Origin of the sequence: Lacibacter sp., from assembly GCF_035299325.1 — a bacterium.
Lineage (GTDB): Bacteria > Bacteroidota > Bacteroidia > Chitinophagales > Chitinophagaceae > Lacibacter.
This window is the reverse complement of record NZ_DATGWT010000030.1, coordinates 57,672-115,342: the sequence shown is the minus strand read 5'-3', so window position 1 is coordinate 115,342 and position 57,671 is coordinate 57,672. Positions and strand designations below refer to the sequence as shown.

Here is a 57,671-nt window from a genome sequence, read left to right as displayed (position 1 = left end):
GCCAATGATTTTTCAAGTTCTCCCGTATCTACCTGCCTGTTTTGCTCATTCTTGTCCATGTGTTTTTCTTTTGATTGGTTATACTTTAATACGGTTTAGTTAAACAAATCTTTATTGCAAAGTTCCATCTACAAATCTGTACAATTGTTATAAACAGAAGAACTATTCTTATATCATTCATACCAGCAAAAAATAATGACCGATTAAGAAAGAAGCCCCTGCTGGAGGGCAACAGGGACTTAGTCCAAAACTCTACCGGATGTTGAGTATAGATTATCTGTATATAAGGAAATAAAGCTACCTGATAAGCCCCCTTTATTCTTATAAACTCATATTATGTCATTATATAATTCACACATTCATAAATTGAACTTTATAACTTTATAGCTTTGTTCCTGGTGTTATCTTATACACCCTTGGGTGTATATACATTTCCTTTTCATACTCTGTAATGGTATGCAGCACTTTCAGTTTTTCACTGATCAACAATCTTAATGATTTATCGAAACCTTTTTTTTCGGCCTCCTGCAAAGCAAGTTCATATTGTAGGATAGCGGCTTCAAAGCGACCGGTATTTTCCTCTTTTAAAGCAGCTTTAAACAACGAAACTGCATTGTCCTTCTTTTTTCCAACAAAATGCTTTACAACTAAAAACAGAATTGCAGAAGGTATGATCAATAAAAGGCTGTAGTAACTACCCATAATGAAATGTTTACATTTTGAAACGGAAAAGGCTGATAGCAACAGGAGCACAAATGGTATGCTTACAACACATACTAATGCAATCCCGCAAACCAAAATACGGTTGTTACAAAGTTTACTGATAATACAGAGAGAAATTTTACAGCTAACCGGGAAATAGTTACAACATTCACATGTCTTCCAACATATTCCTTCTCTTATCTTTCATTTGCTTAAAGTAAGAAGGAGTTAGCCCGGTTACTTTTTTAAACTGGGCTGAGAGATGAGCAACACTGCTGTAATGCATAAGATAAGCGATCTCTGTAAGGTTTAGCTCATTATACACCAGCAATTCCTTTACCCTTTCTATTTTGTGTGAAATGATGAATTTTTCGATGGTAGTTCCCTGCACTTCAGAGAACAGGTTGGCCATGTACGTATAATCGTGGTTTAGTTTCTCGCTCAGGTAAACAGAAAAATTAACAACAAGCGGTTCATCTGAATAATGAACCATTTCAATAATTACATTTTTGATCCGTTGGATAAGTACACTTTTTTTATCATCCATCAACTCAAGCCCAAACTTCGTGAGGTTTGTCTTTAATTGATCATGTAGTTCAGCTGTAAAAGGTGCGGTTAAGTCCACTTCTCCCAGTTCAACAGTTTTATGTTCAATTCCAAGTTTAGCCAATTCTTCTTTTACAACCATTTTGCAACGGATGCAAACCATATTTTTTATGTAGATCTTCATATGCCCACTCTTAATTATTTGTTGCCGCTTCACCAATAATCTTACCGGGCTGTTTGTAAAGGATACAACACTATTTTCTTAAAGGTAGTCCTAAATTATGCCAATCTGCAGAATGGTTTTGCTGATTTCGGTCACCAGCCGTACTGATACTGAAAATGTGTGAATGATATAAGTTTTAAATACAGAATTATAATGCTGCTGAACTTGAAATGAACCACCTTTAATCCAATCATTTAAACTTTATATTATGCCGTTGTTAACCATTGTTATTGTACTGATAGTTGTAGGAGTTCTCTTATGGCTGATCAATGCCTATATTCCGATGGATCGTAAGATCAAAAACATCCTGAATATTGTGGTAGTGATTGCTGTTGTCATCTGGCTGCTGAAAACCTTTGGCGTGTTAGGTGGAAGCATCAGGGTTTAATAACAGGAGCAACCGTGCTTCTGTTTTATTTTCCCTCTTCATTACCGCTTAAATCTCTCCTGTAAACATGAAAAACACCTTGAAGCTTTCGCATATACTTGTCATCACTTTTATAACTGCCCTGCTAATTGCCGGGTTTCTTTTTTTATACAGTGAAAAAACTCCTGTACATAAAAAAGAAACAGGTTCAGAATACAATCTGAGAACAAAATAGCATGCAGCTTATTGCTGCAGCAACCACATATCAGTTATTAAAAAAAAGAAACCATGTCGATCGATCTTTTAGAAACACTACAAACACAACTTGGTTACCCGGCACTTCAAAAAATTGATCCGAATACGCAGGTAGTGAAAGAAAATAACAGCACACCCGATGAACATCGTTTCAGCCAGGCAGCCATCACTGCTGTGTTAACAGCTTTGTATAATTACAGCCATACAGATATTGGTGCAGAAAAAATAAGAACATCATCTACAGCCACAACATGGGCCGATCTCATCTTTACTGATAACCGTCAATCGGTTGTAAAACGAATTGGCGATTATGCTAATTACACAAGTGAAAATGTAATATCCAAACTGAACAGTATTGCCACAGCTGCTGTAACTATTATACAGGAACAATTACCTGCTGATGCAACAATGCATCATGTAAAAAAATTCATGAATACACAACGGAATAATATACTTCCCTTCCTGCCGGCTGAGCTGCAGATGGGAGAACTACTTCATGACAATACGCTAGACGACAGAACAAATAAAATGGAAGGTCCTGTATCAAGTATTATGCGTGCAATTGGAGGAGGTTTCTCGAATGGAGAAACAGAACAAAAAGGCAATGTGCTGTAAAACATATTCCATGGCATAAAAAAGCACCGTCAAAAAATTGACGGTGCTTTTATTTTGCAATTAACTCTTAGTTATGTTTAAACTGGTAAAATACACCCACCTGGAATCCCCGGTTGTTGGCTTTTACATTGCTGTTATCTTCATCATTAATATTACTGAGACCAAGATTATACCTGGCATCAACACCAAAACCTGATGGCACATGAATGTAACCAAGTCCAAGACCTAAACCAAGGTCAATAGGTTTGAGATCAGATTTGATATCCGTTTTTGTTGTACCGTCATCTACTTTTGCTGTTAACAGCAATCCGAGTTGCGGGCCGGCTTCAAGTCTGAAACCATTGTCAAACATATACTGCAACAGAATGGGAACATTCAGGTAATTAAGATTGAGTTTTGTATCTACTCCACCCGTAGTATATTTTGCTCCCTGGGCTGAGAAAAGTAATTCAGGTTGTACTGCAAAGTTCTTCGTTACATGAATATGACCGAATAACCCGGCATGTAATCCCGGTTTCATATCATATTTCACATCATTATTATATTTGATGTTGTAAAGATTTAATCCTGCCTTAATACCAATGTTTACATGTTGCGCCTGTACTGCTGTTGCAAATACAATTGCAATGAATGCTGCACTTAACTGAAATTTCATATACTGTTTTATTATTTACAAAGTGAAAAGATCAGCTTCGATAGAAATGTAATTATTGATTACACATAAATGAGATATCATACACTTTTGCAGGAAGCTGATTGATCTGCGAAGATGAACTTATCTCCTGCAACAAGTATTACACAATTATTACTAATCCTTACACAATTCACAGTTATGTGAATGATAACAGTACCAGTTTAGAGAAGATGTAAATAACGTATTATCAGGAGCGGAACAATTTCCAAAGCCTGTCCTTTACTTTTTCAGCGTTTGGCAACATGGCAGCCTCCAGTCCCATATTCATTGGTACTGCAGGAAGGTTTAATGCGCCTATTACTTCCACAGGTGCATCCAGCCATTGAAAACAATTGTAAGTAATACGATAAGCCAGTGCTTCAGCAAATGAATTGTTCTGTTGTTCTTCTGTAAGCACTAAACATTTGCCATGCTTTTTAACGGTAGAGAAGATCAATTCTTCATCAAGCGGATATAATGTACGCAGATCAATAATTTCTACAGCGCCATCAAATTGTTTGGCAGCAGCCATTGCCCAATACACACCCATACCATAGGTGATGATGCAACAACTTTCTCCTTCATCAATCAATTCATCATCGGCTTCTGCAACTATTCTTCCTTTTCCCAATGGTATAATATAATCACTTGATGGTTCTACAGTTTTTGCTTCTTCTGTACCCTGCACTTTACTCCAGTACAAACCTTTGTGTTCTAACATCACCACCGGATTCGGATCAAGAAATGCTGCTTTCATTAATCCTTTCATATCAGCAGCAGTTGATGGATACACTATTTTAATTCCTTTAATACTCAGCAAGGTTGATTCCACACTTCCACTATGATAGGGACCGCCGCCACCATATGCACCAATGGGCACACGTATCAAGGTTTGCACAGGAAATTTTCCGCAGCTTAAATAAGATGACTTTGATATTTCTGTTACGAGTTGATTTAATCCCGGATAGATATAATCTGCAAACTGCACTTCAACAATTGGCTTTGCTCCCACTGCACTCATGCCAACAGTTGAACCAATGATATATGCTTCCTGTATTGCTGTGTTGAATACACGATGATCACCAAACTGTTCAGCAAGTGTTGCTGCTTCACGAAACACACCTCCTAATCTTCTTCCTACATCCTGTCCGTACAATACTGCTTCAGGATATTCATCCATCAATTCACGAATGGCAAACAACGCTGCATCCACCATCATGATCTTTTCTTTGCCAAGAGGCGAACGATCCCCTTTTTCTTCTATAACTGCAGTTGGCACAAATACATGATCAGTTACAGTTGATGGATCTGGTTCTGCAGCAGCTACCGCTTTTTCAAAATCAGCAGCAACGGTTTGCTTTGCCTCATCAAATAGTTGTTGCAGTTCGTCTTCAGTTATACCCGATTGCAGACAAAGTTGTTTCAACTTTGGAAACGGATCATCTTTATGATGTTGATCAAGATCATCTTTGCTTCTGTAGAATTCTTTGCGCACACCACTTGTGTGATGATTGAGTAATGGCACATAAGCCTGTACCAGGTAGGGCTGCTGATGAGTGCGCACATGATCAACTACATGTTGCATGGTTTCAAATGCTTCGTTGAAATCACTGCCATCGCAACGGATACGATGCATACCCGGAAACCCGCCTGCATATTCATAAGCATCCATCGCTCTTGCTTCTTCCGCACTTACACTGATACCCCAGTTATTATCCTGCACCAAATAAATGACCGGTAATTGTTTCAGCACAGCGAACTGAAATGCCTCACTCACTTCTCCTTCCGTTATACTTGCATCGCCTAAGGAGCAAACAACAACAGGTAATTGCCCGTCACTTGTTTTTTTAAATTGATCTGATTTGATCTGTTGTAAATATTTCAGCCCCTGTGCCACACCGGTAGTAGGAATTACCTGCATACCTGTTGCACTGCTTTGATGGATGATGTTTGGTTTACCTGTTCCCCTGTAATTGGGATGCGAATAATATTCTCTTCCTCCCGTAAACGGATCATCTGCTTTTGCCAGTAACTGCAACATTAATTCATACGGTTCAAAACCAAGACCAAGCAAGATGCTTTCGTCACGATAATATGGGCTCAACCAATCTGCCTCAGTTAATTGAAAAGCGGTAGCCAGTTGAATAGCTTCATGCCCACGTGATGTAGAGTGAACATATTTACAAATGGAACGATTGTTCTCATAGGTTTCTGCCATGTGTTGAGCATAACACATGAGTTTATAAGCCTTCCGTAAAGTTTCCAGATTTATCATGCCAAGCAATTGAGCTGCAAAATAAAGTAACTGTAACAAAAAAGCCATTCCGTGTAAGGAATGGCTCAATTATAATTCAAACGTTGATTATTTAATTTCAACTTCAAGCAGGCTGTCATCTTCAATAAAACCTTCAAGTATATCGCCCACCACACATTCACCCACACCAACCGGTGTTCCGGTGAAGATCAAATCTCCAATATTGAGTGAAAAGAATTGTGATACATAGGCAACGATCTGATCGAATGTAAAGATCATCTGGCTGCTGTTTGCCTGCTGCACCATTTCCTTGTTTTTGTATAAACAGAAATTGATGTTGCCGAGGTTCATGCCGGGCTTAATGTCGATAAACTTCCCAACAGCTGCAGAATTATCCCATGCTTTCGAGATTTCCCAAGGCAAGCCTTTTTCTTTCAGTTGTTGTTGCAGATCACGGGCTGTAAAATCAATACCAACAGTAAACGCATTGTAATATTTGGAAGCGTGACGTTCCTGTATATATTTCCCGTTTTTTGAAACACGTAACACCAGCTCGGCCTCGTAATGAAGTTCGTTGGTGAACTCGGGGTAATAGAAAGGCATGTGCGGTTGAAGGAATGCACTTTTGGGCTTGAGAAAGATCACAGGCTCATCCGGCACATCATTGCCCAGTTCTTTGGCATGTTCAACGTAGTTACGCCCTACGCAAAAGATTTTCATCGGTTCGATGGTTTTGGTTCAGAATCAGGTTTATGAAAGGTCTTTAAAAGGACAGGGGATTTTAACGATACCGCAACGGTATCAATAGAAATGTTAACGAAGATAGTATTTGAAACTTGAAAATTAAAGTGTTACCTCAATTTTGTTTGCGTGGTTCATGGTGCGTTCAATGCCGGTGAGCACAAAGCTTTCAATCACTTCAATGGTTGCTTCGATCTTCTTTTTCACAACGGGCAGTTCAGCATCGCTCCATTTACCTAACACAAAATCAACCTGCTTCCCTTTGGGGTAGTCGTTTCCAATACCAAACCGAAGCCGTGGGTAAGCAGTTGTCTGCAATGATTCGTGGATGCTCTTGAGCCCGTTATGGCCCGCATCGCTGCCGCCGGGTCTTAACCTGATCTTACTTAAGGGCAGTGCCAGTTCATCAACAATCACCAGCACATGCTCAACAGCAATTTTTTCCTTATCCATCCAATACTTAACTGCCTTGCCGCTTAAGTTCATGTAAGTTGATGGCTCAATACATACCAGCGTTTTTCCTTTCAGTTTTATTTCTGCAACTGCAGCCAATCTGTCAACTCTAAATGTGGCATTATGTTTTGCAGCCAATGCTTCCACCACATCAAAACCTATGTTATGACGGGTGTGCGCATACTCGGCACCGATATTTCCTAAACCAACGATCAAAAATTTCATGTGATTATTCTTTAATGCCCGTAATTTTTTTCGGTGGGTTTACTTAGCTTATGGGCATTTCCCCTGCGCAAATATCAATAAGTTTCACTTTACTAAAACAAAAATCCCCCTCGTAAAAGGGGGATTCTATTTTGAACAGCATTACTCTTATTTCTTAGGAGTTGCTGCTTCTTCCTGTTTCAACTGACGTGTTAACACGATAGATGCAATAGGAATACGTGGAGAGTTCAATACTTCCATGTTATCTGCCTTTACATCTTCAACACGGATGTTGCCATTCAATTCAAGCGGAGTAAGATCCACTTCAATTGCTTCCTTCAAATACTTAGGATAAGCTTTGATCTTAAGTGATTTGATTTTGGTAATTAATTTACCGCCATCTTTCACACCTTTCGCTGCACCTGTAAATTTCAAAGGAATAGTAGCAATCACTTTTTTGTCTTCTACCAGTTCCAACAGATCAACGTGCGCTAATTTGTCGCTCACTTTATCGAACTGCAGATCTTTCAGAATTGTTCTGTAGCTCTTGCCATCAATGTTTACTTCAGCAACCTGGAAATCGGGAGTGTAAACCAAAGTTTTAAATGCTTTGGCAGGAGCGTAGAAATTAATTTCTTCAGAGCCTCCATAAATTACACCAGGCACCATTTCCTGAGAGCGAAGTTGACGGGCGGCTTTCTTCCCGTTTTCGGTCCTCAAGTGACCCTCGATAGTAATTGTCTTCATTGTTTATCTAATTTAAAAAATTACGTTTTTGTGGTTTATTTATCCCTGCGTTGTGCATGCATAAATAAACTGGTGATACTCTTGTTTTCAAAAGCGTTGCGAAGTGCTACTCCAAATAATTCGGCCACACTCAACACTTTGATCTTTTTACTCTCTTTTTGGAGTGGGATCGTATCACAAACCACCAACTCTTCCAATACACTGTTCTCAATGTTTTCGTAAGCTTTGCCACTCAACACCGGATGTGTAATGAGTGCCCTTACACTTCTTGCACCTTTTTCTTTTAAAAGAGCTGCTGCTTTTGCCAGCGTTCCTCCCGTGTCACAGATATCATCGATCAATACCACATCTCTGTCTGTAACATCACCAATTACCACCATGCTTGCTATCTCATTTGCACGTTTGCGATGCTTGTCGCAAATCACCATTTCGGCTTCAAAATAGCTGGCCACTTCCCTTATCCTGTTGGCACTTCCTACGTCGGGGGCCGCAAAGGTAAGGTTTTCGAGCTTCAAACTCTCAATGTAAGGGATAAAAATAGACGATGATTCCAGGTGATCCACCGGTATGTCGAAGTAGCCCTGGATCTGGGCTGCGTGCAGGTCCATTGTAATGACCCTGTCGGCGCCGGCCGCTTCTAACATGTTGGCAATAAGCTTGGAGCCGATCGCTACACGAGGTTTGTCTTTTCTGTCCTGGCGGGCATAACCGTAATAAGGAATAACCGGAATTACTTTGTAGGCCGATGCACGTTTAGCCGCATCGATCATGAGCAATAATTCCAAAATGTTCTCAGCGGGTGAAAACGTGCTCTGCACCAGGAAAACAATATCGCCTCGTATGCTTTCCTGAAACATTGGCTGAAGTTCGCCGTCGCTGAATTTTTGTGTAAGACTTTGACCTAACGGAATGCCGAATTTGGCTGCAATTTTCTCGGCCAGGTACTTAGATGCTGTGCCGGAAAATATCTTGGCAGAAGGGTTCATTGAACTATAGTTTGTAAAGGGGTGAAATGTGCGGCGAAGATAAGTGCTTCAATGCAACTTTGAGGGAAACAGTTAACAGGGCTTTATCCACATAAAAAAGTCCCGCTTGTGACGGGACTCGTGGGCGGTTGTCCAACTTTTGAAAAATTTTAAAAGCTCCGCCCGGTTTCTTTAACTACAATTATTAACTGTAGCCTTAATTAATTTGTGCCAATGTAACCAGCTTCTGTTCCTTTTCAGTTGCAGGTTTTGTTTCTGCCTGTTGTTGCAGATTGTTACCTGATTTTACTACCTGCGCCCCCATCGACATGACGAAAATGGCAGAAAATAAAAGGTTGCCCACAATGATAAACAGGATTAGAGATGACCGCAATTGGGTTCCGGATGATTTAGGGTCGAGATTCATACGTTGATGGTTTATTCGGATGATTGGATAAGTGAATTTAAGGTGTTAAATTGGAACATGCAAGACACCAAAACCACCATTAAGCAGTGGGCAACCGACGACAGACCCCGGGAAAAGCTCTTAATGAAGGGCGCAGATGCCCTTAGTAACTCCGAATTAATTGCCATTTTAATTGGCTCCGGGACCTCTAAAAAATCAGCAGTAGATGTGGCTAAGGAGCTGTTAACCAGATCGAAAGATGATATTAATGAACTGGCTAAATTAACCTTGAAGGATTTGATGAAGACAAATGGCATTGGCGAAGCCAGGGCCGTTACGATAGCTGCAGCATTGGAGCTTGGTCGGAGGCGGCAGGCCGTAGAATCACTGAAAAAAAGCGTAAAAACAAGTGGCGATATTGCACAGTTTTTCCAAGCACAATTGAAGGATAAATTGCACGAAGTGTTTGCAGTGGCCTACCTCAACCGGGCAAATAAGATCAATCACATGGAAGTGATCAGCGAAGGTGGCATTACCGGAACTGTTGCCGATCCTCGCATTATTTTAAAAAAGGCATTAGAGCATAATGCAGTGAATATTGTGCTCTGCCACAACCATCCAAGCGGCAGTTTAAAACCCAGCCGTGCCGATGAAATGTTGACAAAGAAAATTAAAGATGCAGCGGTGCTGCTGGATATGAATGTGATCGATCACATCATCGTTAGTGAAGACGGGTATTACAGTTTTGCAGATGAAGGAATATTATAACATCTTTAAAAAACGAAAGCCTGTCTTATAACAGACAGGCTTTTCTATAAATAAACCTCTGAGATTAAAACGGAAGATCATCTGAATCGCCACCAATTGGCGCTTCGTTCATTGGTTGTGATGGTGCACTGTATCCACCACCCTGTGGTTGATACCCGCCACCGCCGCCATTTCCTTCACTTGCACGGCTTCCCAATAATTGAATGCTGAGTACACGCAATGATAATGAAGCACCGCTTTTTCCATCCTGTGTTTGGTAAGTACGCACTTCGGGTGCACCTTCAACATATACCTGTGTTCCTTTTTTCAAATAAGGGGCAATACCTGTGCGGTCGCTCCAGTAAGCACAATCAACCCAAATGGTTTTTTCACGCTGTGCGCCGGTACTGTCTTTGTATTTTTCGGTGTGAGCAACGGTGAAGTTCATCACGTTCTTTCCATTCACTGTGTTTGAAACACAATCCTTTCCCAGATTTCCGATTACCTGTAACTTGATCATAATGTAATTTTTAGTACTGAATAAATTATTGTAGAGCGGGCAAAGTAGGAATTTTTTTATGATAAGTGAAAACATGTGTTGAGATTTTCCCAACACATCTGCACACACCCATTTCACTCAAAACATAGCGCCACTTTCAGTATCCGTTTAAACCGGGCTTTTCCCGTAATTTTGCATCTTGCTTTTTTTTGAAGCAGTAACAGAAATTAATTTGATCATGAGCCGTAAAGGAAAAGTTTTAGTAGCAATGAGTGGCGGTATCGACAGTACCGTTACGGCTCTCATGTTACATCATGAGGGATATGAAGTGGTGGGCATTACCATGAAAACATGGGATTATGCCAGTAGCGGAACAGGCACCAAAGGAAAGAAGGAAACCGGCTGTTGCAACCTCGATAGTTTTAATGATGCACGTGCAGCTGCTGTGCAGCATGGCTTTCCGCACTATATTTTAGATATACGTGAAGAGTTTGGTGATTTTGTGATCGAGAATTTTGTAGATGAATACCTGAATGGCCGCACACCCAACCCATGTGTGTTGTGCAACACACATATTAAATGGCGGGCACTCCTGAAAAGAGCCGATGCGATGAACTGTGATTTTATTGCAACAGGTCACTATGCAAAAGTGCATCAGCATGATAATGGCCGTTACTTTATCAGCAAGGGGGTTGACGAAACAAAAGATCAGAGTTATGTATTGTGGGGTTTGCAACAGGATCTGCTGCAACGCACTCTGCTTCCGTTAGGTGGTTATCGCAAAACAGAGATCAGGCAAATGGCTCTTGACTATGGTTATCCTGAACTGGCGAAAAAAGCGGAGAGTTATGAAATTTGTTTTGTGCCCGATAACGATTACCGTGGTTTCTTAAAGCGCCGTGTAGATGGACTGGAAGAAAGAGTGAACGGCGGAAATTTTGTTGATAAAAGCGGTAAGGTTCTGGGGCAGCACAAAGGCTATCCATTCTATACCATTGGTCAACGTAAAGGATTGGATATTACGTTTGGCAAGCCTGTGTTTGTAACGGAAATTCTGCCTGAAACTAACACCGTTGTGCTGGGCGATGAAGAAGATCTCAACAAGCAGGAAATGCAGGTGGGCAAGATCAACATGTTGAAATATGATATGATTACACCCGGCATGGAAGCCATTACCAAGATCCGTTACAAGGATAAAGGCACACTATCAAACCTTTACCCAAATGCTGATGGCACTGTTAACGTTCAGTTTTATGAGGAGGCCAAAGGCATTGCACCCGGTCAAAGTGCTGTGTTTTACGAAGGCGACGAGGTGATAGGTGGTGGTATTATTATGCGGAAACCCATTGTTTAAAACAATGATTTCAAAACATATACGTTATAAGGTACGTTCTGCGTACCTTTTTTTTGTGCAGCGTTCAACCGCTGTTTAGACTCTTAACAGTATGCAAAACCCAAAATCATTGACTAACTTAGCTGCATGAGATGAGCTATCTAAATTGTTTTAAATCAACTCATCCAGCCAATAACTAACGAAAAATATTGAGATGAAATTCACAGGAATTCCTACCGCCCTAATACGTAAAACAGCCCTTCTTTCCTGCTGCCTTTTGCTCCTGTTGAGCAGTTGTAAACGCACCGAAACACTTGAATCACTTACACTTGATGAACTTGTTCCATTGCAAGTTGGCAAATACATTACCTACCGTTTAGATTCAACCGTGTTTACCAATACAGGTAAAACAACAGAAATACATCGTTATCGGGTACGTCATACCATCGAAAGACAATCCGTAGACAACCAGAACCGTCCTGCATGGGTAGTAGTCACTCATATCACCGATTCTTTAGGTGTTGGTCCTTGGGTTCAAAATGGCACTTATACCATTACACCGGTTAATAAAAAATTAGAAGTGACTGAAAACAATCTGCGTGTTATTAAACTCAATCTGCCAACACAGCCGGGTTTTACATGGAAAGGAAATTCGTATTTACCGAACCGTCCTTATAATCCTGAGTTCCCTATCAGTATTGATGCAAATATGAGTTTGTGGGAATTCAAGTATGAAACAGTAAACGGAAGCGAAACAATTGGCGGCAATCAATTGACTGATGTAACCACTGTTTTCCACATTGATGAATCAGAGAATGTACCCATCGTTTCAGATACTTCTTTTGCTTCACGTGAATTATCAGTTGAGAAGTATGCAAAAAATGTTGGTCTTGTATTTCGTGAATTTCAACTTTGGGAAAATCAGCCACGCCCAAGGACAACCGGCACTCCACCGAATGTGATCACCACGTATGATCCCGTGCGTATTGGCTTTGGTGTAAAGATGTGGATGATCGATAAAAACTAAATTTCAGTTTTAAAAATTCATGAAAAGTACATGTTCTTTGTTGTTCGTTTTCTTCTTACTGTTTACAGCAGTTGAAAGTAACGGTCAGCGAACCAAGCATGTTATTTTTCTTACCGATAAAAACGAAACAACTTTCTCCCTCTCCCAGCCTTCTGCTTATTTATCTGCAAGAGCTATTGCAAGAAGAACAAAATATATTATAGCTGTTGACAGCACCGATCTGCCTGTTGTAGAAAAATATGTTGACAGTATTCGTTTAGCAGGTAGTGTTAAGATCCTTGGCCGGTTACGCTGGATGAATGCAGTGATCATTCAAACAAATGATGCAGCCGCATTAACTAAGATCAACACATTCCCCTTTGTAAAGAAAAGAGATAGTGTTGCTTACCGAAAAGAGAATCCACAACCGATCAGCAACAAATCATACAACATCACTCCTTACTCTTCCACAAATCAACGACAGCAACAACCGTTTGCTGATTCATTGAATTATGGAAATACAGCTACACAAATAAAAATTCATAATGGAGAATTTCTGCATAACATCGGGGCACGTGGACAAAACATGCAGATCGCATTTTTAGATGGAGGATATTTCGGTTATATCAGCAATCCATTCTTCGATAGTGTACGCATTCAAAACCGAATACTCGCCACACGAGATTTTGTATTGAATGAAACCAGTGTGAATGAAGATGATGCACATGGCATGGCCTGTTTTTCAATTGTAGCAGGGAATATACCCGGCATTTATGTTGGCTCGGCTCCCAATGCATCATTCTATTTACTCCGAACTGAAGATGTGGGCAGTGAACAACTGATTGAAGAATACAACTGGGGATCTGGTGCTGAATATGCAGACAGTGCAGGTGTTGATGTCATTTCTTCTTCTGTTGGTTACAGTACGTTTGATGATCCTGCTTATAATCACAGCAATGCTGATATGAATGGTAATACAACTATTGTAAGCCGGTATGCAGATCTTGCTGCAAAAAAAGGAATGCTGGTTGTAAACAGTGCGGGCAATGAAGGTAACAAGGCATGGAAATATATTGTGGCACCTGCTGATGCGGATAGTGTATTAAGTGTTGGTGCCGTAAACAGTACAGGAATGATTGGTGGTTTCTCAAGTTTTGGACCAACAAGCGACGGACAAATAAAACCTGATGTTGTTTCTGTTGGACAGGGAACATTTCTTTCAACTTCAGGCGGAACAGTTGGGACCAGTAGTGGCACTTCTTTTTCAGGACCAAACATGGCCGGGCTTGCAACTTGTTTGTGGCAACTGTTTCCTGAATTCAACAGTTATAAGATCATTGAAACTTTAAGAAAAAGCGCTGACCGATATACAGCACCGCATGAACAATATGGCTACGGTTTACCTGATATGAAAAAAGCAACAGGAATAATTTTAGCTGAACTTTCAAACATGAGTACATCCATTACAAATTGCACGGTAAATGTGCAATGGAACAGCAAGGATATTTCAACCATGCAATACATTGTACAAAGAAAGTTGCCGGGTGAAACAGTTTATTCCAACATTCAAACTATAGCTGCAAAAGGTTCAACATTCTCTGCACAGAATTACCAATACAATGATGTGGCAACTATAGCAGGAACTATTGACTACAGAATAGTAGAAGTGATTGATACAAGTGCTGCCGGTTACCGTGCCTACGCCATTGACTCAGCTTCTGTAACTGCAGCAGGTGGATGTAATACCACCGCCATCAACAATCCTTCTATCATTATTAAAAAAGTACAGTTATTTCCGAATCCTGTTACCGGTAATTCACTTCAACTGAAATTTACAGAACGAAGCAGCGGACGATTTATACTGACTGTTTATAATTCTGCAGGGCAATTAGTTCTTACCGAGCAATACAACAAACCAAACGGGACAGTTACACACTCACTCTCACTTAATCGCCCTGCAAAGGGTAGCTATTTATTAGTTGTAATGAAAGATGGGCAGCGATATGCCACAGAGGAATTTATTAAGCAATAACCTCGTCATAAGGCTATCAATTCTTCTTTAATAAGGCAGCAAACATTGTATCAGCTTTAACCGTATAACCTTTGATCAGTTCTTGCTTTACTAATTGCAACTTCAGTTCTTCCTGCATCCATTCAACATTGTTTTCATTTTCCTTTTTAAAAATAGAGCATGTGATGTACAGAAAATAGCCGTCTGACTTTAATTGTTTCACTGTATTAGAAACAATTTTTTTCTGCAAGTCACTGTATGTTCCAATAGCTGTTGGCTGAAAGAACGATAACTGTTCAGGTGTACGTCCCCATGTGCCGGAACCACTGCAGGGAACATCGGCGATGATTAAATCAAAGGCTGAGTGGTGAGTAGTGAGTGGTAAGTGAAGTGACAAGTCTCCTACAAAACTTTTGTAGTGTTTTATTCCGGCCTCTTGAAAACGTTTTTTCAAATTGATGAGAATACTTTCACGTATATCGCTTACTGTTAAATCAATATCGCCAAGTATATCTTTTGCCATGATGGATTTACCGCCGCTGGCTGCACAACAATCCCAAACGTTCCATTTTTGATTTTCGATTTCAGATTTCAGATTTCCAAGAAACTCTCCTACCCTTTGCGAACTGTAATCCTGCACCACTGCATCTTTATTCAGCATGATAACTTCTTCGATCTTTGTTGCATTTGGCAATGCAACTGTATTCTCCCCGATCAACTGAAACGAAACATCTGCTGCTTTCAATTGATGAAGTACCGTATCTTTTCGCCCTGGTCTGATTCTCAAAAACAGATCCGGTTGTTGGAGATGACTAAATGCAAATTCATCCACATCAATTCCTTCACTCAACTCATTAGTAAACGGAAAAACAGAAGAAGCATGAACAACACTATTCAACAGTTCTGTTTTCTTTTCTCTACTTGTTTCAACTACATCATTCCACTCCGGTTTTAAATGCTGCAGCAGTTCGTTTGAATTTCTGCTGCTGAGAAATAATCCAGCTAACAATTTCTCTTCAATGGAAATATCCGGTAACGATTTACCTAACCGGAAATATGAATAACAGAGTTGTGTGATCTGTTTCCTGTCTTTACTGCCAAATTTTTTGTTGGCTGCAAATTGTTTTTTCAGGTACGATGCAAATGGTTCTGCACCGGTATAAGCCTCGATGATCTTTTGTGCTGAATTGATATGCGAATAATAACGGCTCATGGTTGCAAAGAAAAGAAAACAGCGGATGAATACCGAAGCTATCTTTTTTAAGGAGTTGTGATGAAACAGTCTGCCATTTGCGATATCATTACAGTTTTCACCCGCCCTTGCCCCTCAAAGGAGGGGAATAAAAAAGTCCCGCTGCAAAGCGGGACCCATTGTGCAAGTAACCGTTAGAAGTTACGAGGTGTTTTATACTTCTAACAAAGTCTTCACGGGATCTTTTCCGAACAATAACAGTTCAGGATTTTCCAGTAATTCCTTTACACGAACTAAAAAGCTCACACTCTCTCTTCCATCTATAATTCTGTGATCATAACTTAATGCCAGGTACATCATTGGGCGAACCACCACTTGTCCGTTCACCGCCATTGGTCGCTCCTGAATTTTATGCATTCCTAAGATAGCACTTTGTGGTAAATTAATAATGGGTGTACTCATCAAACTTCCAAACACACCACCATTGGTGATGGTGAATGTACCGCCGGTGAGTTCTTCCATCGTTAATTTATTATCTCTTGCTTTACCAGCTAATTCAACTACTTTCTTTTCTACATCAGCCATACTCATGCTTTCAACATTGCGCATTACCGGCACCGTTAAACCACGTGGGGTAGAAACTGCAATGGAAATATCTGCATAATCATGATAAATAATTTCTTCTGCATCAATGGATGCATTCACCGCAGGCCATTCGCTTAATGCAATGGCACAAGCTTTTCCAAAGAAACTCATAAAGCCAAGATTCACACCATGTAATTCTTTGAATTTGTCTTTGTACTTGCTGCGAATCTCCATGATACGTGTCATGTCCACTTCGTTGAACGTGGTGAGCATGGCAGTGGTATTCTTACTTTCCACCAAACGACGACTGATCGTTTTACGCAGGTTGCTCATTTTTTCTTTCCGCACATTACGGCTAAACAACTCTGCACCTTTGAATGCCTGCTTGCCAGGATTGGAGATCGCCTGCAACACATCATCCTTTAATATCTTTCCACCGGTACCAGATGCTTTGATGGTTTGCGGATCAACTTTCTTATCAGCAATAATTGCTGCTGCAACGGGTGTTGCTTTAATATCATTTGCTACTGCCGTTACCGGAGCAGTTGATTTCGTTTCTTCTTTCTTTGGTGCTTCTGCTTTTGCCGCTGCAGGCGCTTCAGCAACTGCTGCTCCTTCAGGCTTAGTTGCTGTTTCATCGATCTGACAAACAACATCACCAATATTGAGCGTATCACCTTCCTGTGCACCATGTTTCAGGATACCTGCTTTTTCAGCGTTGATCTCAAACGTTGCTTTTTCACTTTCAAGTTCAGCGATCACTTCATCACGCTCTACCCATGCTCCATCGGGCTTGGTCCATTTTAATAATGAAACTTCACTTATCGATTCACCTACAGTGGGAACTTTTATATCAATCATATCAATTCGTTGGTTGAGAGTGTTGCAAATTTCGGGGAAAAACAGATAGAAACATAAGAAAATACCTGCTTAAAAACCGTTTACTCAATAAACCCATCCCTTTGCTAAACCGGACTGGTGAGACAGACTGCACCGTATTACTTTCGTTTCAACAATTAACCTACAAACGTTTTATGAAATACATCTTAACCGGATTATTGGCAGTGGCTCTTGCTAACGGGGCTTCTGCTCAAAACGGACTGATCATTACACCCGGCGCACAGCTAACTATGAGTGGCAATGCCACACTCACCTTGCAAAACGCTAACCTTGTAAACAACGGCACCTTTGAGCCGGGTAATGGTTCAGTAAGAATGACGGGCACAGCAGCAGGCAATATAAGTGGTAACAACCCTGCTGCTTTTTTTAATCTTCTCATTGCCAACAGCGCAGGCATTCAATTGCAGAATAATATCAGCATCATCAATCAACTCGATCTTGCCGGAATGTTTCATGCCAATAATTTTGGCATCAGCCTTGGCACAAATGCATCAATCATAAATGAAACGGAACTGCATCGGATAACTGATATTACAGGCAATACCGGTCATGCAACAACAAGAAGGAATTTTGCATCACCGTTAGTTAGTATCAATCCGGGAAATCTTGGTGTTGAATTTGTAAATGCTCCTGCATTGGGAAACACTACCATCACCCGTTACGCAAGTGTATTTGTACAGAACGGAAGTTCAAGCGGCCGCATCAAACGTTATTACAATATTGAACCGGCGAACAATAGTTCGTTAAATGCATCGGTTCGTTTTTATTATTTCGATGCGGAATTAAATGGTGTTGATGAAGCCACTGCTATTTTATGGAAGAGTACCAATAACGGGCAGAGCTGGACAACCATGCAACCCGATGCACGCAACACAACGTTGAATTATTTGCAAAAGGATGGAGTGGATGATTTTTCACTTTGGACAATTGGTGGTGCAAATCTTAACAGTCCGCTTCCTGTTGTGCTTACTTCATTTAATGCTGAATGTAAACAGGAAGGTGCACATCTTGTATGGTCAACTGCAATGGAGCAAAACAGTCATGTATTTATCGTAGAAAAAAGTAAGGATGGTTTTAGCTGGAATGAAGTGGGTGTGATAGATGCAAAAGGAACAGCAGCTGATTACAAATTCAATGATAAGGAAGCAGGCACTGCTTACTACCGGTTGAAGCAGGTTGATGTGGATGGCACGTTTACTTATTCAAAGATCATCCGCAGCGATTGTGAAATTAAAAAGATCACTGTGATGTTATACCCTAATCCTGCAAGTGAGTATACAGAACTTGTTTTTAATTCGGATAAAGCATTCAACACAACCATCCATGTGATTACTAATAATGGACAAGTTGTAAAGCAACTCCAAACGCCGGTACAGCAGGGAAACAATAAAATAAGAATCAACCTGCCGGGATTAAGCAGTGGCACTTACATCATCCGCATTAACCATGAAGAACTGAACATCAGTAAAACATTCATCAAACAATAAATGAATTTAACTTTTACGGGTCTGTTGGTTTTAGGTTAAAACAGAAAACCCCTCAATTGAGGGGTTTGTTATTTAGATTCTTTGATAGTTTCTACTCGTTATTCTTAAATTCCAAATGCTGTATCAATAATCTCTGCTTGCTCCTGTTGGTGCACTTTATTATAACCTGTAGCTGTTGATGCAGAAGCCGAACGACTGATGACACCATAGTTGATTTCTTTCAGGTTCATTTGCAGGAATGAAGCTGCACCCATGTTCAGTGGTTCTTCCTGTATCCAGAACCAGGTAGCTTTGCTGTATTTATTATATAAAGCTGTTAACTGTTGTACAGGTAATGGATAAATCTGTTCCAAACGAACAATGGCAACATCAGTACGATTATCTTTTGCTTTGCGTTCAGCCAGATCAAAATACATTTTACCACTGCAGAAAAATACTTTCTTCACTTGTGCTGCATCCGGACTGGTTGGATCATCAATCACTTCTTTAAAACCACCACTTAAAAATTCTTCTTTCAGTGAATAGCTTCCTGCATGACGCAGATTTGCTTTGGGTGAAAAGTTGATCAATGGTTTACGGAAACTCCATGCCAACTGGCGACGCAATGCATGGAATAAGTTAGATGCAGTGGTAATATTTGTTACCACCATATTCAACTCAGCACACATTTGCAGGAAGCGTTCCATTCTTGCACTGCTGTGTTCAGGGCCTTGTCCTTCGTAGCCATGTGGCAACAACATGGTAACACCATTCATACGATTCCACTTTTGTTCTCCGGCAGCAATAAACTGATCGATCATTGTTTGCGCACCATTACAGAAATCACCAAACTGTGCTTCCCATAATACCAAAGCATTGGGGTTAGCCATTGCATAACCATATTCAAAACCAAGCACACCATATTCACTCAACAAAGAATTGTAAATACGGAAATGACCGGCTGCACCTTCAATATGTGCAAGTCGGTTATACGCTTTATCAGTTACTTCATCACGCAATATTGCATGGCGATGTGAGAATGTACCACGACGAACATCCTGTCCGCTCATACGCACATCATTACCATCGATCATCAAACTTCCATAAGCCATCAGTTCACCGGTTGCCCAATCAACTTTCTGCTCGTCGTTGTATAATTTTATTTTATCCTGGATGATCTTTTCAACTTTCTTCAATGGCTTAAAATCATCGGGCCATTTCATGATCGATGAAAATATTTTATCAAAGTTGGCTTTGCTGATGGCTGTTACAGGTGATTGTAAAAAATCTTCAGCTGTTGCACGACGCAAACTCTTCCATGCAAGTTCAGGTGCCTGGTAATGATAAGGAAGTGGATTTTGTTTCACTTCATCCAGTCGTTCCTGAAGATCGCTCCAGAATTTCTTTTCCATTTCCTTCGCCAGCTCTTTTGCATCGGGCTCACCATTCTCCAATAAATAATTGGTATACACTTCACGTGGGTTCGGATGTTTATCAATCAACGCATATAAATGCGGTTGTGTAAACTTCGGATCGTCGCCTTCGTTATGTCCGTGTTTACGATAGCAAACCATATCAATAAAGACATCACTATTAAATTCCTGGCGGTAACGTGTGGCAATCTCCACAACTTTCACTACAGCTTCTGCATCATCACCATTAACATGAAAAACAGGAGCCTGCACCATTGATGCCAATGATGTACAATAATCGGCACTGCGTGCATCATTAAAATCAGTTGTAAAACCGATCTGGTTATTGATCACAAAATGAATGGTACCTCCTGTATAATAACCTTTCAGGTAACTCATCTGCAATACTTCATACACCACACCCTGACCTGCAACTGATGCATCACCATGTATAAGAATCGGAAGAATTTTATCAAAGTTGCTGTTGTACATGATATCAGCCTTTGCACGGCTGAAACCTACCACAACAGGATCAACTGCCTCAAGATGCGAAGGGTTTGGCATCAATTTAAGATGTACCGTTTTACCATCTAATGTTTCCACTTCACTGCCATAGCCCATATGATATTTCACATCACCACTACCCATGGTTTGATCCATCTTGGCAGTACCTTCAAACTCACTGAATATTTGCTCATAGGTTTTGCCCATGATATTTGCCAACACATTCAAACGGCCACGATGCGCCATACCGATCACTACTTCATGCACATCATTATTTGCAGCGGTATTAATGATTGCATCTAACGCTGCAATGGTTGTTTCACCACCTTCAAGTGAAAAGCGTTTTTGACCAATATATTTTGTATGAAGAAATTTTTCAAACATGACCCCCTGGTTCAGTTTTTCCAACACACGCTTGCGTTTGTTTAACGGAAGGGGCTGATGAAATTCCTTTTCGAATGCATTGGTAAGGAAATCAACTTTTGTTTGATCACTGATATATTTAAACTCAACGCCTACATGAGATGCATAGCATTTTTCCATGTACTGCTGAATATTGCGCAATGTTGTTTTCCCAAGCCCGATCAATTGACCTGCATGAAATTCTTTATCAAGATCAGCTTCGTTGAAACCATAAAATGCCAGTTCAATATTTGCACCACGATCTTTCCGCTTGCGGATGGGATTTGTTTTTGCCAACAGGTGACCTTTGTTGCGATAACCAAGAATCATGCGGTAAGCCATGATCTCACGCATCCAATCGATACCGGCCGGAGCGGTTGTACCCGAGCCATTTAATGCAGGAGCAGCTCCGTTTGCAGCCCCGCTGCTTACAGCAAAATCAAACCCTTCAAAGAACCGCTTCATATCGGGATCAACACTGCCGGGGTCTTTTACAAAATCGGAATACAAGCTTTCGATATACTGAGGATGAGAGGCAGTGATGTATTGAAAATCTTTCATGTGTTTCTTTTCTAATTGATTTTAGCCACATAGTATTCGCCATAAAAGTCAACTTCGCCGGCTGACATAAATTGCTCGTTGATTTTTATGGCTCGTTTCATATTGGAGGTTGATAATCGTAACTTCTTAAAAAGGAGCACAAATATCGGTTGTTTTCATCAAAGCCGCATAAGAGAGTCCACTTGATTTTGTCATTTTTCCTCTAATTCACAGGCATTTAGAACGAACAGCTGTTAATCAAAGCCCCTCATTTCAGGTTTGATCATTTGTTATGATTGGCTTGCTATTACACGGGAACGATTGCATAAATGGTGAGGCTGAATGTTTCATGAGCCGATGCTTTATCCACAATCCGGGTTTACAGCGGTTGAAACTGGCATTTTCGGTCAAAAAATCTATTACCCTTGGCTGAAATTTGAATTTTTCCCCTACCTTTGCCGTCCGAAAAAATAAGATATGGCAAATCATAAGGCTACCAAAAAAGATGTTCGTCAGAGTGCAACCCGCAGAGATCGCAACCGTTATTACGGCAAAACTACCCGTAATGCCATCCGTGATCTGCAGGCGATCGCTACCGGAAAAGAAGCAGGTGAGCAATTACCGGCTGTTGCTTCCATGATCGACAAATTGGCGAAGCGTGGCGTTATTCACAAGAACAAAGCTGCTAACTTAAAGAGCAAGCTTACGAAGAAAGTGAATGCGTTAGCAAAGTAAACTTCCTCTACCGAAAGATATTTTAAACCCGTCTGTACAAGACGGGTTTTTTTATTGAGTTCATACCTGCATTTACCCGATTACATAAAAAACAACCCTTTTCTGTGCCAGCTTAGTTTACTTGCCGTTGCAGGTAAATCCTGTTCCTTAATTTTATAGCCCCCAACTATTACAACATGAGAAAACTGTTTGTTGCATTGTCCGTATTCAGCCTGTTCAACAGCTTTGCCCAACTTCCCGTTACACGTTATGAGACATCGAAAGGAAAAGAAAGTGTAACTTATTATGAAGCGATCGATGCCTGGAAAAAGATCGATAAAGCATCTCCCTTTGTTTCAATGATAACGATGGGGCCAACTGATGCCAACGAACCTTTGCATTTGGTGCTGGTGAGCAGTGATGGAACTTTTAAACCTGAACAATGGCAGCAAAAGAACAAAGTAGTGATACTGATCAACAATGGCATCCATCCCGGTGAACCCGATGGTATTGATGCAAGTATTTCGTTGGTGAAAGATATTGTTACAAAGAAACGTTCATTACCGGCGAACGTGGTGCTGGCAGTTATTCCTGTATATAATATTGGCGGAAGTTTGAACCGCAGTGCATTTTATCGTGTGAGCCAGGATGGGCCCACTGAAAAAGGGTTTCGGGGTAACTCACAGAACTTTGATCTTAACCGTGATTTTATCAAGAACGATTCAAAAGAGGCAAAAAGTTTTGCGCAGATCTTCCATTTGGTTCAGCCGGATATTTTTATTGACAACCATGTAAGCAATGGCGCCGATTATCAACATGTGATGACCTTACTTACATCGCAACACAACAAACTTGGTGGGAAGCTTGGCGAATATCTTAACCAGACATTTGAACCGGCCATTTATAAAAGCATGAAGGCAAAAGGTTACGACCTTCTCCCCTACGTCAATAATTTTGGCGACAGTCCTGAAACCGGATGGAGTGCTTACTGGGATGGGCCACGTTACAGCAGTGGTTATGCATCGCTCTGGAACACATTTGCCTTTGTGCCTGAAACACATATGCTGAAACCTTATCCGCAACGAGTGGAAGCGACCTATCAACTGATGGTGAGTATGATGGAGTTTGCAACAGCCAATCAAACAACCATTAAACAACTACGTACTCAACAGCAGAAGGAACAATTAACACAGCAACAATTCCCGGTTGGCTTTACACTCGACCGTAGCCGTTTTTCTGAAATATTGTATAAAGGATATGAGGCGGGACGCAAGCCAAGCAATGTTTCGGGTTTACCACGTTTGTATTACGACCGTACTAAACCATTTGAAAAACAAATTAAGTTCTATAATTTTTTCAATCCGAAAACCATGATTGAAAAACCAACGGCGTATATTATTCCGCAGGGTTGGTGGAAAGTCATCGACTTGCTTACGATCAACAAGGTGCAGATGCGCCAGTTGAAAAAAGATACAAGCATTGAAGTGGAAGTGTATCGTATTGATGAGTATAAAGCTGCTCCACGACCTTATGAAGGTCATCATCTCAATTCAGACGTAAAGACCAGTAAAACGGTTCAACAAGTGAAATTCCGTAAAGGTGATTGGTATATACCAATGAATCAAAAAGCCAATCGTTTCATTATGGAGGTGCTGGAACCAACCGGTGATGACAGCTATTTTGCCTGGAATTATTTTGATGGCATTCTTGGGCAGAAAGAAGGTTACAGCAGTTATGTGTTTGAAGAAACGGCAGAAGAGTTTTTGAAGCAAAACCCTGCTGTAAAGCAAAAGCTGGAAGAACGCAGAGTAACTGATACGGCCTTTGCAAAAAGCGGAAGTGCGCAACTTAACTTTGTGTTTCAGCATTCACCGTACTACGAACCAATGCATTTACGTTATCCTGTGTACAGAATAAAGTAACTTCACCCACATAAAACAATCAGCTCATGCGTTTGCTCCATTTTTTATTATTGATCAGTATGTCATTCTTTATTTCATCAGCGGCTGTTAAGAAAACAAAAAAGATATTAGTGTTTTCAAAAACAGCTGGTTTCCGTCATGCATCAATTCCAAAAGGAAAAGAGGCGTTATTGCTGATGGGAAAGCAAAAGAATTTTCTTGTTGATACAACAGAAGATGCTTCTTTCTTTACCACAGAAAAACTAAAGCAGTATGATGCAGTTGTATTTCTCAGTACAACCGGCGACATATTAAACAATGAACAGCAAGCTGCATTCGAAAACTTTATCCGTTCAGGAAAGGGGTTTGTGGGTATACATGCTGCTGCTGATACGGAATACCAATGGCCGTGGTATAACAAACTTGTAGGTGCCTATTTTTTGAGCCATCCCAAACAACAGAAAGCAAAGCTCACCATAACAGATCATAAACATGCTTCCACCAAACACCTGCCACATGTGTGGGAGCGTTTCGATGAATGGTATAATTACAAGAGCAGAAATAACGATGTAAAAGTACTAATGACCATTGACGAAAGCAGTTACGAAGGTGGCAAGGAAGGTGCATATCATCCGATGGCATGGTATCATTCATATGATGGCGGTCGTGCTTTTTATACTGCATTGGGCCATACTGATGAATCGTTTAAAGAAGAAAACTTTTTGAAGCATTTGCAAGGTGGAATAAAGTACGCAATGGGTCGCAAATAATATTCTCCCATTCTTCAATAATAATTGAGGCCGCTTTACAGCGGCCTCAATTATTATACAGTTATATTGCTGCTACGATTACCCCTTCGGCTTTATCGTAATCACCGGCCCGTATTTTATTTTTGAAAACAATGCATAACTGAGCATCAGAAAGGCCATACCGTTACGGGCTTTATTACTTTCAGATACATCAATATCCACCAATCCAAACTGATAACCTGTTTGTAGCATCAATCGTTTACCAAGCCATGCACCTGCAGATGCAGTAGCGCCTGCGTCATAAGTTTTAATATCACCATAAATCGGTCGACCGGTTTGTTTTGATGAAAGCAGGAAAGATGCGTAGCCACCACCTCCAACAAAAAATCGTTTGCGTGCACCAAGATAAAACTGGTATTGAACAGGAATGGTGAGGTATTGCAGATCAACATTGCTGATATCATCTTTTCCATCGCCGTTTATATCGCCGGCTGCAACATTCACACCTCCCTTAAAATAAGAGGCATTGATCTGCAACCTGCTTTGGGGCAACTCCCGTGCATACCCAATGCTGAAAGCGTAGCCGGGTCTTGCCTGAGCAGTGTAACGATCAGCCAGATTTGTATTAGTTGTTTGCGACATGGATCCGCCAACACTGAGCGTTAAAAGATTGGGAGCAGGTGGAAGTGTATCCGGGCTTTCGCCATTGATATCATCAAACTTCATAAAATAATCACCGCTTGCCCGCAGCGTATCCTTTTTCTGCGTTATCTTTTTTTGGGATGTGCTTTGTGCAATGGCAGCACCTGAAATTAGCAAGAGAATAACTGTGATTAGTTGTTTCATGGCAGAACTGTTTTTGGTTTTAGTTTGATTAGTAGCTTTTTTGACAAATAGATTTGCCTCATTCCATCGTGAAACAAAGAAAACAATGATGATGAATACTTACTGCATACGGATTAGTTTACGGTGCAGCGTATTGAGTTAAAGGGAAGAAAACGTATGAATTATACAACTCTAATTGTCTTGTGCATAACACCTGCCTGTCGAAAATGTGTGATCTTACAGCAAAAACAACATGCCTCCATATACAATCCAATCAACCGAAGAACCCCGTAAAAATGAATTGCCGAAATTAACATCGCACATCATTGTAGAAATTGTTGAATACATACCTGATTCGATTGTAAGCAAGACAGTGATTAAAAAATCAGGTGGAGATGTAACGGCTACTTCAGTAGATGAAGGTGAAGAGTTCTGTGAAACAATCATGGAGTTTGACATCTATGTGCAGGTGATTGACGGGAAAGCTGAAGTAACGATCGATAAAGAACGATTCAAATTAAATCTTGGTGAAGGCATTATTCTGCCTGCAAATGTTGTGCATTGTTTCTATGCAAATGAACAGTTTAAAATGATCACAACAATGATCAATAACAATCAGAAAGAAGTAAGTGCTGCGGCATAGAACTCTATTTGAAAAGCGAAGCGATGATTGCTTTGCCTGATTTACTCATCTTACGTGGGCTTCAGATGAAAATATATTCACTACTCATTATTCCTTCATCCACATCACTGAATTCTCTTCACCAAACTCATTCGGCTCTCTTAATTCATTTGCAGGATCAACAATCCATTTACCATCAACAACAAATTTGTACACATGTTTGCCGGGCAACAGGTGTTGTTCAATGATCCACTCATTACCTTCTTTGCGCATTGCAAATGAACCGGGCGACCATTCGTTAAAACTGCCTGCAAGACAAATACGTTTTGCATTGGCATAGCCTTTTAAACGGAATGTATGATTCGGCGACAGGATCAATGTTTCATTCGGTTTCTCTTTACCTGTTAGTGCATCAACAGGCTTTCTTCCATCTACTTCAAACGTATATTCATAATTACCATGACCTAACACATATGGGAATACCCAGCCGCTATCCGTCTTGCGCATTTCCAATTCATAATTGCGCCATTGGTTAAACGAACCCATGAGCATCACTTTCTTTGCATTGAGATTTCCTTTCAACAGGAAAATATATGGCTTACCGATTGTTATTACTGAGTTGGTTTCACCAAACTCATTGGGATATTGTTGGGTATTAGCCGGATCGGCGAACCAATTTCCATCAGCCACAAAACGATAGGTATGTGTTCCTTCAGCCAGGTAAACATGTTTCAGCCAACCCTCTCCCCAACGTTCCATTTTCATCTCATCACGATTCCAGTTGTTAAAACTACCTGCAACAATTACTTTCTTTGCATCAGCGTAACCAGCCAATGTAAATACATAGTTTGTTTTGTAGTACACCGAATTATCATTCCCTTCCCCATCGTTTTCAACCAAGGCATTATCCTTATCGATCGTCCATTTATCATCTACAATAAATTTATAGTAATGCTTGCCGTGGCCGAGTTTCACTATTGCGATCCAGCCACTGTCAACCTTCTGCATGGCTAATGCATCAGGATTCCAGTTATTGAATGTTCCTGCCAGCATTACTTTTCCTGCATTGGAATTGCCTTTACAGAAAAACGTAACCAACGAATCTTTTACAGCAAACGGATATTTTTTTACAAAACGGTTTATGCCGTACAGCGGTTCTTTATTGGCATAGCCATAACCGTTATTGAAATGTTTTTGCGCCAGCAGAATTTTTTCAACAGGGTCAGTTAGCTTGTCGGCGGCTAACATATTCTTGCTCAACACCAGCATTTCACCATTATTTAAATTGATATCCCATCCCAGCTTCAACAATGAATCGGGGCGGTTATTTTTAAAAAATGTTTTGAGATCGAGTTCCTGTAAACTGTACTGTGTTACAAATGCATCAAGTTCTTCCGCAGGTATATTTTTGCTGAGTGTAATATAGATGTGCCCCTTCTTTACCACAAATGCCTTGATGGGCGGTTGTGCATTGGCGTTACTGCCTATCAATACCAGCAGCAACACGGTCAGCAACAGCTTCCGCAAACCTGTGAATAAAGGTATGTTCCGCATCATTTCCATATGTACATCTTACGCTTTACAAAGTTAAACCCAATTTTGTGCATGGAAAGAAAATCGAACCCAAGCATGCCATCTAAACACCTGTCGTATGCAAAACACATTTTCTCCAGGTTTGTTACCAGCACCGGCATACTTGTAATGGAACGGTCACCCATTTTCAGATTGCTCATATCGCCATACAACGCATCTATTTTTTTATTACCTGCTCCATTTAATACCATGCGCCGGGTTATTATCACATTATCCAATACGTTCTCAGATAAACGGCTGTCGATAACATTCGATTCTGCCCCTGTATCAACAAGAAAGGTGAGTTTTTTGTTACCCATTTTACCATAGGTCAGTATTTTATTCTGCATGATATCGATGGGGAATACAGAATAAGTGGATGTATCTGCAAGCAGATGATGCTGATAATTTTTTCCATCTTTTTTTGTAACGTGGTGCAAATGAATTTCGCTGTTCTCATAATCAATGATCATTTCAAACTGTTTGAACAACTGCACACCCAGTAACCCGAATATTTTTATACCCTTGCTGTTCTCAATATGTCCAAGATTGATACGATCAGCCTCCACTTTAAAATAATTCACTGATCCGAAAGAGAGTTTTTTCACCATCGTGTGTCCATAACCTGCCACAGATCCTGTAATACCTCCGCCATCTTCGCCGGCATAATGTTCTGTTAGTGGATAATCTCTGAAATAAGTCATGTTCAGAATTAAACCCGGTGCACCGGTATCAAGTATAAAACTTCCTTCAATAGCATCGGCCTTTGCTTTAATAAGTATAAGATTTCCTGCACGGCTGAAGGGAAGAATAAAATCAGTACTGTCTGTTGTAACGACGGGATCACGTTCGAATGGGTTGGCAGCAGCGGTTTTTTGTTGCGCATTTCCATAACCCAACACTGCTTTCGACGAGTCTTTACCGGCAACTTGCTGTGCCTTGCTGTTAGCTGCAGTTAAAAACATAACTGCGGCAACCAATAGCTTTACCGGTAATAATGATGACATAAGGTTTATACAAAACAAAAATAGCAATGTGGACTTTTATTTAACTACCAGCAAACAATTGCTGTAACCACTCGCCTATTTTAACATTATACGTTCACTAACAGAAAAAGGTTACGGGAAACGTCTTTTGCATTTTCGTTTGAATGATTATCTTAATGCATGATCTCACCTGAAACCTTTCGTGAAATTGCAGGTTCGTTTGCTGAAGTTGTGGAGCAACCGCATTTTGAAAAAACATCGTTCCGTGTAAAGAAGAAAATCTTTGTTACGCTTGATGAAGCTAAGAGCATTGCCTGCGTAAAATTTTCTGCAACTGATCAATCGGTTTATTGTCTCATTGATGATACACTCATCTGGCCAGTACCAAATAAATGGGGCAAACAGGGCTGGACACTCATCAATCTCAAAAAAATAAAAAAGGACTTGCTGAAAGATGCACTTACATCAGCTTATTGCTGTGTGGCACCAAAGGCATTAGCTGCGTTGTACCAAAAATGAAAAATCCCCCGCAATACGGAGGACTTCCATTAACCCAAAAACATCTTAAATCGTTCACGTTCTCAAATGGGTATATAAATAGATTTCCTAAAAGGGGTTTTCAAACAATCGCTTTCAATGGTCGGAGTGCGTTTTTTCGGAATGGATCTAAAAACGGAGCCGACGCAAAGGTAAAGCGTCGGCTCATGTGGCAGGAATTGAATGAGTCGCTTCCATGCCTTAAAAAGTTCAGTTTTATTATTTATAACATTTTCTGTGAAATCTTATTCCTTGATGAGGTTTCCGGAACCTGCCAGCTTCGATTTAATGTCGGGCGGGTTGCCATAATAATGGATATCACCTCCTCCGGCTACACGCACATCCAGTTTCATACTGGCAAATAACCACACATTGCCCGAACCTGCAATACTGATCTTTGCATTCTCAGCTTTCAGGTCTTTCATCATCACATCACCACTGCCCGCCACATCAATATCAAGGTCACGGGTGTTGCCAAAACCTTCGGCCTTACCGCTACCTGAAATATTTACGTCAACCTGCGGAGCATCCACTTCCTGCAGTTTAATATCGCCGCTGCCTGCAATGCTTACTTTGATCTTTTCAGTGGAAGTAATTTTTGTTTCAGCCACCATATTGCCACTACCTGCAAGACTTACACTTTTGTATTTGGGTGATTTCACATACACTTTAATGTCTTGGGATGGACGGATATTCATACCGCTTTTTGTGCGGATGCGGAGTACCCCGTTCTCAATCGTGGTTTGAATATATTTCATCAGGTTTTCATCGGCTTCGATCCTGATCTCGTTTTCATCGGCCTGGCTAAAGAATACATCGAATGCCCCTGAAGCTTTTACAGCATCAAAGCGTCCCTCACTACGGGTACTTGTAATGATGTTGCCGTTACCTTTCACCCGCCTGGTGGTGCAGGAACTGAGCAGGAAGCCCGAAATAAAGAGAAGAACGGCTCCGTAGAAAAATTTTGTACGCATGTTGTTTTTTTGGTTTAATGGTATGATAAGAATGCATAATGAGACGCATGCGGCCGCTACAGGTTACAATTGTTGCTCACTCTACAGTTAAAAAGGGTTAAAGCCGGAGCGTAACAAATGTAAAACAAAAGATATGGATGAAAAAAAATGAAACGAACAGATGTTTTCCCCATGAAGATGTTCATCTCTTTCGGGGCATGAGGGCTTTTTTATTACCTTCGCGGCACAATGACAGAAAAGATTCTCATCCTCGATTTTGGCTCACAATATACCCAACTGATAGCCCGTGCAGTGCGTGAAGCAAATGTGTACTGCGAAATTGTTCCTTATCATAAACCGGTTGTAAAAGACGAATTCCTGAAAGGGATCATTCTTTCCGGCAGTCCTTTCTCTGTAAACGACGCCAATGCACCGATGGTGGATGTGGAATTGTTGACCAAATCGCTCCCGGTTTTAGGCATTTGTTACGGGGCACAGTTAACAGCCAAACAACTTGGCGGACGTGTAGAGAAAAGTGAAAAACGTGAATATGGCCGTGCCATTCTCAGCAAAAAAGAATCAGATGTGCTGTTCAACGGCATCAGTGATACTTCGCAGGTATGGATGAGCCATGCAGATACGATCCTTGAATTACCGAAGGGTTTCGAGATCATGGCAGTAACCGAATCTATTCCTGTAGCAGCATTTCGGGCAAACGGAACTTACGATCATCCATTATACGGCTTGCAGTTTCACCCCGAAGTATACCATTCAACCGAAGGGAAAAAGATCCTCAAAAACTTTTTGATGGATATCTGCGGTTGCAAGGGCGAATGGACACCTGCTTCTTTTGTTAATGAAACAGTGGATGCATTAAAGAAACAGATCGGCAACCGTAAAGTGATCATGGCATTGAGTGGCGGTGTTGATTCAACCGTTGCAGCTACGCTTATTCATAAAGCAATCGGCAAAAACCTCTTCGGAATTTTTGTAGATAACGGCGTGTTACGTAAAGATGAATTTCAACAGGTACTCGACACATACGGCACTATTGGTTTAAATGTAAAAGGTGTTGATGCACGTGAGCATTTTTATACCAAGCTTGCAGGTAAAAGTAATCCTGAAGAAAAAAGAAAGATCATTGGCGGCACCTTCATTGAAGTGTTCGACCGTGAAGCGCATACCATTGAAGGTGTTGAGTTACTCGGGCAAGGAACGATCTATCCTGATGTAATTGAAAGTGTGAGTGTGCATGGTCCATCGGTAACAATCAAATCACATCACAACGTTGGCGGATTACCTGATACCATGAAACTTGAGCTGGTAGAACCACTTCGTTATTTATTTAAAGATGAGGTAAGACGAGTTGGTGCAGAGTTGGGTATTCCTGCTGATCTGCTGAACCGTCACCCCTTCCCCGGCCCCGGTTTAGCCATCCGTATTTTGGGAGAGATAACAGAAGATAAAGTTGATCTGTTACAACGTGCTGATGCCATCTTTATTAATGGATTGAAAGAACACAACCTCTACGATAAAGTGTGGCAGGCAGGTGCTATCCTGTTACCTGTGCAAAGTGTGGGTGTAATGGGTGATGAACGTACTTATGAATTTACATTGGCGTTAAGAGCAGTTACTTCTGTTGATGGTATGACGGCCGACTGGGCACACTTGCCATATGAATTTCTGGCACATATTTCGAATGAGATCATCAACAAAGTAAGAGGCATTAACAGGGTGGTGTATGATATCAGCAGCAAGCCACCTGCAACCATTGAATGGGAATAATCATCTCTCTTGCAACCAACAATATGAAAAAACTTTTTTTTGCAATTGTTTTGATTGCCACAGCTGTTGCGGTAAACGCACAGGATGCAGTAAAGAAATACCGTGTAGGTATTTTCGCCAGCCTTTTTTTAGATTCATCGTTTGCAGGCAGCACCTATAAATTCACCAACCAGATGCCGAGGCATATATTGCCCGGGCTTGATTTTGTGCAAGGTGCATTGCTGGCCGTTGATTCACTTGGCAACAGCAATAAGAATCTTGAAGTAACAGTGTATGATCTGCGTTCTGCTGATCAAAGTATTACTGCACTTCGTTCAAAAAATATTTTTGATTCATTAGACCTGATGATCGGTTCTGTAACAGGAGCAGATTATCGTTCATTGGCTGATCTTGCATTGATGAAAAACATTCCGTTTGTGTCAGCTACTTTTCCAAATGATGGCGGTGTAACAAATAATCCTTTCACTCTTATTGTTAACTCAACACTGCCTGTGCATTGCGAAGCGATTTATAATTTTATCATGCGCAATAGTCCCACAGCAAACCTGGTTTATGTACGCCGAAAAGGACAACAGGAAGATCGTCTTGCTTCTTATTTCAATGCATTTAATAAAAGTGCAACCGGTGGACAGTTATTAAAATGGAAGACCGTTGTGTTAAGTGATGATTTCAGCCCGGCTGTTCTCACTGCTAATCTCGACAGTACTAAAAACAATTTCATCATCTGCGGATCATTAGATGAAGTGTTTGGGATGAAACTTGTGAACGCAGCCAACAGTGTTCGTAAAACCTATGACATGGAATTGATGGGTATGCCCACCTGGGATGGCATGAAAGATCTTACAAAACCTGAGTATAAAGATTTGCCGATTTATCACACGTCAACTTTTTTTAATACCGGCACAACTGCTTATTCAAGCTTCACTAAAAAATTTACTGATCTTACCTATGGCCGTCCGTCGGATGTGGCTTATAAAGGATATGAACTCAGCTGGCATTTCATTAATCTTTTATTGAAGTATGATCATGAATTGATGCAGCACATCAATGAACGTACATTCCGTTTGTTTACTGAATATGATTTTAAACCGATATTGAATAATACAAGTGGCCGTCCTGATTATTTCGAGAACAAACGCATTTATATTCTGAAACGGAGTAATAATTTAGTTTCAAGAATGAATTAAGGAAGTCTGAAAAAAGATTTTCCACACCACCTCACTTGACAATTTCAATTTTTTAATCGGAAACATTTCCTTGCGTTGTTTGTTGTAGTTGCATGTCGCATAAGAAACAGCATTTGCCACAAAAGATCTGCGTTGTTTGCAACCGGCCATTCAGCTGGCGAAAGAAATGGGTGAAGGTTTGGGATGAAGTGAAGTATTGCAGCGATCGTTGTCGTGCTGCGAGATCAAAAAAAGAAACGAACTAAATAAAAGGCCGGTTGCTTTCGCAACCGGCCTTCGTATTACTGAGGGTTTCTCTTACCCTTTTTATCTTTATTCTGGAATCTTATTTTCTCCCCTTTCGTCTGATGTCCGTAAGTTTTAAGCAATTCCATACATTTTGACAACTCAACCTTTCTCACAACAAGATTTCTTGGAACCTTCTTATACATTATTGGAAAAGTTCAGAGGATTAGGATTTTTTGCCGATACGCATTTAAAAACTATCGGTGACTTCGGTGTGACTGTGAAACTACACTAAAATTATAATATAGTGAGCTGTGCAGACTTTTTTTTATGCCAAAACTATAAAACCAACCAATTTGCTGAAATTACCTGTTATTTGAAAGCTTAGTTTTGTCTTCCACTTTTATGCAGCTTCTCCTCAGTCCCGGTTATCAACGCATCGCTTCCTGGCTTTCGGCCAAAGGCCTGCACCCCTTTGCATTCCAGGAAGAAGCATGGCAACAGATTGCTGCCGGTAAAAGCGGTTTGGTGAATGCGCCCACGGGTTGCGGTAAAACCTTTTCTGTTTTTCTTGGTTCACTTATCCGTTTCATCAATCAACATCCTGAACAGTATCAGACAAAAGCAAAGAACGGTTTACAATTAATCTGGATCACACCACTCCGTGCATTGGCTAAAGACATCGGACGGGCAATGGAAGAAGTGATCAGTGAACTGGGTATGAACTGGACCGTTGGCATCCGTAACGGCGATACCACAACAGCTGAGCGTGCAAGGCAAAAAAAACAACTGCCCGAAGTACTCATCATCACACCCGAAAGCCTTCATTTATTTCTTGCTTCAAAGGGTTATGCTGAGGCATTTAAAACAGTACAGGTAATTGCCATTGATGAATGGCACGAATTGATGGGCAGTAAACGTGGTGTGCAGGTGGAATTAGCTTTGAGCAGAATTGTGAATAGTCAATGGTCAATGGTGAATGAGAAACCAATGATCTGGGGAATAAGTGCAACCATTGGCAATTTAGAAGAAGCAAAAGAAGTTTTGCTGTCGCCTTTGAACGAAGAAGGTGTAATTGTGAAAGCACACATGAAAAAACAGATCGCTATAGAATCTGTGTTGCCCGATGAAATAGAAAATTATCCATGGGCAGGTCATCTTGGAATTAAACTTATACATAAGGTCATACCTATTATAGAACAGAGTACCACTACCCTCATCTTTATTAACACAAGAGGTATGAGTGAGCGCTGGTACCAGGAGTTGCTTAATCATGCACCTGAACTTGCCGGAGCCATTGCATTGCATCATGGAAGTATTGAACAGGAATTACGTTTGTGGGTGGAAGAAGCCTTGCATACCGCCAAATTGAAAGCAGTGGTGTGCACTGCATCGCTTGATCTTGGTGTTGATTTTCGTCCGGTCGAGACCGTTATACAGGTTGGTTCACCAAAAGGTGTATCAAGGTTTTTACAAAGAGCGGGGCGTAGTGGTCATAGACCTGATGCAGTGAGTAAAATTTATTTTCTTCCTACTCATTCACTTGAGCTGGTGGAAGCAGCTGCATTAAAAAATGCCATCGATGAAAACTTAATTGAAAGTAAAGAACCGATGTTGCTTTGTTTTGATGTGTTGATCCAGTATTTAAATACGCTTGCAATTTCCGACGGGTTTAAACCGGAAGAAATTTTCAAAGAGATCAAAAGCACGTATTGCTTTCGTGATCTGAATGAAAATGAATGGCATGAAGTATTACAATTTTTAGTGGAAGGCGGCAAAGCATTGCATCAATATGATGACTATAAAAAGATCGAGATCATTAATGGTATTTACAGAATTCAAAGCAGGCGTTTAGCTATGCGCCACCGTATGAATATTGGTACAATTGTAAGTGATGCGATGATGAAAGTAAAGATGATGAGTGGTGGCTATGTGGGTGTAATTGAAGAATATTTTATCACAAGACTGGAACCCGGGGATTCATTTACTCTCGCCGGAAGAAATTTGGAATTGGTGCAGATCAAAGACATGACGGCTTTTGTAAAAAAATCAACATCAAAAAAAACAATTGTGCCGAGCTGGAATGGTGGTCGCATGAGTTTAACCGCCAACCTTGGAAAGAAATTAAGAGAAACGTTTAATGAGGTTTCTGATTTGGGCTCATCAAATCATCACAATAAAACTACTTCACTTGAACTCATTCATCTTTCATCACTGTTTCAATTGCAACAGGAGTTATCGCATATCCCCAAAGCTGATGAACTGTTGATCGAGCAACATGAAAGTAAAGATGGTTTTCATTTATTGGTGTACCCTTTCGAAGGCAGACAGGTACACGAAGCAATGAGTGCCATTCTTGCTTACCGTATTGGCAAAATTGCTCCGCTTACTTTCTCCATCGCTATGAATGATTATGGATTTGAATTGTTATGCGATCAACCCATACCTGTTGATGATACCAATGCAAGCGATCTGTTCACACTCGATCATCTTACGCAGGATATTCAACGAAGTGTTAACTCAACCGAAATGGCAAGACGAAAGTTTCGGGATATCGCCGTGATCGGTGGACTGATCATTCAATCATCACCGGGTGAACAAAAGAAAGCAAGACATCTGCAGGCCTCTGCAAGTTTGCTGTTCAATGTTTTCAGCGAATACGATTCGAAAAACGTATTGCTTCGCCAGGCATACCAGGAAGTGTTTGATCAGCAGATGGAAGAAGTGCGGTTGCGAAATGCATTCAACCGTATCCGGCAGAGTAAGATCATTCTTACATTTCCAAAAAGGTTTACTCCGCTCTCCTTCCCCATTATTGCAGATGGCTTGAACCGCAATAATCTTTCGAGTGAAAAACTGGAAGACAGGATCAGGCGTATGCAGGCGCAGCTGAACAATGCCTGGTCGTCTTAATATACCTAACTGAAAAAAATGACCACAATTTTCCACTCTGTGTAAATCTGTCATTGAAACCAAATCATTTTCTTATTACATTTATCAAAACTATCAGTAATGATCAAAAAGATCCTTTATGTTCTTATCGCCGCACTGGTGATCATCCAGTTCATCCGCCCAAAACAAAACGTATCAGCAGGGCCATTTACCAATGACGTAAGTACCAAATTTGCTGTGAATGATAATGTGGCTTCCATCTTAAAACAATCCTGTTACGATTGCCACAGTAACAATACTGTTTATCCCTGGTATGCCAATGTGCAACCGGTTACCTGGTGGTTGCAGGATCATGTAAATGAAGGAAAAAAAGAATTGAACTTTTCTGAGTTTGCAACTTATACAGCCAAACGTCAGCGGAAAAAATTCAATGAGATCATGGATGAAGTGAAAGAAGGGAAAATGCCACTCCCGAGTTATACTTGGATCCACAAAAAAGCGATACTTACTGCCGAACAAAAAGCAGCATTGTATAAATGGTGCGAAGAAAGTCTTGCTATACTTCCGCCTGCAGAGCCTTCACAACAATCGGATAACAATAAAACATCAGCAAAATAAACAAAGCCCCTTGTGGGGCTTTGTTGTTTTCTTCTTTTAATTATTTCCGTTGCATTGAAAATAAACCCGTGAATGATGCAAATAGTCACGTTGATCTATCTGCATCTTTAAAATAAATTATCTCAGCCTACTGTTTGCACAAAATCCACGGCATACATTTGCAGGTCATGACGCAGCAACCTCATCGTTTCCATCTCAAACAACAAACACTCTGGCTCTCGCCGGAACGCTGTTTGTTTTGGGAAGAGGATAAGTCGCTGATCGTGTCTGATATTCATTTAGGCAAGAGTGGTCATTTCCGCAAGGCAGGCATTGGCATTCCCCAAACTGTATTTAAAGAAGATCTGCAACGACTGATAGCGCAGGTGCAATTTTTTAAACCGGAACGGCTAATTGTGGTGGGTGATTTTTCACATAGTAATATGAACAACGAACTAAAGTTGTTTGAGAAGTGGCGAAAGGATCTGTCGCAATTGCCTATACATTTGGTAAAGGGCAATCATGATATTCTTGGTAATGATTGGTACACTTCACATGATATTACCATTCATCATGAGCAACTTCATACTGCTCCTTTTACCTTCATGCATGAGTTGCCTGCTGATGCGGCTAATTTCACCGAAGATGATTATGTATTCACAGGACATGTTCACCCCGGTATACGTATCGGCGGATTAGGCAGACAGTCGTTACATTTCCCCTGTTTTTATTTTGCAGGGAAACATGCAGTGCTGCCTGCCTTTGGACGTTTCACCGGTTTACACCCTGTTCGTCCAAAGAAAAAAGACAAAGTATTTGCCATTGCTGATAAACAAGTATTGGAACTGCAATAAAAACTCAACAGTATCACAAATAAATTATTACATATTGCCCACGCACCTATCTATGCGCATCCATTGCCGGAAGGGCATCGCTTTCCGATGTTGAAATATGAATTGATCCCTGAGCAATTACTACATGAAGGAAGTATTTCAACTGCTAATTTGTTTGCGCCTGAAATATGTTCCGATGAAATTGTATTGCTGACGCATACACAAGAATACCTGACCAAACTCAAACAACAAACACTATCTGCAAAAGAGCAGCGACATATCGGCTTTCCTCAATCACCTGAATTAACAGAACGTGAATTGATCATCACACAAGGAACAATTGATTGTTGCACTTATGCAATTGAGAACGGAGTTGCTATGAATGTTGCAGGTGGCACTCATCATGCGTTCGCCGACCGTGGTGAAGGTTTTTGTTTACTGAACGATTTTGCAACTGCAGCCAATTACTTATTGCATCAACAAAAAGCAAAACAAATTCTTATTGTTGATCTGGATGTACACCAGGGAAATGGCACAGCTAAATTATTTGAACAGAATAAAAATGTGTTTACGTTCAGCATGCATGGCGCACACAATTATCCTTTTCATAAAGAAACGAGTGATCTTGATATTGGTTTGAAAGATGGCACGGATGACAGCATCTATCTTCCATTGCTGGAGAACACACTTGATATGCTCATCAACAAAGTGAAACCCGATTTTGTGTTTTACTTATCTGGTGTTGATATACTTGATACTGATAAATTCGGGAAACTGAAAGTGAGTATGCAGGGTTGCAAGCAACGGGATGAAATCGTATTCAGTAAACTGCAAACGCACAACATCCCCTGCACAGTTGCAATGGGCGGCGGTTATTCAGCCGATGTAAAAATTATTGTAGAAGCACATTGTAATACGTTTCGTGTGGCGAAAGATATTTATGGATTGAATTAAAAGAGAAGGCACAAGAGACAAGGTTCAAGGAACAAGTATTAAAACCCAAAAGACAAAATACAAAAACCAATGAACGTCAATCTCGACTGGCGCTCGATTGACTGGCCCCGTCCTTCGACTTCGCTCAGGACTCGACTCCGCTCACCATTCACGACTCACCACTAACAACTACCGGCTCACGACTGATTTCTCTTCCTTCTCAACTTCTGCGAATCAATAAAGAAGATCATACGTGCAGTAAATTCATTTCCTTGTGGTGATAACAATACACGACCTGCATTACCCCAATAATTTTTGTAACGGTCTCCGTCAACCTGGAAATCATTTGCCAGCCAGTTTTTCCAACCTACAATAAATCTACTTCCATAATTGAAATCCCAGGTGTAGAATACATCCATATTCCATACGTTGAAGTTTTGATCCTGCCCCGGAATAAATGCACGATCAATATACCAGCCATCTTCACTTACATTGTAAAAGCTTGCATACTTCACACGGCTCCAGTAGTGGCGGGCACGCAACGTAACATTCATACGGCTGGTGAAATTATAAATACCACTCACAAGTGTGGTTACATCTGTTTTTCTTCTTCTTCCAATAATGGGTTCTCCATTTGCTTCACGTTGAAATGCATAACCAAATTGTCCACGATCATCCGTATAACTCCAGTCAATATCTAAACTTAATCGATCGCTGAAACGGTAACGCATACCCGGATGAATAACAATGTAAGGATCGTTCTTAATATCAACCGATTCAGCCATACCAAGCGTTAACCTTGCAAACAAACGCTTACGGCTATCTGTACTTCCATTTAAGCGAAAGAATCCCCAAGGCACCTGTCTTAAATAACGACCGGGTGTACGCAATTCAAAATAACTTTTCTGCCATAGTGGTTGATACGTAGCGCCAAGACTCACATCCCAGAAATTTTTAAAGAACCAAAAAGCATTAGCATTGTATTGAATGTTGGTGAACACAAAAGGTTTGTACAACATTTCATGACGCACCGTTAACCTGAAGTTGTAGGAATTAAACTTATCAGTAGGTGTTAGCTGATTATAACTGGCAGTGAATTGCGTATGCACTTTATTGGCAACACCAAGAAACCCAAGATCATTTGGATCATACCTGTCGCTCTCTACATTACTTAATAAATTGAACTGGATCTTACCGCTGACTTTTCCAAGACTTACTACACTTTTAAATCCACTGTATGGATTTGGCCCCATGATCTTACTGTAATCAAATTTTCCCTGGAAACCATATTGATTTGTTTTATCAAACAGGTACAGATCAATGCCTGTTACGTTCGCATCTCTACTTGCACCATTACGTGTAACATTTGCATTGGTAAGTGTAATGGAGGAACGACCTTTTAATGCCTGATCAAGAACGATCAGATTATAATTGGTGAATGGCTCTGTTTGAATTCGCTCAACTTGTTTTGTATTCGTGTTTTCAATTTCAGCAAACATTGCTGCACCAATTGCATTGAACACTCCAATGCCCAATTTCTGTTTTGTTCTGCCGGAGAATTTTGTTGCATTCAGCAATTGCACTACACCGGGATTTGAGACGACTCTTGTACTATCAGTTGATCCAATACTTCGTGCATTATAATAACCCGATGGAGTTGCTCCTACTCTTCTTGAATAAAACAACCCGGCTTTGTTGAAAATTTCTGTACCCTCGGTAAAGAATGGACGGTTCTCCTGGAACTGCACTTCAAATGGTGAAAGATTATTGATCACATTATCACTGATCACCTGACCAAAGTCGGGAATCAATGTCATATCTAATGTGAAGCTTTCGTTCACACCATATTTTACATCCATACCACCATTGCGGAGAAATTCATTTACTCTTCCTTTAGATGTTGGTGTGGTTCGAAAGCCAGCCGTAACATAGGGAAGAAATGATAAGCGAAGTGGTGGTTCAAGATTTTCCAATCCGCTGAGTCTGCCGAATTGGTTTACAAATCCATTTTGATTTGGGTTGATATTATTCCAATAAGAACTTTCATTACTTCGACGAACGTATCGTTGAAAATTCAAACCCCAATCCTGTTTTTCTTTTTTGGCAAAACGAAGAGAGAAGTATGGGATCTTCATTTCAACCACCCAGCCATCTTCATGCATGGTTACTTTACTTTCCCAAACCGCATCCCAACTGTAATCACTGGGTGGACCAAATTGAGATGAACGATTCGGACTCAAACGTCCATCGCTCTGCACATTTCGACTGGTCACTAAAAACTGGAAACCATTCTGATCATCATTGTATGTGTCAAAGAAAACAGAAAAATAATCAATGTCCTGCTGACTCTCTTTGTCACGAGCCGTTAGCTGTGTGCGCACTTTTGAAGGATCATCATATAAATATGCACCGATGTAAATAGAATTGTTGTCGTAAACAACATACACTTTGGTTTTGTAAGCCGATGCTTCCCCATAGTTGGGGCTATTCACTACAAAGTTTTCAGCAACAGGAGCGGTTTGCCAAATGGCTTCATCGAGCACACCATCTAATTTGGGTGCCTGCGCAACTTTACTGGCCTGGAGGGAACGTTCCGGTTCGTTACCGGCAAGTGATGATAAAGCAGCAATCGTTAATACAAAGGACAGGATCGATTTTCTCATTACGGCCGCAAACTATTATAAAAAAACCGCCCATACTTTTGATTTTGTATGAGCGGCGACATGACTTGGTTTACAGTTAAGGTAATGGTTAATTCATTTTCTTTTTAAGGTTGTTCACCTGGTCTTGAAGATTACTTACCAATGATGCAAGATTGGTTACATCCCAACGCTGGCCCTGATTTACACGGCTCAATACCATTTGAGCACTCCAGAATTCGAGTACATCTTCGGCATTCACCTGGTAGGGTTGATAAACCGGATTATCGCTTACCAAAGTGAGCTTATTCTTGGTGCGGTTACTTTTCAGCACACGCTTATAAACAACCCCTTCTGATTTACTGAGGATGATGTAAGCATTGTTGTTTTTTACATCGTCGAGATTATGCACTTTCTCTCCCACGATTACGCTACCACTTGGGGTCGGCAACATACTATCACCCACAATTTCAAAGGCACGATAGGTTCCTCCTGCCAGCATCGGCAACGTAAAAGTGTTGAGTTCATCCAGGAATTCCGGATCGGCATAGCCATTGAGGTAACCGGCCGCAGCTTTTACCGGAACAAAATGAATGACATTGGTTTCAGCGATCATTTTTAACTGGCGACGTTTGGCCAGGTAACTGCCCTTTGTTTCGCTGAGATCCTTGCGGAGCAGATCATCAATGCTCACTTTAAACAGATCGCTTACAGTTTCGAGCACTTCGTAATTGGGCTCGGCACGCTCTTCTTCATAAGCTCCCACAAGTGAGCGCTTGATACCGATCTTTTGTGCAAATTCTTCCTGTGTCCATCCACGCAATTTGCGCAGGTATTTGAGGTTTTGATTGGCAACGGCCATAATCTGCTAATTTTATTGGAACGAATATACTAATTATTTTAGTTTGACAAAATATTTAATAATTCTTTCTCGCAGATTGCACAGACTTACACGGATAATTTCAAGACAATGTATGAAGGCGATGTTCAGACACATTTTGCCAACTCCCCAATAAATCAGACTTTTACGTTCTATAAGAAAGGAACCTATCCATGGCCAAAGCAAAGAAACCGAAAGAACAACCCATCATCCTTATCACAAACGACGATGGTGTTACAGCACCGGGCATCCGCAGCCTTGTGGAAGCCGTAAAAGATCTTGGAAAAATAGTAGTGGTGGCTCCAGATAAACCGCAAAGCGGTATGGGCCACGCCATTACCATTGGATTTCCCCTGCGTTTACAAAAAGTGCATTTGATGGATGATGTGGAAACCTGGCAATGCAGCGGCACGCCTGTTGATTGTGTAAAACTGGCGGTTGATAAAATACTGCACCGCAAACCGGATCTCTGCCTCAGCGGTATCAATCATGGCGCCAACCACAGTATTAATGTGATCTATAGCGGAACGATGAGTGCGGCCATTGAAGCAAGCATTGAAAGTATTCCTTCGGTTGGTTTTTCGTTACTCAATTACAGCATGGAAGCCGATTTCAGCGGTGCAAAAAAATATGCAAGGTTAATTGTTGAGCAGCTGCTGAAACGCAAACAGGATAAACATCTTTGTCTGAATGTAAACTTCCCGAGTGTAGATGCCAGTTTGATCAAAGGTGTAAAAGTTTGCCGTCAGGCTTATGCCAAGTATGTAGAAGATTTTGATGAGCGAAAAGACCCAACAGGTAAGAGCTATTACTGGCTCACAGGAGAGTTTAAAAACTTCGATAAAGGAAAAGATACCGATGTTTGGGCCCTCGAACACAATTTTGTGAGTGTAGTTCCCGTTCAATTCGACCTGACAAATTATAAACTCAAAAAAGAATTAGAAACCAAACTGACATTCTGATGCTGAAACTCGATAAACTACCCTTTGGAATTGCTTTGGGTGCCCTCGCCCCTATTTTCGGTCTTGTTATTTACTACTTTATTAAAACTCCCTCCATTACGTTTGGAGAGTTTGTAGAATACTTCTTCAAAACAAAAGCGATGCTTACGGCTGTAGGAAGTTTATGCCTTATTGCAAACATCGTTCTCTTTACCATTTTCATTAACGGACGCCGTGATAAAACGGCCATCGGCATTTTTGCAATGACGGTAATGTATGGCTTGATCATCCTTTATGCAAAGTTCTTCATGTAAGACGGCTGAGGAAAGTTGATTCGTATGATGCGAATGATTAATTCTCGTCATCACATCCATCTAATAATTTGTTTTTCACCATCGCTTGCTTTGATGGTTGAATAAAACTTCTCTGTATTTACTATAGGTTAAGTTCAGCAACGGCCTTAAAAAAAACGGGTTGCCTCAAGAGGCAACCCGTAAACCCTGTGTCTATTGATTATGATTATTATAGTTTAACGATAGCTGTTTCGTTTATAACACGTGTGTTATTTTTGATACTGAAAACAGTTGACTGTGTTGATTTAGTACCAATCACTTCAAATGTTACATCTACACCTTCCAGTTCTTCTGTGTTTAACTGGTATTTACGTGTGATGTTTACACCGCTGATTGTTTCCTGGTGAAGGATCAAACCAAACTCATCCTTTACAACGATCACGAATTTTTCTGCTTCTTTGTTATTGAGACTGAGCTGGAAGATTGGCTGATTTTGTGAACGGCCGATCATTTTTAACTCAGCTGCAGGAGTTAATTCGTTTACGTTTGTTGCGAATGCTGTAAATCCTGTCGTTACTGCTAATAAGGTAAATAAACCGATAGCTGCATTTTTCATTGTCTTTTTCATGTTTCTTATGTTTTAAATTTTTACGAAATGTTATTTGCTTTTTCTACAGGCAAGTATCGCAGCAAAAATCGTGGGGCAAGTATCGTGGAGCAAGCAGGTTAAGTTAAAGTCCACTCCGGAGATTCAGTACGGAAGAAGCTTGTGATTTGCTTCGTTGACAAGACAAAAGTACAGCCCCGCAAACTCCTGCACAAGTCAAGAAAAGGTTCATTTTATGGCCGTTACTTTCTTAATTATTTTCTAAAATCCTTACTGGCTAAGGGTTTCAGAAAATATTTTGCATGACGCCCAACCTCTTTTTCAGCTATATTATCTGAATGTTATCAGCCTGAAATACGCACAAATACGCATGCGGATTGATTGGTATCTTTACGGCAAAATATCACATTCACGATCTTTGATCGATTATTTACAACATGAATTATTACATCATAGCCGGAGAAGCAAGCGGCGATTTACACGGCAGTAATTTGATTAAAGAATTGCATAAGCATGATACTACAGCTAATATCCGTTGCTGGGGTGGTGAAAAAATGCAGGCTGCAGGTGCAACACTTGTAAAACATTACCGTGATCTTGCTTTCATGGGTTTTGTGGAAGTGATCAAAAACCTGCGCACTATTTTCAACAACCTTTCTTTTTGCAAAGCAGATATACTGGAACATCGTCCTGATGTATTGGTGTTGATCGATTATCCCGGTTTTAATTTACGCATTGCAAAATGGGCAAAAGAAGAAAACATAAAAGTTGTTTACTACATCTCACCACAGGTATGGGCATGGAAAGAAAACAGGGTGAAGATGATGAAACAATGCATTGATCGTATGTTAGTGATCCTTCCGTTTGAAAAAGATTATTATAAACAGAAATGGAATTGGGAAGTGGAATATGTTGGTCATCCACTGATTGAAGAAGTGGAACGATCAAAAAAAGAATCAATCGCATTGCAACCGGGTATACCAATTGATGCAAATAAACAGATCATTGCACTATTACCCGGCAGCCGCAAGCAAGAGATATTAAAAAAATTACCGGTGATGCTTGAAGTGAGCAGGCAATTCAGTAATTATCAATTTATTGTTGCCAAAGCACCGGGGCTTGATGCATCATTTTACAATAAATTATTAAAGCCGTATGAAAATGTATCGTACGTCAACAATCAAACCTATGCTTTGTTGCAACAATCAACAGCTGCATTGGTAACATCGGGCACAGCAACTTTAGAAACGGCTTTGTTTGAAGTGCCGGAGGTGGTTTGTTACAAAGGCAACGAGATCAGTTACCAAATCGCTAAACGATTGGTGAACATCAAATACATTTCACTGGTAAACCTTATCATGGATAAAGAGGTGGTGAAAGAGTTGATACAGCATGAAATGAATGCAATAAATCTCAGCAATGAATTACAACTCATCTTACCCGGTTCTGCAAAACGGGAACAACTGCAACTCGATTACAAACAGCTGAAAGAAAAATTACAAGCCGGTGGTCATGCTTCGTTGAAAGCAGCCAAATCGATCGTTGATTTTGTTCAGCAGTAATACTTATTTAAACAGAGGAAGAATTACCCAACGTACCAGCAAAACCATCATTGCAAACAGAAATACAAAAATGGAAATGCGGTTAATACCGTGCATGTATTTCATCCACTGCGTTTTTTCCTGATTAGGATCAGGCTTCTTAATGTATAAATATTCTGCTACCTGGCGAAGGATACCCATATCGTTTTTCTTTTCTAACAATGCAAGTTACCGAAATGTTCTGCAGTTATGATTCAGGTCATAAAAAAACAGACACATCAGTTTTACTTTAGACAGAATTTCTACATTATTTGTTCAACAAAAAAACCAAACGATATGAAGTATTTTTCCTTCATGGCCGCCGCCCTCCTTTCTCTTACTGTAGCTTGCAATTCCGGTACCGAACAAGCAAGTACCACAACCGAACCGGATGCTGCTAATACAGCCGGTCAATCGGCCGTGCAAGACAATGACTCACAAAAAGATGTAGTGAAAGTTGCCATTGGCAGTAAAGACCATACAACTTTAGTTGCCGCATTAAAAGCCGCTGAATATGTTGATGTGCTGAGCAATGCCGGACCATTCACCGTGTTCGCTCCTACCAATGCCGCATTTGATCTTTTACCAAAAGGTACTCTTGATGACTTAGTAAAACCGGAAAACAAAAACACACTGCGTGATATTCTGGAATACCATGTTTATGTTGGTGTATTGAAGGATGCATTGTTGGGCGATGGTATGACCTATGGCATGGCAAACGGCCAATCAGTAACCATTGGCAATAAAGATGGAAAGATGACGGTGAATGGTGCAAACATTGTTGCTACAGTGCCTGCATCGAACGGAATTATTTATGTTGTTGATGCGGTATTGTTACCTCCAAAAAAATAATCTTACCAGTCCTTAAAAAATAAAGGCATCCAATTGGATGCCTTTTCCGTTCCCATAAGACTTAATTACTTAATAAATATTTTCCTGCTTGGGCAATTGTGCTATATTGATCTGCATAACAGTTGCAATAGATAAGGCACGTTGTTTTGCCTGCTCTGCTTTCTCCCCTTCAAACAGCTCATCAATTGTTTCGTTGAACAACTGTATCCAGCGATCAAAATGTTCTTTCTTCATCGTTGATTTCTGGTGAAGATCCATGTGTATTCGCATGGGATTACCTGTGTAACCGCCGGTATGAAAAATGATATTCTCCCAGAACGTGTACATCACCGGTAAATGTTTCTCCCAATGCACATCCACAACTTTATTAAAGAAAAAACCAATCACAGGGTCGGGTTTTACTTTATCATAAAAGGTATTCACCAGCAAGATCACATCGTCACGATTTTCCATTTGTTTTTTCATGTGTGAATTATTTTTTGCCTGCTATTTTATAATAAGCATACTGAAATCTGTGAGCGCTTTCAATGCATGTACCTGGTTTGCTTTAAATGAAAACAGATCGCCACGTTTTAAATGATGCAACTGTCCTTCAAGTGTAAATTCACATTCTCCCTTCTGCACTACAAGGAATGCATCTGTTTTTGAAACATGTGGTTTTAATACTTCACCTTCGGGCAGGTTGAGCAACATCACATTCATGCGCTCATCTTTATAAACAGATGTTTTTGTTGTCTTACCAAATCGGATCTGGTCTGCTAGATTTCCTAAATGCATGTTTTTAGTTTAAAGATCCTTACGTTGAAATTTTTTCATGGATAACCACACCGGAACAATTGCCCAGACGAACAATACCAGCCCTGATAATAACATACCACTTGCACTGCCAAAAAAATCACTGAACACAGCGCCGGTATAACCCATGAGTGCAGAAATATCAAGCTTTAATAAGATCAATATTCTTGACAGGTCAACCGGGTTGAGCATGCTTAATGCGATCATTGGCTTCTCTAATGGATAGTCGCTGAAACGGAAGAGCAGCGTTAACACAATTGCATCATAGATGAGCGTAAAGAAGAACCACAGCAATACTGATACTCCGATTCCTTTAGCTTTATCTCTTGTAACCACTGATGCAAGTAGCGCAATTCCTGTAAAGATCAATGTTTGAAAAACGCCTGAGAGCAACAATATGTAACCGGTACTCGTGCCATCGTAGATCAATACAGGAATACCCACGCCAACCAAAAATGCAAGTACAAGTGATGAGGACAAGCCGGCATAAATACTTAACCACAAACTTTTACGCTTTAACGGTTGTGCTACCAGTAACTCAATAAATTCAGAAGAATTATACACATAAATAGTAGAGAAAATAATACTCACCAACGGAATAAAAATAAGCACCAGGTTCATTAAACTCATAATGCCTTTGGTTGCATTTTCATCCATATTAAAAATACCGAACGACATGGCCAGCAGAAAAAAAGTATAGGCCATGATGATCCTGTTACGGATAAGATCGAGCAGTACATGTTTAATAATCGTTCTCATAATCTTTATTTCATGATTTGTGCAAAGGCTTTTGCTAATTTCATTTCACCTGTATCTTCCTGCAATTGCTGCAGCGATTTATGAAACTGTAATTTGCCATCCTGCATATAAATAATTTCACTCACCACATCATCAAGCTCGCTTAAGATGTGCGATGTAATGAGAATAAGTTTTCCTTTTTGTTTTTCTCTGACGATCTTTTGCTTGAGTACTTCTGACGCCACAGGATCAAGTCCTGCAGTAGGTTCATCAAGGATCAACACATCGGGATTAAATAAAAATGCGAGTGCAGCACTTACTTTCTGTCTTGTTCCGCCACTAAGTGTCCGCATTTTTTTCTGCGTCATCTCGTTTAATCCAAATTCGCTGATGAGTTCTTCATCTGTTGCTGTTGGATTTTTGCGGATATCACGCATCATGGTAAATACCTGGGCAATCGTCATGTTATCAGGATAACGACCTATCTGCGGCATATAACCAATACGTTCACGATACATCCAGTTGTGCAGAATATTATGTTGATCGAACGTGATAAAGCCACTATCAGGCACTACCATTCCGAGTATTGATTTGATCAATGTTGTTTTGCCACTGCCGTTTGGACCGATCAATGCAATGGTTTGTCCACGATTGCAATTCACACTCACATTATCGAGTGCCTTTAATTTGCCGAATGTTTTTGTAACGTTACTGGCGATGATCATGGCTTAGAATTTAATTGGTTTCATAAGGGGTTCATCATCTTTTAACTCAACAGGTGTAATTACGGGTAACATTTTCTCCGCCTTATCCAATAGTCCCACAATAAAACTGCGGTAAAGCATCATGCTGGAGTTGTTTCGTTCGCTGATCATTGAAAACATACTTACCGGACGATAAGGCACATCTCCAATACCGTTGCGATTAAGATCATAGCCTTCATACTTATCCCAATAGTTCCTTTGAAATTTATTGAGCATCAATTCGCCGTTAGTAGCTACATCAAAAGAATTGGTGCGGAAATTATTCTGTTTGATGTTGTTTTCCATACAGCTGGCCTGTATTTTCAATGCCCAGCCATTATTTTCAAATGAATTTTTGATGAGGTCGATGCGGTTGCTTCCTTCCATCATTACACCTACTGTATTGCGTTTGAAAATATTTCCCTCCACATGGCTATCGGTAATATCTTTCATTAAAATACCATAGGCAGCCGTTCCCCAGTTGTCTGCAAATGTGTTGTGATACATTTTGATTCCCTTTGAATACATCACTGCCACACCGGCACCATTGTCCGTAAACCTGTTTGATATATACGAATTGGTATTGGAAAACATAAAATGCAAACCATACCTCACATTTTTTGTACTGTTGTTTTGTTTGATGGCAGAGTTGGTTACAAACTCGAAGTAGATACCATCACGATGACCGGTAACATAATTGTTGCTGATCTGCATACTATCGCTCTTCCAGCAATGGATACCGTTACCGGAAGAAATTTCATCTTTCGCATCGGAGCTCAACTTATTACCTGTAATGATACAAGCTGTTGCATGCTGCGAGTAAATACCAAAATAACTGTTTTGAAACTGGTTGTTGCGGATTATGACATTTCGACTTTCAGCAATACGCAAAGCAGCAATATCATTATAACTGCTTCGGCCTGAATTACGAAATAGAAAACCTTCCACCACAACGCCGTTTGCATTGATGGTGATGATCTCATGCTTTCGCTCTCCATCAAGCACAGGAAAGTTTATACCAAGCAGCACTAATTTTTTATTAATAGTGATCTGTCCTTCTTTGTACACACCTGCAAATACCATAACCGTATCGCCATCGGCAGCCTGTTGCACCGCTTGCTTAACAGTACGGAATTGCTGTGTTAAACCAACACGCAACGTACGTGCAGAAACAGATGACAGCAAACAAAAAAATAATATGCCGGTGAGTAATTTCATTACTGAATAAGTTCTTTCCAACTAACAGCAGCGCCACTGATCTGTTGTTGAAATTTTTTCATACTGTCGGCAACTGTAAATGCAGCTACATTACCACCCATCGGGCTACGTAACTGTTCAGCTTGAAGCAGAAAGCTTTCTTCTGCTTTTACCAGTTTTCCCTTCTCAGAAAAATCAACCAGGTAAACAGAGGCAATTTCACTTGTAGGCACAGTACCTGATTTCATAAACGATACCACGCAATGCACATCATCAAACTTGTAAATTTTATTTTTATCTGTGATCACCTCTGCTCCAAAACGCTGATCGCTGATCACCATCTTACAAAAATGACAGGCATCTTTTCCAAAGCTGATCGGTTGTGGACCACTTGAACAACTCTGTAAACTAAACATCAATAATAATGTTGATGCCGCTACTGCAAGCTTTGGCTTTAGTCTCCATTCCCTGATAAATAAAAACACCAGGATCAATCCTACGCCTATAAAAATATAACCACCCACATCAGGAAAAGAATAGGCACCAAAGTTGAGTAGTTGTTTAAACCCAATCAACGGCGGTTGATAGGCCATGCCCGGAACAACAATTGCTGCTGTTGGATCAAGGTTATGACCATAATCGTATTCCCATCTGTAAAAATCATACATGGCAATTATGCCAAAGAGGATATACAGAATACCAAACGTATAAAACAACCAACGACGGTTCACCAAAAAAGTGATGATACCCATCAACGCAAAAAAACCAATAAGAAAAGGAAGAATCGTGAACTCTACAAAATCAGACTCCACCAGTTTGCGCATACCAATGTAATGGTTTAATCCATTGATCACATCCACATCACCGGAGAGTTTATTAGCGTGAATCTTCAACACCAATCCCTCCGGATATTGCGGAGCTGTAAGATCAATTCGCCACATCGGTACAAAAATGACAACAATTAAAATGATACCGCAGACTAACGATAACATCCGTGCAATTGGTGATAATGGCTTGTTCATTGGTTTCTTCTTTTGATCTGAAAATACAGGCCTGTCTTACCTGAATGTAAGTACAGGCCTGTTTTTGATAATTATCCTCAACTTTTATTTGGCTGCAGGTTTTTCTGCTGCAGCAGCACCTTGTTTACCTAAACTGAATGATAGTGGCACGCTGCTTCCTGCAGGCGATACACGCAGGTAACCCTGCATTTCCTGGTGCAATGCACTACAGAAATCAGTACAATAGAATGGATAGATGCCTGTTTTTTCAGGAACCCATTTTAATGTTTGTGTTTCACCCGGCATAATCAGCAACTCTGCATTGAGCGCACCTTTAATAGCAAAACCATGTGGTACATCCCAATCCTGTTCCAGATTTGTAACGTGGAAATATACTTCATCGCCTAACTTAACACCTTCAATATTATCTGGTGCAAAGTGTGAACGTATAGATGTCATGTACACATGAATTTTATTTCCTTCACGTACCACTTTTGATTCTTTCTCACCCTTCGCAGCATATGGATGCTTGTTCTCATCGATCTTATAAATTTTCAAACTCTTGTCTTTGATGAGCGATGCCGGCATTGAACCTGCATAGTGTGGTTCACCGATAGTTGGGAAATCAAGGATCAGTTGCATTTTATCACCACTGATATCAAAGATCTGTGCACTTTGTGTTAACTCAGGTCCTGTTGGCAGGTAACGGTCTTTTGTGATCTTGTTATAAGCTACAACATATTTACCCCAAGGTTTTCTTGTATCGCCACCTGGAATTGAAAGGTGACCAATAGAGTAATAAGTTGGTACACGATCAAGCACTTCCAGACTTTTTACATTCCACTTTACAATTTCACTGCTCACAAAGAATGAAGTATAAGCATTACCCTTGTCATCAAACTCTGTATGCAATGGTCCGAGGCCTGGTTTCTTTACTTCACCATGTAAAGCAGCTTCGTATTTAATTACAGGAATGCCGCCATATTCACCATCATATGTCTTATCAGCAATTGCTTTTTGAATTTTTGTGAAAGAGAAAACCGGAATGATAGCTGCCAGTTTACCACTGCCCACAATGTATTCACCTGTTGGATCAGTATCGCAACCATGTGGTGATTTAGGACAAGGAATGAAATAACAGATATCTTTCAATATTGCAGGATCAAGCACTGTTACTTCTGTTCTGATCTCATGTTTAGCTGAGTGAGTAGCTTCATCCCATGTGTTATGTGCATAACGCACTTGTTTCTTTACACCTTTTCCGGCTTTAAGATATTCCTCTGCTTTTTTCCAGTTTACAGCAAGAATAAAATCTTTATCACGTTGTGATGCGTTTACTTCCAACAATGTATTTGCCTGCTCACTGTTGTAACAGCTAAAGAAGAACCAACCATGGCTGGGTCCTTTACCTGCACGACTAAGATCGAAGTTTACACCGGGTAACAGTAACTGGAAAGCAATATCCATTTCACCATGTTCTTTACCGATACTGATAAAACTGATTACACCTTTAAAATTTTCTTTGTAAGATTCGATAGGTACATCTGTATTATCACCAATAGGAACACTGAAACGTGTACCTGCTACGAGATACTCAGAATTTTCAGTGATGAATGGAGAGGAGTGATTACCGGCACTGTTCGGTATTTCAATGATCTCGGCAGTGCGGAAGGTTTTGTTATCGATCCTTGCTACACGAGGAGTGTTGTTACCGTTACCAAATGTCCAGCGTCCATCAATTTCACCATTTGTTTGTGAAAAAGAAATGTGATGAAGATCATCCCATGGAACAAAACCATTGGAGGTCATTAACATCGGTTTTGATTCTTCACTGTAACCATATCCTTTTTCAGGATCAACAGAGAATACAGGAATTACACGAAACAAACGACCGCTGGGCAAACCATATACGCTCATTTGTCCGCTGAAACCACCGGAAACAAAATTGTAAAATTCATCGTACTTGCCCGGGGCAACATACGCTTTTTCAGCATTGCCACCAGCCGCTGCATTGGAAGCACCTTTGGGTTTACAGGACATCCATTGCAAAGCAACTACAGCAAGCAGGATCGTCAACATTCTTTTAGAGCTGTTCATATTAATTGTATTAAGAGTTATTAGTAAGTCTTGGAATCAGCAGGTTTATTTTACACCATCATTCTTACGCATGAATTCATATACATGTCTTGCTTCGTCATCAGATAAATTCTGGTTAGGCATACGAACAAGGCAGAGCTCCAATTGTGCCATTGCTTTAGGATCTTTATCCAACATTTCATCAACATTGGTAACGAAATTCATGATCCACTCGGGCTTGTGGCGTGTTGTTACGCCTTTCCAACCGGGGCCAACCAGTTTCTCATCAGTAAGTTTATGGCAGCTTCCGCATTTCACATCATACACCTTCAATCCGGCTTCCGCCATCACTTTATCAAGTTCAGGTTTCACATCTACATTGGTAAACTTGCCTGCACCTCTTTCAGGATCATATGATGGGTTACCGTTATCAGTAGTAGTTTGAGTAGTTGATTCACTGTTTGTTGTTTTGTCGGAAGAACCTTGGTTACCGCAAGCATATACAAAACCTAGAAAACTGAAGACGATGAGCATTTTTTTCATGAGCTTATTTTTTAAGTTGGCAGATAAAATAACATGGCAAGATTACTATCACTTAAAACAGAACAATATGATTACAGTCATAAAAGAAACTGACTGATTACAATCAGGTAAAAGCAAGCGATAAGCTCGAAGGATGTTGAAAAAACTGATCAATATCAGTTAATCGTTTGCATTTTGTCAGAAACTGTGCGTCAGCAGCATAGTAATTTGCATCTATTATGCAGGCAACTACCAATAATATTATTGATCTGGATCTGCTCCTTGCATGGGGGGCAACCTTTCACAACCTTGAAAAAGGACAGGTGCTTTTTTGCGAAGACGATCCTGCTCATTTCTATTACCAGGTAGTGGAAGGAAGAATTAAAATGTGCAATTGCAACGAAGAAGGAAAAGAATTTATACAGGGTATGTTTGAAGCCGGCGAAAGTTTTGGCGAACCTCCTTTGTTTGATGGCGGAATTTATCCGGCAAGTGCAGAAGCCGATGAAGCTTCAGTGGTTATTCGCCTGCGAAAAGAAAATTTCCTCCAACTGTTGAAAGAAAACTTCGACATCCATTTTGGTTTTACTCAAACACTTGCACGCAGGCTTCGTTTTAAATCACTGATCTCAAAAGAAATTTCATCGTATGGTCCAATGCATCGTGTAAGCACGTTGCTGCAGGAGTATAAAAAAAGCAGGGGCATTGCAGAAAATGAATTATTAAAAATAGAACTCACACGTCAGCAGATTGCCGATATGACGGGTTTGCGGGTTGAAACCGTTATCCGTTCTATTCGTGAACTGGAACGTAATGGTCATTTAAAAATTGAACGTGGCAAAGTGTATTGCTGATATGAGCGTACGCATATTCCTGTATCAAATAAACATTTCACTTTGAGAAAATTTTTGCCTTAATATGACTTTCACACAACTATGGGCCAAGCGGGCTTTCTTCAATTTTACATTACTGGCGTTGGCGGGTGTATTACTTCGGTACAAAATTCTTTTCCCTTTGCCTGTTGTTGATCAGAAGCATTTACTGCATGCTCATTCACATTTCGCATTTGCGGGTTGGGTATCGCTGGCACTATTCATTGCTATTATTCACCTGTTAAAACCAAACGAACAACAGCAAAAACAATTCAATCGTTTATTGTGGGCACAGCAGATCAGCAGCTATGGTATGTTATGCACGTTTCCATTTATGGGTTATGCAGCGCCTTCGATTTTCTTCTCTACCCTATCCATTCTTGTTTCGTTCTGGTTTGCACTTGTTGCGTGGAAAATGATCAAAACAAACGATCAGTTAAGTTTCGAAAAGAAATGGTTGTACACAGCGTTGATCAGTAATATAATTTCAGCAGCCGGCACATTTACGCTTGCTTATTTAATGGCGAATAAGATCATAAACCAGGATCTCTATTTTGGCTCTGTTTACTTTTATCTCCACTTTCAATACAATGGCTGGTTCCTGTTTACCATTCTTGCATTGTTTTTTTCACAAATGAAACATCGAATGCAGATACAACATATACGCCTGGCTGATCTTTTCTTTTATCTCCTGTTGGCAACACTTATACCTGCGTGGTTCTTATCCATGTTATGGATGCGCTTGCCCGGCTGGATGGTTACATCGGGTGCCGTTGCATCAATAGTTCAGGTTGTTGCACTCTTACTTTTTATCAGGCTGTTAATACTAATGAGACAGCAGTTCAGACTTGTTTTTCACCCACCTGTTCATTTGATATGGCTCATTGCAGTTTTGGCTTTTGCACTTAAAATAATCATGCAGGGATTTTCTGCAATACCGGCACTTAACCAATATGCGTTTGGTATTCGTCCTATTGTTATTGGATTTCTGCATCTTGTTTTGCTTGGCTTTGTGAGTATGTTCATTATTGGCTACCTGTTGCAAAACCGCTTGGTTTATCTGCCAACAAAACTTGCGTTCAGTGGTTTTTGGCTCTTTGTATCTGCCATGTTTCTGAATGAACTTGTGCTGATGAGCCAGGGTATTGCAGCGATTTTCAGCAGCCCTTTTCCATATAGCAATGAACTGCTGCTTGTAGCAGCCTGTGGCATGTTCAGCGGTCTGCTGCTCTTCTACCGTGAACAAACAAGTAAGTATGCAGCTCTCCACCCTGCCACACAGCAGGTTAATGGATAAACTGTTTCCCTCATCTTTTACAAGGTCATTCACAAGCAGAATTTTATCTTATTTTCGGTTTCCAAACTACTTTGATGAAACAACTGCTTGTTTTTACTGCGTGGCTGCTATTATTGACAGCATGCGCTAAAAAGGAATCCACTCTTTTTCACGAAATAAAAAGCGCCGAAAGCGGCCTCACTTTCAACAACGCAATTATTGAAAACCAGCAACTCAACATGATCAACTACCAATATCTCTATAATGGTGGCGGTGTTGGTATTGGTGATTTCAATAATGACAACTTACCCGATATCTATTTTACAGCATCTGTTCAGCCAAACAAATTATTCATTAACCGTGGCAACATGAAGTTTGAAGATGTTACAGAGAAAGCAGGTGTTGGTGGTAATAAAAAATGGAGCCGTGGTGCAACAGTGGTTGATATTAATAATGATGGTTTGCTCGATTTGTATGTATCAGCCGCAGCCTGGCAAAATGCAGAACTGAAAAAAGACCTGCTATACATTAACACTGGTGTTGACATGGCGACCAATACTCCCCGTTTTACGGAAAGTGCTGCTTATTATGGCTTGGTTGACACAGTGAGTACCCATATGGCTTCGTTCTTTGATTATGATAATGATGGTGATCTTGATCTTTATTTGTTAGTGAATGATCTTAACAACGAGTTCCCCAACACATTCCGTAAAATAAAAAATGATGGCAGCGGTTTTACAAACGATGTACTTTACCGCAACGACTGGGATGCACAAAAACAACATCCTGTTTTTACCAATGTAACAAAAGAAGCTGGCATAACCTGGGAAGGAAACGGACTGGGTATCAATATTCTTGATATTAATCGTGATGGCTGGAAAGATATTTATATCAGCAACGATTATCTCAGTGGAAATGTTTTATACATCAATAATAAGAATGGCACTTTCACCAACCGCAATAACGAATACTTTAAACACGGAAGTTTAAATGCAATGGGTAATGATGCAGGCGACATTAACAACGATGGCCTGATTGATCTTGTTGAAATGGATATGATGCCTGAAGATAATTACCGCCAGAAGATGATGTTTAACCCCGTTGATTATAACTGGTACCTGTATTCTGCACAATACAATTTCCCCTATCAAACTGTACGTAATACACTACAGCTGAACCAAGGCCCACGCCTGTTAGAGAACGATTCAATTGGTGCGCCAGTGTTTAGTGAAATTGCCTACTACAGTGGCATTGCCAATACCGACTGGAGTTGGGCAGCATTATTGATCGATGCTGATAACGATGGTTATAAAGACCTGATGACAACAAACGGGTTGCCGAAAGATGTAACTGATCTCGATTTTATGGCTTATCGTGAAGGAAACACTGCTGGTTCTGCAAACGACCTGCTGCAAAAGCTTCCACCCGTACAGATCAGCAATTATATTTTCCGTAACAATCATGATCTGACATTTTCCAATAAAACAATTGACTGGGGCTGGAACATCCCTACCTACTCTGCAGGTATTGCTTATGCCGATTTTGATAACGATGGCGATCTTGATGTGGTGATCAACAATACCAACATGGAAGCCACCTT

The 57,671-nt window shown here is 40.4% G+C and carries 56 protein-coding genes (2 of these 56 cut by a window edge); 26 read left to right on the top strand and 30 right to left on the bottom strand.

Features of this window, described 5'->3' with window-relative positions; genetic code table 11:
• From VK159_RS18215 to VK159_RS18205, 3 genes are all read right to left on the bottom strand, one after another.
• A protein-coding gene (locus VK159_RS18215; RefSeq protein ID WP_324231597.1) for a cupin domain-containing protein crosses the window boundary here: on the bottom strand, positions 1–59 show its beginning. The gene continues 307 nt to the left of window position 1, outside the view; 59 of the gene's 366 nt are visible here — the first part of the coding sequence; its start codon is at positions 57–59; its stop codon lies beyond the left edge, outside the window.
• Between the two features lie 322 nt (positions 60–381).
• Positions 382–702 (bottom strand): hypothetical protein, encoded by a 321-nt coding sequence (locus VK159_RS18210; protein WP_324231596.1) that lies wholly within the window; start codon positions 700–702, stop codon positions 382–384.
• 169 nt (positions 703–871) lie between these two features.
• The gene (locus VK159_RS18205; RefSeq protein WP_324231595.1) at positions 872–1,432 is read right to left on the bottom strand and encodes an AraC family transcriptional regulator; all 561 of its coding nucleotides are present in this window, start codon (positions 1,430–1,432) and stop codon (positions 872–874) included.
• A gap of 247 nt (positions 1,433–1,679) precedes the next feature.
• Here VK159_RS18205 and VK159_RS18200 point away from each other — a divergent pair, with 247 nt between their 5' ends.
• Complete coding sequence (locus VK159_RS18200) at positions 1,680–1,859, top strand: Thivi_2564 family membrane protein (protein ID WP_324231594.1); 180 nt, start codon at positions 1,680–1,682, stop codon at positions 1,857–1,859.
• 267 nt (positions 1,860–2,126) lie between these two features.
• Positions 2,127–2,708 carry a hypothetical protein gene (locus tag VK159_RS18195; RefSeq protein ID WP_324231593.1) on the top strand — a complete coding sequence of 194 codons (582 nt, stop codon included), beginning with the start codon at positions 2,127–2,129 and terminating at the stop codon, positions 2,706–2,708.
• 67 nt (positions 2,709–2,775) lie between these two features.
• Here VK159_RS18195 and VK159_RS18190 read toward each other — a convergent pair whose 3' ends face one another.
• The 7 genes from VK159_RS18190 to VK159_RS18160 form a co-directional block, all read right to left on the bottom strand.
• Positions 2,776–3,363 carry a porin family protein gene (locus tag VK159_RS18190; protein WP_324231592.1) on the bottom strand — a complete coding sequence of 196 codons (588 nt, stop codon included), beginning with the start codon at positions 3,361–3,363 and terminating at the stop codon, positions 2,776–2,778.
• A 226-nt stretch (positions 3,364–3,589) separates the two neighbouring features.
• Positions 3,590–5,656 carry an alpha-ketoacid dehydrogenase subunit alpha/beta gene (locus VK159_RS18185; RefSeq protein ID WP_324231591.1) on the bottom strand — a complete coding sequence of 689 codons (2,067 nt, stop codon included), beginning with the start codon at positions 5,654–5,656 and terminating at the stop codon, positions 3,590–3,592.
• A gap of 87 nt (positions 5,657–5,743) precedes the next feature.
• Positions 5,744–6,355: a fumarylacetoacetate hydrolase family protein gene (locus VK159_RS18180; protein WP_324231590.1), complete on the bottom strand. Its 612-nt coding sequence runs from the start codon at positions 6,353–6,355 to the stop codon at positions 5,744–5,746.
• A 123-nt stretch (positions 6,356–6,478) separates the two neighbouring features.
• Positions 6,479–7,054 carry an aminoacyl-tRNA hydrolase gene (gene pth / locus VK159_RS18175; protein WP_324231589.1) on the bottom strand — a complete coding sequence of 192 codons (576 nt, stop codon included), beginning with the start codon at positions 7,052–7,054 and terminating at the stop codon, positions 6,479–6,481.
• Between the two features lie 147 nt (positions 7,055–7,201).
• The gene (locus tag VK159_RS18170) at positions 7,202–7,780 is read right to left on the bottom strand and encodes a 50S ribosomal protein L25 (RefSeq protein WP_324231588.1); all 579 of its coding nucleotides are present in this window, start codon (positions 7,778–7,780) and stop codon (positions 7,202–7,204) included.
• A 35-nt stretch (positions 7,781–7,815) separates the two neighbouring features.
• Positions 7,816–8,766 (bottom strand): ribose-phosphate pyrophosphokinase, encoded by a 951-nt coding sequence (locus tag VK159_RS18165; protein ID WP_324231587.1) that lies wholly within the window; start codon positions 8,764–8,766, stop codon positions 7,816–7,818.
• Positions 8,767–8,962: 196 nt separating this feature from the next.
• Positions 8,963–9,172 carry a hypothetical protein gene (locus VK159_RS18160; RefSeq protein WP_324231586.1) on the bottom strand — a complete coding sequence of 70 codons (210 nt, stop codon included), beginning with the start codon at positions 9,170–9,172 and terminating at the stop codon, positions 8,963–8,965.
• A 57-nt stretch (positions 9,173–9,229) separates the two neighbouring features.
• Here VK159_RS18160 and radC point away from each other — a divergent pair, with 57 nt between their 5' ends.
• Complete coding sequence (gene radC, locus VK159_RS18155) at positions 9,230–9,919, top strand: RadC family protein (protein WP_324231585.1); 690 nt, start codon at positions 9,230–9,232, stop codon at positions 9,917–9,919.
• Between the two features lie 64 nt (positions 9,920–9,983).
• On the opposite strand, the gene VK159_RS18150 is transcribed toward radC, so the two are convergent.
• Positions 9,984–10,418 (bottom strand): single-stranded DNA-binding protein, encoded by a 435-nt coding sequence (locus tag VK159_RS18150; RefSeq protein ID WP_324231584.1) that lies wholly within the window; start codon positions 10,416–10,418, stop codon positions 9,984–9,986.
• A gap of 217 nt (positions 10,419–10,635) precedes the next feature.
• Here VK159_RS18150 and mnmA point away from each other — a divergent pair, with 217 nt between their 5' ends.
• From mnmA to VK159_RS18135, 3 genes are all read left to right on the top strand, one after another.
• Positions 10,636–11,751, top strand: coding sequence for a tRNA 2-thiouridine(34) synthase MnmA (gene mnmA / locus VK159_RS18145; protein WP_324231583.1), 1,116 nt, complete (start codon positions 10,636–10,638; stop codon positions 11,749–11,751).
• Between the two features lie 193 nt (positions 11,752–11,944).
• Complete coding sequence (locus VK159_RS18140) at positions 11,945–12,757, top strand: hypothetical protein (protein ID WP_324231582.1); 813 nt, start codon at positions 11,945–11,947, stop codon at positions 12,755–12,757.
• Positions 12,758–12,776: 19 nt separating this feature from the next.
• The gene (locus tag VK159_RS18135) at positions 12,777–14,768 is read left to right on the top strand and encodes a S8 family serine peptidase (protein WP_324231581.1); all 1,992 of its coding nucleotides are present in this window, start codon (positions 12,777–12,779) and stop codon (positions 14,766–14,768) included.
• Positions 14,769–14,784: 16 nt separating this feature from the next.
• Here the strand turns inward: VK159_RS18135 and VK159_RS18130 are convergent, their stop codons facing one another.
• Positions 14,785–15,960 (bottom strand): Fmu (Sun) domain-containing protein, encoded by a 1,176-nt coding sequence (locus VK159_RS18130; RefSeq protein ID WP_324231580.1) that lies wholly within the window; start codon positions 15,958–15,960, stop codon positions 14,785–14,787.
• Positions 15,961–16,152: 192 nt separating this feature from the next.
• Positions 16,153–17,385: a 2-oxoglutarate dehydrogenase complex dihydrolipoyllysine-residue succinyltransferase gene (gene odhB / locus VK159_RS18125; protein ID WP_324231579.1), complete on the bottom strand. Its 1,233-nt coding sequence runs from the start codon at positions 17,383–17,385 to the stop codon at positions 16,153–16,155.
• A gap of 173 nt (positions 17,386–17,558) precedes the next feature.
• On the opposite strand from odhB, the gene VK159_RS18120 reads away from it, so the two are divergent.
• Positions 17,559–18,911 (top strand): T9SS type A sorting domain-containing protein, encoded by a 1,353-nt coding sequence (locus VK159_RS18120; RefSeq protein WP_324231578.1) that lies wholly within the window; start codon positions 17,559–17,561, stop codon positions 18,909–18,911.
• 104 nt (positions 18,912–19,015) lie between these two features.
• Here the strand turns inward: VK159_RS18120 and VK159_RS18115 are convergent, their stop codons facing one another.
• On the bottom strand, positions 19,016–21,769 hold the full coding sequence (locus VK159_RS18115) for a 2-oxoglutarate dehydrogenase E1 component (RefSeq protein ID WP_324231577.1): 2,754 nt from the start codon (positions 21,767–21,769) through the stop codon (positions 19,016–19,018).
• A gap of 456 nt (positions 21,770–22,225) precedes the next feature.
• On the opposite strand from VK159_RS18115, the gene rpsT reads away from it, so the two are divergent.
• From rpsT to VK159_RS18100, 3 genes are all read left to right on the top strand, one after another.
• The gene (rpsT, locus tag VK159_RS18110; RefSeq protein WP_182801617.1) at positions 22,226–22,483 is read left to right on the top strand and encodes a 30S ribosomal protein S20; all 258 of its coding nucleotides are present in this window, start codon (positions 22,226–22,228) and stop codon (positions 22,481–22,483) included.
• A 176-nt stretch (positions 22,484–22,659) separates the two neighbouring features.
• Complete coding sequence (locus VK159_RS18105; RefSeq protein WP_324231576.1) at positions 22,660–24,384, top strand: M14 family metallopeptidase; 1,725 nt, start codon at positions 22,660–22,662, stop codon at positions 24,382–24,384.
• Positions 24,385–24,410: 26 nt separating this feature from the next.
• Positions 24,411–25,133, top strand: a complete 723-nt coding sequence (locus VK159_RS18100) for a ThuA domain-containing protein (RefSeq protein WP_324231575.1) — start codon at positions 24,411–24,413, stop codon at positions 25,131–25,133.
• Positions 25,134–25,211: 78 nt separating this feature from the next.
• On the opposite strand, the gene VK159_RS18095 is transcribed toward VK159_RS18100, so the two are convergent.
• Positions 25,212–25,958 carry a porin family protein gene (locus tag VK159_RS18095; protein ID WP_324231574.1) on the bottom strand — a complete coding sequence of 249 codons (747 nt, stop codon included), beginning with the start codon at positions 25,956–25,958 and terminating at the stop codon, positions 25,212–25,214.
• A gap of 232 nt (positions 25,959–26,190) precedes the next feature.
• On the opposite strand from VK159_RS18095, the gene VK159_RS18090 reads away from it, so the two are divergent.
• Entirely contained in the window at positions 26,191–26,580 is a 390-nt protein-coding gene (locus VK159_RS18090) for a cupin domain-containing protein (RefSeq protein ID WP_324231573.1), read from the top strand.
• Positions 26,581–26,667: 87 nt separating this feature from the next.
• On the opposite strand, the gene VK159_RS18085 is transcribed toward VK159_RS18090, so the two are convergent.
• Together VK159_RS18085 and VK159_RS18080 are read right to left on the bottom strand one after the other, a co-directional pair.
• Complete coding sequence (locus tag VK159_RS18085) at positions 26,668–28,116, bottom strand: hypothetical protein (RefSeq protein WP_324231572.1); 1,449 nt, start codon at positions 28,114–28,116, stop codon at positions 26,668–26,670.
• Positions 28,113–29,138, bottom strand: a complete 1,026-nt coding sequence (locus VK159_RS18080) for a pepsin/retropepsin-like aspartic protease family protein (RefSeq protein WP_324231571.1) — start codon at positions 29,136–29,138, stop codon at positions 28,113–28,115. Before VK159_RS18080 ends, VK159_RS18085 begins: the two co-directional genes overlap by 4 nt.
• Positions 29,139–29,297: 159 nt before the next feature.
• Between VK159_RS18080 and VK159_RS18075 the strand changes: the two genes are divergently transcribed.
• The gene (locus VK159_RS18075; RefSeq protein WP_324231570.1) at positions 29,298–29,636 is read left to right on the top strand and encodes an MmcQ/YjbR family DNA-binding protein; all 339 of its coding nucleotides are present in this window, start codon (positions 29,298–29,300) and stop codon (positions 29,634–29,636) included.
• A gap of 263 nt (positions 29,637–29,899) precedes the next feature.
• Here VK159_RS18075 and VK159_RS18070 read toward each other — a convergent pair whose 3' ends face one another.
• Positions 29,900–30,628 (bottom strand): head GIN domain-containing protein, encoded by a 729-nt coding sequence (locus tag VK159_RS18070; RefSeq protein ID WP_324231569.1) that lies wholly within the window; start codon positions 30,626–30,628, stop codon positions 29,900–29,902.
• Positions 30,629–30,856: 228 nt separating this feature from the next.
• On the opposite strand from VK159_RS18070, the gene guaA reads away from it, so the two are divergent.
• The 7 genes from guaA to VK159_RS18040 all read left to right on the top strand — a co-directional run bounded on the left by guaA (position 30,857) and on the right by VK159_RS18040 (position 39,080).
• Positions 30,857–32,392, top strand: a complete 1,536-nt coding sequence (guaA, locus tag VK159_RS18065) for a glutamine-hydrolyzing GMP synthase (protein WP_324231568.1) — start codon at positions 30,857–30,859, stop codon at positions 32,390–32,392.
• A 23-nt stretch (positions 32,393–32,415) separates the two neighbouring features.
• On the top strand, positions 32,416–33,579 hold the full coding sequence (locus VK159_RS18060) for an ABC transporter substrate-binding protein (protein ID WP_324231567.1): 1,164 nt from the start codon (positions 32,416–32,418) through the stop codon (positions 33,577–33,579).
• A 92-nt stretch (positions 33,580–33,671) separates the two neighbouring features.
• A complete protein-coding gene (locus VK159_RS23625; RefSeq protein ID WP_349254778.1) occupies positions 33,672–33,824 on the top strand; it encodes a DUF2256 domain-containing protein in 153 nt (50 codons plus the stop codon).
• 385 nt (positions 33,825–34,209) lie between these two features.
• A complete protein-coding gene (locus VK159_RS18055) occupies positions 34,210–36,717 on the top strand; it encodes a ligase-associated DNA damage response DEXH box helicase (RefSeq protein ID WP_324231566.1) in 2,508 nt (835 codons plus the stop codon).
• 99 nt (positions 36,718–36,816) lie between these two features.
• Positions 36,817–37,314 carry a heme-binding domain-containing protein gene (locus tag VK159_RS18050; RefSeq protein ID WP_324231565.1) on the top strand — a complete coding sequence of 166 codons (498 nt, stop codon included), beginning with the start codon at positions 36,817–36,819 and terminating at the stop codon, positions 37,312–37,314.
• 167 nt (positions 37,315–37,481) lie between these two features.
• The gene (pdeM, locus tag VK159_RS18045) at positions 37,482–38,147 is read left to right on the top strand and encodes a ligase-associated DNA damage response endonuclease PdeM (protein WP_324231564.1); all 666 of its coding nucleotides are present in this window, start codon (positions 37,482–37,484) and stop codon (positions 38,145–38,147) included.
• 87 nt (positions 38,148–38,234) lie between these two features.
• Complete coding sequence (locus VK159_RS18040) at positions 38,235–39,080, top strand: histone deacetylase (protein WP_324231563.1); 846 nt, start codon at positions 38,235–38,237, stop codon at positions 39,078–39,080.
• Between the two features lie 176 nt (positions 39,081–39,256).
• Here the strand turns inward: VK159_RS18040 and VK159_RS18035 are convergent, their stop codons facing one another.
• Complete coding sequence (locus tag VK159_RS18035) at positions 39,257–41,722, bottom strand: DUF5916 domain-containing protein (RefSeq protein ID WP_324231562.1); 2,466 nt, start codon at positions 41,720–41,722, stop codon at positions 39,257–39,259.
• A gap of 88 nt (positions 41,723–41,810) precedes the next feature.
• A complete protein-coding gene (locus tag VK159_RS18030) occupies positions 41,811–42,560 on the bottom strand; it encodes a LexA family transcriptional regulator (protein ID WP_324231561.1) in 750 nt (249 codons plus the stop codon).
• Between the two features lie 191 nt (positions 42,561–42,751).
• On the opposite strand from VK159_RS18030, the gene surE reads away from it, so the two are divergent.
• Together surE and VK159_RS18020 are read left to right on the top strand one after the other, a co-directional pair.
• Positions 42,752–43,540 carry a 5'/3'-nucleotidase SurE gene (gene surE / locus VK159_RS18025; RefSeq protein ID WP_324231560.1) on the top strand — a complete coding sequence of 263 codons (789 nt, stop codon included), beginning with the start codon at positions 42,752–42,754 and terminating at the stop codon, positions 43,538–43,540.
• Entirely contained in the window at positions 43,540–43,833 is a 294-nt protein-coding gene (locus VK159_RS18020; RefSeq protein WP_324231559.1) for a hypothetical protein, read from the top strand. Before surE ends, VK159_RS18020 begins: the two co-directional genes overlap by 1 nt.
• Positions 43,834–44,041: 208 nt before the next feature.
• Here VK159_RS18020 and VK159_RS18015 read toward each other — a convergent pair whose 3' ends face one another.
• Positions 44,042–44,440: a hypothetical protein gene (locus VK159_RS18015; protein WP_324231558.1), complete on the bottom strand. Its 399-nt coding sequence runs from the start codon at positions 44,438–44,440 to the stop codon at positions 44,042–44,044.
• Between the two features lie 416 nt (positions 44,441–44,856).
• On the opposite strand from VK159_RS18015, the gene lpxB reads away from it, so the two are divergent.
• The gene (lpxB, locus tag VK159_RS18010) at positions 44,857–45,981 is read left to right on the top strand and encodes a lipid-A-disaccharide synthase (protein ID WP_324231557.1); all 1,125 of its coding nucleotides are present in this window, start codon (positions 44,857–44,859) and stop codon (positions 45,979–45,981) included.
• A gap of 3 nt (positions 45,982–45,984) precedes the next feature.
• Here lpxB and VK159_RS18005 read toward each other — a convergent pair whose 3' ends face one another.
• Positions 45,985–46,161, bottom strand: a complete 177-nt coding sequence (locus VK159_RS18005; protein WP_182801639.1) for a DUF6728 family protein — start codon at positions 46,159–46,161, stop codon at positions 45,985–45,987.
• A 135-nt stretch (positions 46,162–46,296) separates the two neighbouring features.
• Here VK159_RS18005 and VK159_RS18000 point away from each other — a divergent pair, with 135 nt between their 5' ends.
• Entirely contained in the window at positions 46,297–46,851 is a 555-nt protein-coding gene (locus tag VK159_RS18000; RefSeq protein WP_324231556.1) for a fasciclin domain-containing protein, read from the top strand.
• A 69-nt stretch (positions 46,852–46,920) separates the two neighbouring features.
• Here the strand turns inward: VK159_RS18000 and VK159_RS17995 are convergent, their stop codons facing one another.
• The 8 genes from VK159_RS17995 to VK159_RS17960 form a co-directional block, all read right to left on the bottom strand.
• A complete protein-coding gene (locus VK159_RS17995) occupies positions 46,921–47,316 on the bottom strand; it encodes a group III truncated hemoglobin (RefSeq protein WP_324231555.1) in 396 nt (131 codons plus the stop codon).
• Positions 47,317–47,337: 21 nt separating this feature from the next.
• Positions 47,338–47,628 carry a cupin domain-containing protein gene (locus tag VK159_RS17990; RefSeq protein ID WP_324231554.1) on the bottom strand — a complete coding sequence of 97 codons (291 nt, stop codon included), beginning with the start codon at positions 47,626–47,628 and terminating at the stop codon, positions 47,338–47,340.
• A gap of 9 nt (positions 47,629–47,637) precedes the next feature.
• Entirely contained in the window at positions 47,638–48,405 is a 768-nt protein-coding gene (locus VK159_RS17985; RefSeq protein ID WP_324231553.1) for an ABC transporter permease subunit, read from the bottom strand.
• 5 nt (positions 48,406–48,410) lie between these two features.
• A complete protein-coding gene (locus VK159_RS17980) occupies positions 48,411–49,109 on the bottom strand; it encodes an ABC transporter ATP-binding protein (protein ID WP_324231552.1) in 699 nt (232 codons plus the stop codon).
• Between the two features lie 3 nt (positions 49,110–49,112).
• Complete coding sequence (locus tag VK159_RS17975) at positions 49,113–50,345, bottom strand: nitrous oxide reductase family maturation protein NosD (protein ID WP_324231551.1); 1,233 nt, start codon at positions 50,343–50,345, stop codon at positions 49,113–49,115.
• Positions 50,345–51,346 carry a nitrous oxide reductase accessory protein NosL gene (locus VK159_RS17970; RefSeq protein ID WP_324231550.1) on the bottom strand — a complete coding sequence of 334 codons (1,002 nt, stop codon included), beginning with the start codon at positions 51,344–51,346 and terminating at the stop codon, positions 50,345–50,347. Before VK159_RS17970 ends, VK159_RS17975 begins: the two co-directional genes overlap by 1 nt.
• Before the next feature lie 84 nt (positions 51,347–51,430).
• Positions 51,431–53,422: a Sec-dependent nitrous-oxide reductase gene (gene nosZ / locus VK159_RS17965; RefSeq protein ID WP_324231549.1), complete on the bottom strand. Its 1,992-nt coding sequence runs from the start codon at positions 53,420–53,422 to the stop codon at positions 51,431–51,433.
• 45 nt (positions 53,423–53,467) lie between these two features.
• Positions 53,468–53,944: a c-type cytochrome gene (locus VK159_RS17960; RefSeq protein ID WP_324231548.1), complete on the bottom strand. Its 477-nt coding sequence runs from the start codon at positions 53,942–53,944 to the stop codon at positions 53,468–53,470.
• Between the two features lie 218 nt (positions 53,945–54,162).
• Here VK159_RS17960 and VK159_RS17955 point away from each other — a divergent pair, with 218 nt between their 5' ends.
• The 3 genes from VK159_RS17955 to VK159_RS17945 form a co-directional block, all read left to right on the top strand.
• The gene (locus VK159_RS17955) at positions 54,163–54,777 is read left to right on the top strand and encodes a Crp/Fnr family transcriptional regulator (protein ID WP_324231547.1); all 615 of its coding nucleotides are present in this window, start codon (positions 54,163–54,165) and stop codon (positions 54,775–54,777) included.
• A gap of 64 nt (positions 54,778–54,841) precedes the next feature.
• A complete protein-coding gene (locus VK159_RS17950; RefSeq protein ID WP_324231546.1) occupies positions 54,842–56,092 on the top strand; it encodes a hypothetical protein in 1,251 nt (416 codons plus the stop codon).
• 74 nt (positions 56,093–56,166) lie between these two features.
• Positions 56,167–57,671, top strand: the 5' portion of a protein-coding gene (locus VK159_RS17945; RefSeq protein ID WP_324231545.1) for a VCBS repeat-containing protein. It continues 1,855 nt past the right edge of the window; the window shows 1,505 of its 3,360 coding nt (coding positions 1–1,505); its start codon is at positions 56,167–56,169; its stop codon lies beyond the right edge, outside the window.

Excerpts from the sequence above, each read along its gene's own strand:
- VK159_RS18210 (WP_324231596.1), bottom strand. The coding sequence starts at position 702 with ATGGGTAGTTACTACAGCCTTTTATTGATCATACCTTCTGCAATTCTG.
- VK159_RS18205 (WP_324231595.1), bottom strand. The coding sequence starts at position 1,432 with ATGAAGATCTACATAAAAAATATGGTTTGCATCCGTTGCAAAATGGTT.
- VK159_RS18200 (WP_324231594.1), top strand. The coding sequence starts at position 1,680 with ATGCCGTTGTTAACCATTGTTATTGTACTGATAGTTGTAGGAGTTCTC.
- VK159_RS18195 (WP_324231593.1), top strand. The coding sequence starts at position 2,127 with ATGTCGATCGATCTTTTAGAAACACTACAAACACAACTTGGTTACCCG.
- VK159_RS18190 (WP_324231592.1), bottom strand. The coding sequence starts at position 3,363 with ATGAAATTTCAGTTAAGTGCAGCATTCATTGCAATTGTATTTGCAACA.
- VK159_RS18185 (WP_324231591.1), bottom strand. The coding sequence starts at position 5,656 with ATGATAAATCTGGAAACTTTACGGAAGGCTTATAAACTCATGTGTTAT.
- VK159_RS18180 (WP_324231590.1), bottom strand. The coding sequence starts at position 6,355 with ATGAAAATCTTTTGCGTAGGGCGTAACTACGTTGAACATGCCAAAGAA.
- pth (WP_324231589.1), bottom strand. The coding sequence starts at position 7,054 with ATGAAATTTTTGATCGTTGGTTTAGGAAATATCGGTGCCGAGTATGCG.
- VK159_RS18170 (WP_324231588.1), bottom strand. The coding sequence starts at position 7,780 with ATGAAGACAATTACTATCGAGGGTCACTTGAGGACCGAAAACGGGAAG.
- VK159_RS18165 (WP_324231587.1), bottom strand. The coding sequence starts at position 8,766 with ATGAACCCTTCTGCCAAGATATTTTCCGGCACAGCATCTAAGTACCTG.
- VK159_RS18160 (WP_324231586.1), bottom strand. The coding sequence starts at position 9,172 with ATGAATCTCGACCCTAAATCATCCGGAACCCAATTGCGGTCATCTCTA.
- radC (WP_324231585.1), top strand. The coding sequence starts at position 9,230 with ATGCAAGACACCAAAACCACCATTAAGCAGTGGGCAACCGACGACAGA.
- VK159_RS18150 (WP_324231584.1), bottom strand. The coding sequence starts at position 10,418 with ATGATCAAGTTACAGGTAATCGGAAATCTGGGAAAGGATTGTGTTTCA.
- mnmA (WP_324231583.1), top strand. The coding sequence starts at position 10,636 with ATGAGCCGTAAAGGAAAAGTTTTAGTAGCAATGAGTGGCGGTATCGAC.
- VK159_RS18140 (WP_324231582.1), top strand. The coding sequence starts at position 11,945 with ATGAAATTCACAGGAATTCCTACCGCCCTAATACGTAAAACAGCCCTT.
- VK159_RS18135 (WP_324231581.1), top strand. The coding sequence starts at position 12,777 with ATGAAAAGTACATGTTCTTTGTTGTTCGTTTTCTTCTTACTGTTTACA.
- VK159_RS18130 (WP_324231580.1), bottom strand. The coding sequence starts at position 15,960 with ATGAGCCGTTATTATTCGCATATCAATTCAGCACAAAAGATCATCGAG.
- odhB (WP_324231579.1), bottom strand. The coding sequence starts at position 17,385 with ATGATTGATATAAAAGTTCCCACTGTAGGTGAATCGATAAGTGAAGTT.
- VK159_RS18120 (WP_324231578.1), top strand. The coding sequence starts at position 17,559 with ATGAAATACATCTTAACCGGATTATTGGCAGTGGCTCTTGCTAACGGG.
- VK159_RS18115 (WP_324231577.1), bottom strand. The coding sequence starts at position 21,769 with ATGAAAGATTTTCAATACATCACTGCCTCTCATCCTCAGTATATCGAA.
- rpsT (WP_182801617.1), top strand. The coding sequence starts at position 22,226 with ATGGCAAATCATAAGGCTACCAAAAAAGATGTTCGTCAGAGTGCAACC.
- VK159_RS18105 (WP_324231576.1), top strand. The coding sequence starts at position 22,660 with ATGAGAAAACTGTTTGTTGCATTGTCCGTATTCAGCCTGTTCAACAGC.
- VK159_RS18100 (WP_324231575.1), top strand. The coding sequence starts at position 24,411 with ATGCGTTTGCTCCATTTTTTATTATTGATCAGTATGTCATTCTTTATT.
- VK159_RS18095 (WP_324231574.1), bottom strand. The coding sequence starts at position 25,958 with ATGAAACAACTAATCACAGTTATTCTCTTGCTAATTTCAGGTGCTGCC.
- VK159_RS18090 (WP_324231573.1), top strand. The coding sequence starts at position 26,191 with ATGCCTCCATATACAATCCAATCAACCGAAGAACCCCGTAAAAATGAA.
- VK159_RS18085 (WP_324231572.1), bottom strand. The coding sequence starts at position 28,116 with ATGATGCGGAACATACCTTTATTCACAGGTTTGCGGAAGCTGTTGCTG.
- VK159_RS18080 (WP_324231571.1), bottom strand. The coding sequence starts at position 29,138 with ATGTCATCATTATTACCGGTAAAGCTATTGGTTGCCGCAGTTATGTTT.
- VK159_RS18075 (WP_324231570.1), top strand. The coding sequence starts at position 29,298 with ATGATCTCACCTGAAACCTTTCGTGAAATTGCAGGTTCGTTTGCTGAA.
- VK159_RS18070 (WP_324231569.1), bottom strand. The coding sequence starts at position 30,628 with ATGCGTACAAAATTTTTCTACGGAGCCGTTCTTCTCTTTATTTCGGGC.
- guaA (WP_324231568.1), top strand. The coding sequence starts at position 30,857 with ATGACAGAAAAGATTCTCATCCTCGATTTTGGCTCACAATATACCCAA.
- VK159_RS18060 (WP_324231567.1), top strand. The coding sequence starts at position 32,416 with ATGAAAAAACTTTTTTTTGCAATTGTTTTGATTGCCACAGCTGTTGCG.
- VK159_RS23625 (WP_349254778.1), top strand. The coding sequence starts at position 33,672 with ATGTCGCATAAGAAACAGCATTTGCCACAAAAGATCTGCGTTGTTTGC.
- VK159_RS18055 (WP_324231566.1), top strand. The coding sequence starts at position 34,210 with ATGCAGCTTCTCCTCAGTCCCGGTTATCAACGCATCGCTTCCTGGCTT.
- VK159_RS18050 (WP_324231565.1), top strand. The coding sequence starts at position 36,817 with ATGATCAAAAAGATCCTTTATGTTCTTATCGCCGCACTGGTGATCATC.
- pdeM (WP_324231564.1), top strand. The coding sequence starts at position 37,482 with ATGACGCAGCAACCTCATCGTTTCCATCTCAAACAACAAACACTCTGG.
- VK159_RS18040 (WP_324231563.1), top strand. The coding sequence starts at position 38,235 with ATGTTGAAATATGAATTGATCCCTGAGCAATTACTACATGAAGGAAGT.
- VK159_RS18035 (WP_324231562.1), bottom strand. The coding sequence starts at position 41,722 with ATGAGAAAATCGATCCTGTCCTTTGTATTAACGATTGCTGCTTTATCA.
- VK159_RS18030 (WP_324231561.1), bottom strand. The coding sequence starts at position 42,560 with ATGGCCGTTGCCAATCAAAACCTCAAATACCTGCGCAAATTGCGTGGA.
- surE (WP_324231560.1), top strand. The coding sequence starts at position 42,752 with ATGGCCAAAGCAAAGAAACCGAAAGAACAACCCATCATCCTTATCACA.
- VK159_RS18020 (WP_324231559.1), top strand. The coding sequence starts at position 43,540 with ATGCTGAAACTCGATAAACTACCCTTTGGAATTGCTTTGGGTGCCCTC.
- VK159_RS18015 (WP_324231558.1), bottom strand. The coding sequence starts at position 44,440 with ATGAAAAAGACAATGAAAAATGCAGCTATCGGTTTATTTACCTTATTA.
- lpxB (WP_324231557.1), top strand. The coding sequence starts at position 44,857 with ATGAATTATTACATCATAGCCGGAGAAGCAAGCGGCGATTTACACGGC.
- VK159_RS18005 (WP_182801639.1), bottom strand. The coding sequence starts at position 46,161 with ATGGGTATCCTTCGCCAGGTAGCAGAATATTTATACATTAAGAAGCCT.
- VK159_RS18000 (WP_324231556.1), top strand. The coding sequence starts at position 46,297 with ATGAAGTATTTTTCCTTCATGGCCGCCGCCCTCCTTTCTCTTACTGTA.
- VK159_RS17995 (WP_324231555.1), bottom strand. The coding sequence starts at position 47,316 with ATGAAAAAACAAATGGAAAATCGTGACGATGTGATCTTGCTGGTGAAT.
- VK159_RS17990 (WP_324231554.1), bottom strand. The coding sequence starts at position 47,628 with ATGCATTTAGGAAATCTAGCAGACCAGATCCGATTTGGTAAGACAACA.
- VK159_RS17985 (WP_324231553.1), bottom strand. The coding sequence starts at position 48,405 with ATGAGAACGATTATTAAACATGTACTGCTCGATCTTATCCGTAACAGG.
- VK159_RS17980 (WP_324231552.1), bottom strand. The coding sequence starts at position 49,109 with ATGATCATCGCCAGTAACGTTACAAAAACATTCGGCAAATTAAAGGCA.
- VK159_RS17975 (WP_324231551.1), bottom strand. The coding sequence starts at position 50,345 with ATGAAATTACTCACCGGCATATTATTTTTTTGTTTGCTGTCATCTGTT.
- VK159_RS17970 (WP_324231550.1), bottom strand. The coding sequence starts at position 51,346 with ATGAACAAGCCATTATCACCAATTGCACGGATGTTATCGTTAGTCTGC.
- nosZ (WP_324231549.1), bottom strand. The coding sequence starts at position 53,422 with ATGAACAGCTCTAAAAGAATGTTGACGATCCTGCTTGCTGTAGTTGCT.
- VK159_RS17960 (WP_324231548.1), bottom strand. The coding sequence starts at position 53,944 with ATGAAAAAAATGCTCATCGTCTTCAGTTTTCTAGGTTTTGTATATGCT.
- VK159_RS17955 (WP_324231547.1), top strand. The coding sequence starts at position 54,163 with ATGCAGGCAACTACCAATAATATTATTGATCTGGATCTGCTCCTTGCA.
- VK159_RS17950 (WP_324231546.1), top strand. The coding sequence starts at position 54,842 with ATGACTTTCACACAACTATGGGCCAAGCGGGCTTTCTTCAATTTTACA.